The sequence below is a fragment of the Pseudomonas brassicacearum genome, from assembly GCF_009601685.2.
In the GTDB taxonomy this organism is placed as follows: domain Bacteria; phylum Pseudomonadota; class Gammaproteobacteria; order Pseudomonadales; family Pseudomonadaceae; genus Aquipseudomonas; species Aquipseudomonas kilonensis_B.
Genome location: NZ_CP045701.2, coordinates 5848406 through 5905261 on the forward strand (window position 1 = coordinate 5848406; position 56856 = coordinate 5905261).

The 56856-nt window shown below is 62.6% G+C and carries 50 protein-coding genes and 1 pseudogene (1 of these 51 running past the window's edge); 19 read left to right on the forward strand and 32 right to left on the reverse strand.

The features are described 5' to 3' along the window. The 5 genes in view from GFU70_RS25360 to GFU70_RS25380 are tightly spaced (at most 30 nt apart) and all read right to left on the reverse strand, a layout consistent with a single transcriptional unit that may run on beyond the window. A protein-coding gene (locus GFU70_RS25360; protein WP_116641235.1) for a DUF2300 domain-containing protein crosses the window boundary here: on the reverse strand, nt 1-557 show its beginning. It extends 1063 nt beyond the left edge of the window; the window shows 557 of its 1620 coding nt (coding positions 1-557); the start codon lies at nt 555-557; the stop codon falls past the left edge of the window. 1 nt (nt 558) lies between these two features. Beyond that, entirely contained in the window at nt 559-5127 is a 4569-nt protein-coding gene (locus GFU70_RS25365) for an alpha-2-macroglobulin family protein (RefSeq protein WP_153388982.1), read from the reverse strand. After that, entirely contained in the window at nt 5124-5783 is a 660-nt protein-coding gene (locus tag GFU70_RS25370; RefSeq protein ID WP_058544914.1) for a DUF1175 domain-containing protein, read from the reverse strand. The genes GFU70_RS25365 and GFU70_RS25370 overlap by 4 nt, the downstream gene beginning before the upstream one ends. Further along, the gene (locus tag GFU70_RS25375) at nt 5768-7477 is read right to left on the reverse strand and encodes a DUF2138 domain-containing protein (protein WP_153388983.1); all 1710 of its coding nucleotides are present in this window, start codon (nt 7475-7477) and stop codon (nt 5768-5770) included. Before GFU70_RS25375 ends, GFU70_RS25370 begins: the two co-directional genes overlap by 16 nt. A gap of 30 nt (nt 7478-7507) precedes the next feature. After that, nucleotides 7508-8296: a YfaP family protein gene (locus GFU70_RS25380; RefSeq protein ID WP_058544916.1), complete on the reverse strand. Its 789-nt coding sequence runs from the start codon at nt 8294-8296 to the stop codon at nt 7508-7510. Nucleotides 8297-8897: 601 nt separating this feature from the next. Here GFU70_RS25380 and GFU70_RS25385 point away from each other — a divergent pair. From GFU70_RS25385 to GFU70_RS25400, 4 genes are all read left to right on the forward strand, one after another. Continuing rightward, the gene (locus tag GFU70_RS25385) at nt 8898-9140 is read left to right on the forward strand and encodes an exodeoxyribonuclease VII small subunit (protein WP_003185917.1); all 243 of its coding nucleotides are present in this window, start codon (nt 8898-8900) and stop codon (nt 9138-9140) included. Beyond that, nucleotides 9137-10024, forward strand: coding sequence for a polyprenyl synthetase family protein (locus GFU70_RS25390; protein ID WP_058546821.1), 888 nt, complete (start codon nt 9137-9139; stop codon nt 10022-10024). Before GFU70_RS25385 ends, GFU70_RS25390 begins: the two co-directional genes overlap by 4 nt. 115 nt (nt 10025-10139) lie before the next feature. Further along, nucleotides 10140-12038, forward strand: a complete 1899-nt coding sequence (gene dxs / locus GFU70_RS25395; RefSeq protein ID WP_153388984.1) for a 1-deoxy-D-xylulose-5-phosphate synthase — start codon at nt 10140-10142, stop codon at nt 12036-12038. Between the two features lie 144 nt (nt 12039-12182). Further along, a complete protein-coding gene (locus GFU70_RS25400) occupies nt 12183-14063 on the forward strand; it encodes a TonB-dependent receptor domain-containing protein (protein WP_058546819.1) in 1881 nt (626 codons plus the stop codon). 140 nt (nt 14064-14203) lie between these two features. Here GFU70_RS25400 and GFU70_RS25405 read toward each other — a convergent pair whose 3' ends face one another. The 12 genes from GFU70_RS25405 to nrdR all read right to left on the reverse strand — a co-directional run bounded on the left by GFU70_RS25405 (nt 14204) and on the right by nrdR (nt 23031). Beyond that, the gene (locus GFU70_RS25405) at nt 14204-14989 is read right to left on the reverse strand and encodes a helical backbone metal receptor (protein WP_153388985.1); all 786 of its coding nucleotides are present in this window, start codon (nt 14987-14989) and stop codon (nt 14204-14206) included. After that, on the reverse strand, nt 14989-15408 hold the full coding sequence (locus GFU70_RS25410) for an MFS transporter (RefSeq protein WP_153388986.1): 420 nt from the start codon (nt 15406-15408) through the stop codon (nt 14989-14991). The genes GFU70_RS25405 and GFU70_RS25410 overlap by 1 nt, the downstream gene beginning before the upstream one ends. Next, nucleotides 15405-16022, reverse strand: a complete 618-nt coding sequence (gene ribA, locus GFU70_RS25415) for a GTP cyclohydrolase II (RefSeq protein ID WP_003206015.1) — start codon at nt 16020-16022, stop codon at nt 15405-15407. The genes GFU70_RS25410 and ribA overlap by 4 nt, the downstream gene beginning before the upstream one ends. Before the next feature lie 109 nt (nt 16023-16131). Continuing rightward, nucleotides 16132-16890 (reverse strand): substrate-binding periplasmic protein, encoded by a 759-nt coding sequence (locus tag GFU70_RS25420; RefSeq protein WP_058546816.1) that lies wholly within the window; start codon nt 16888-16890, stop codon nt 16132-16134. 11 nt (nt 16891-16901) lie between these two features. Continuing rightward, nucleotides 16902-17405: a phosphatidylglycerophosphatase A gene (locus tag GFU70_RS25425; protein WP_058546815.1), complete on the reverse strand. Its 504-nt coding sequence runs from the start codon at nt 17403-17405 to the stop codon at nt 16902-16904. Continuing rightward, the gene (thiL, locus tag GFU70_RS25430; RefSeq protein ID WP_058546814.1) at nt 17402-18367 is read right to left on the reverse strand and encodes a thiamine-phosphate kinase; all 966 of its coding nucleotides are present in this window, start codon (nt 18365-18367) and stop codon (nt 17402-17404) included. The genes GFU70_RS25425 and thiL overlap by 4 nt, the downstream gene beginning before the upstream one ends. 18 nt (nt 18368-18385) lie before the next feature. Further along, complete coding sequence (nusB, locus tag GFU70_RS25435) at nt 18386-18886, reverse strand: transcription antitermination factor NusB (RefSeq protein WP_003185935.1); 501 nt, start codon at nt 18884-18886, stop codon at nt 18386-18388. Further along, nucleotides 18883-19359: a 6,7-dimethyl-8-ribityllumazine synthase gene (gene ribE, locus GFU70_RS25440; protein WP_003206025.1), complete on the reverse strand. Its 477-nt coding sequence runs from the start codon at nt 19357-19359 to the stop codon at nt 18883-18885. Before ribE ends, nusB begins: the two co-directional genes overlap by 4 nt. A 245-nt stretch (nt 19360-19604) precedes the next feature. After that, entirely contained in the window at nt 19605-20696 is a 1092-nt protein-coding gene (gene ribBA, locus GFU70_RS25445; RefSeq protein ID WP_063324168.1) for a bifunctional 3,4-dihydroxy-2-butanone-4-phosphate synthase/GTP cyclohydrolase II, read from the reverse strand. Between the two features lie 16 nt (nt 20697-20712). Further along, nucleotides 20713-21390, reverse strand: coding sequence for a riboflavin synthase (locus GFU70_RS25450; protein WP_014340443.1), 678 nt, complete (start codon nt 21388-21390; stop codon nt 20713-20715). Between the two features lie 46 nt (nt 21391-21436). Then, nucleotides 21437-22570, reverse strand: a complete 1134-nt coding sequence (ribD, locus tag GFU70_RS25455; protein WP_058544952.1) for a bifunctional diaminohydroxyphosphoribosylaminopyrimidine deaminase/5-amino-6-(5-phosphoribosylamino)uracil reductase RibD — start codon at nt 22568-22570, stop codon at nt 21437-21439. Beyond that, nucleotides 22567-23031: a transcriptional regulator NrdR gene (gene nrdR, locus GFU70_RS25460; protein ID WP_058544954.1), complete on the reverse strand. Its 465-nt coding sequence runs from the start codon at nt 23029-23031 to the stop codon at nt 22567-22569. The genes ribD and nrdR overlap by 4 nt, the downstream gene beginning before the upstream one ends. 127 nt (nt 23032-23158) lie before the next feature. Between nrdR and GFU70_RS25465 the strand changes: the two genes are divergently transcribed. The 3 genes from GFU70_RS25465 (at nt 23159) to trxA (ending at nt 25330) form a co-directional block, all read left to right on the forward strand. Next, complete coding sequence (locus tag GFU70_RS25465) at nt 23159-23623, forward strand: YbaY family lipoprotein (protein WP_058544951.1); 465 nt, start codon at nt 23159-23161, stop codon at nt 23621-23623. Beyond that, the gene (locus tag GFU70_RS25470) at nt 23620-24273 is read left to right on the forward strand and encodes a class I SAM-dependent methyltransferase (RefSeq protein WP_058544950.1); all 654 of its coding nucleotides are present in this window, start codon (nt 23620-23622) and stop codon (nt 24271-24273) included. Before GFU70_RS25465 ends, GFU70_RS25470 begins: the two co-directional genes overlap by 4 nt. A gap of 184 nt (nt 24274-24457) precedes the next feature. Continuing rightward, on the forward strand, nt 24458-25330 hold the full coding sequence (gene trxA, locus GFU70_RS25475; protein WP_153388987.1) for a thioredoxin: 873 nt from the start codon (nt 24458-24460) through the stop codon (nt 25328-25330). Between the two features lie 120 nt (nt 25331-25450). Here the strand turns inward: trxA and GFU70_RS25480 are convergent, their stop codons facing one another. Next, complete coding sequence (locus tag GFU70_RS25480; protein WP_058544948.1) at nt 25451-25801, reverse strand: hypothetical protein; 351 nt, start codon at nt 25799-25801, stop codon at nt 25451-25453. 120 nt (nt 25802-25921) lie between these two features. Here GFU70_RS25480 and GFU70_RS25485 point away from each other — a divergent pair, with 120 nt between their 5' ends. The 5 genes from GFU70_RS25485 (at nt 25922) to GFU70_RS25505 (ending at nt 30138) form a co-directional block, all read left to right on the forward strand. After that, nucleotides 25922-26518, forward strand: a complete 597-nt coding sequence (locus GFU70_RS25485) for a DUF2796 domain-containing protein (protein WP_153388988.1) — start codon at nt 25922-25924, stop codon at nt 26516-26518. 160 nt (nt 26519-26678) lie between these two features. Continuing rightward, complete coding sequence (locus tag GFU70_RS25490; protein WP_053187667.1) at nt 26679-27389, forward strand: ABC transporter ATP-binding protein; 711 nt, start codon at nt 26679-26681, stop codon at nt 27387-27389. Nucleotide 27390: 1 nt separating this feature from the next. After that, nucleotides 27391-28656, forward strand: coding sequence for an ABC transporter permease (locus GFU70_RS25495; protein WP_058544946.1), 1266 nt, complete (start codon nt 27391-27393; stop codon nt 28654-28656). A gap of 11 nt (nt 28657-28667) precedes the next feature. After that, nucleotides 28668-29186, forward strand: a complete 519-nt coding sequence (locus GFU70_RS25500) for a DUF3299 domain-containing protein (RefSeq protein ID WP_058544945.1) — start codon at nt 28668-28670, stop codon at nt 29184-29186. A 253-nt stretch (nt 29187-29439) separates the two neighbouring features. Beyond that, nucleotides 29440-30138, forward strand: coding sequence for an OmpW/AlkL family protein (locus GFU70_RS25505; RefSeq protein WP_064107111.1), 699 nt, complete (start codon nt 29440-29442; stop codon nt 30136-30138). Between the two features lie 261 nt (nt 30139-30399). Here the strand turns inward: GFU70_RS25505 and GFU70_RS25510 are convergent, their stop codons facing one another. Together GFU70_RS25510 and GFU70_RS25515 are read right to left on the reverse strand one after the other, a co-directional pair. Continuing rightward, entirely contained in the window at nt 30400-31329 is a 930-nt protein-coding gene (locus tag GFU70_RS25510; RefSeq protein ID WP_058543351.1) for an NAD-dependent epimerase/dehydratase family protein, read from the reverse strand. Then, entirely contained in the window at nt 31322-32206 is an 885-nt protein-coding gene (locus GFU70_RS25515; RefSeq protein ID WP_058543350.1) for a sugar nucleotide-binding protein, read from the reverse strand. The genes GFU70_RS25510 and GFU70_RS25515 overlap by 8 nt, the downstream gene beginning before the upstream one ends. A 406-nt stretch (nt 32207-32612) precedes the next feature. Between GFU70_RS25515 and GFU70_RS25520 the strand changes: the two genes are divergently transcribed. The 5 genes from GFU70_RS25520 to GFU70_RS25540 all read left to right on the forward strand — a co-directional run bounded on the left by GFU70_RS25520 (nt 32613) and on the right by GFU70_RS25540 (nt 41117). Continuing rightward, nucleotides 32613-36926 (forward strand): DEAD/DEAH box helicase, encoded by a 4314-nt coding sequence (locus GFU70_RS25520; RefSeq protein WP_153388989.1) that lies wholly within the window; start codon nt 32613-32615, stop codon nt 36924-36926. Between the two features lie 175 nt (nt 36927-37101). Beyond that, nucleotides 37102-38028: a DUF72 domain-containing protein gene (locus tag GFU70_RS25525; protein WP_058543348.1), complete on the forward strand. Its 927-nt coding sequence runs from the start codon at nt 37102-37104 to the stop codon at nt 38026-38028. After that, complete coding sequence (locus GFU70_RS25530) at nt 38025-38834, forward strand: endonuclease/exonuclease/phosphatase family protein (RefSeq protein ID WP_116641225.1); 810 nt, start codon at nt 38025-38027, stop codon at nt 38832-38834. Before GFU70_RS25525 ends, GFU70_RS25530 begins: the two co-directional genes overlap by 4 nt. Beyond that, the gene (clsB, locus tag GFU70_RS25535; protein WP_153388990.1) at nt 38831-40129 is read left to right on the forward strand and encodes a cardiolipin synthase ClsB; all 1299 of its coding nucleotides are present in this window, start codon (nt 38831-38833) and stop codon (nt 40127-40129) included. Before GFU70_RS25530 ends, clsB begins: the two co-directional genes overlap by 4 nt. After that, entirely contained in the window at nt 40116-41117 is a 1002-nt protein-coding gene (locus GFU70_RS25540; RefSeq protein WP_116641224.1) for a lysylphosphatidylglycerol synthase domain-containing protein, read from the forward strand. Before clsB ends, GFU70_RS25540 begins: the two co-directional genes overlap by 14 nt. 61 nt (nt 41118-41178) lie before the next feature. Here the strand turns inward: GFU70_RS25540 and GFU70_RS25545 are convergent, their stop codons facing one another. From GFU70_RS25545 to GFU70_RS25555, 3 genes are all read right to left on the reverse strand, one after another. Continuing rightward, nucleotides 41179-41937: an alpha/beta hydrolase family protein gene (locus GFU70_RS25545; RefSeq protein WP_058543344.1), complete on the reverse strand. Its 759-nt coding sequence runs from the start codon at nt 41935-41937 to the stop codon at nt 41179-41181. Next, the gene (locus GFU70_RS25550) at nt 41927-43036 is read right to left on the reverse strand and encodes a DUF3182 family protein (protein ID WP_058543343.1); all 1110 of its coding nucleotides are present in this window, start codon (nt 43034-43036) and stop codon (nt 41927-41929) included. Before GFU70_RS25550 ends, GFU70_RS25545 begins: the two co-directional genes overlap by 11 nt. Nucleotides 43037-43377: 341 nt before the next feature. Next, nucleotides 43378-44373 carry a GlxA family transcriptional regulator gene (locus GFU70_RS25555; protein WP_058543342.1) on the reverse strand — a complete coding sequence of 332 codons (996 nt, stop codon included), beginning with the start codon at nt 44371-44373 and terminating at the stop codon, nt 43378-43380. A gap of 98 nt (nt 44374-44471) precedes the next feature. Between GFU70_RS25555 and GFU70_RS25560 the strand changes: the two genes are divergently transcribed. Continuing rightward, a complete protein-coding gene (locus GFU70_RS25560) occupies nt 44472-45035 on the forward strand; it encodes a cysteine hydrolase family protein (RefSeq protein ID WP_058543341.1) in 564 nt (187 codons plus the stop codon). Nucleotides 45036-45110: 75 nt separating this feature from the next. Here the strand turns inward: GFU70_RS25560 and GFU70_RS25565 are convergent, their stop codons facing one another. Next, nucleotides 45111-45632: a single-stranded DNA-binding protein gene (locus GFU70_RS25565; protein WP_003206078.1), complete on the reverse strand. Its 522-nt coding sequence runs from the start codon at nt 45630-45632 to the stop codon at nt 45111-45113. A 9-nt stretch (nt 45633-45641) separates the two neighbouring features. Next, complete coding sequence (locus GFU70_RS25570; protein ID WP_058543340.1) at nt 45642-47039, reverse strand: MFS transporter; 1398 nt, start codon at nt 47037-47039, stop codon at nt 45642-45644. A 179-nt stretch (nt 47040-47218) separates the two neighbouring features. Here GFU70_RS25570 and uvrA point away from each other — a divergent pair, with 179 nt between their 5' ends. Next, nucleotides 47219-50053, forward strand: a complete 2835-nt coding sequence (gene uvrA, locus GFU70_RS25575) for an excinuclease ABC subunit UvrA (RefSeq protein ID WP_058543339.1) — start codon at nt 47219-47221, stop codon at nt 50051-50053. Between the two features lie 95 nt (nt 50054-50148). Here uvrA and bfr read toward each other — a convergent pair whose 3' ends face one another. The 7 genes and pseudogenes from bfr to rpsK all read right to left on the reverse strand — a co-directional run bounded on the left by bfr (nt 50149) and on the right by rpsK (nt 56845). Further along, complete coding sequence (bfr, locus tag GFU70_RS25580; RefSeq protein WP_058543338.1) at nt 50149-50613, reverse strand: bacterioferritin; 465 nt, start codon at nt 50611-50613, stop codon at nt 50149-50151. A 158-nt stretch (nt 50614-50771) separates the two neighbouring features. Next, nucleotides 50772-52220: a catalase gene (locus GFU70_RS25585; RefSeq protein WP_153388991.1), complete on the reverse strand. Its 1449-nt coding sequence runs from the start codon at nt 52218-52220 to the stop codon at nt 50772-50774. Nucleotides 52221-52469: 249 nt separating this feature from the next. Further along, a pseudogene (ltrA, locus tag GFU70_RS25590) lies at nt 52470-53795 on the reverse strand (group II intron reverse transcriptase/maturase). A gap of 568 nt (nt 53796-54363) precedes the next feature. Further along, nucleotides 54364-54750: a 50S ribosomal protein L17 gene (rplQ, locus tag GFU70_RS25595; RefSeq protein WP_003186009.1), complete on the reverse strand. Its 387-nt coding sequence runs from the start codon at nt 54748-54750 to the stop codon at nt 54364-54366. Between the two features lie 42 nt (nt 54751-54792). Further along, on the reverse strand, nt 54793-55794 hold the full coding sequence (locus tag GFU70_RS25600; RefSeq protein WP_003186012.1) for a DNA-directed RNA polymerase subunit alpha: 1002 nt from the start codon (nt 55792-55794) through the stop codon (nt 54793-54795). 22 nt (nt 55795-55816) lie between these two features. Beyond that, nucleotides 55817-56437 (reverse strand): 30S ribosomal protein S4, encoded by a 621-nt coding sequence (rpsD, locus tag GFU70_RS25605; protein ID WP_003176404.1) that lies wholly within the window; start codon nt 56435-56437, stop codon nt 55817-55819. A gap of 18 nt (nt 56438-56455) precedes the next feature. After that, nucleotides 56456-56845 (reverse strand): 30S ribosomal protein S11, encoded by a 390-nt coding sequence (gene rpsK / locus GFU70_RS25610; RefSeq protein WP_002555466.1) that lies wholly within the window; start codon nt 56843-56845, stop codon nt 56456-56458. Nucleotides 56846-56856: the final 11 nt, after the last annotated feature.

Consider the following 56856-nt stretch of genomic DNA (forward strand, 5'->3'; position numbering starts at 1 on the left):
CTGCCCAACTCGCCGACCAATCGCCCATCCGCCGCATTGAGCACTACATCCAGCAACACCCTACGAGCCTGGTCCTGGGCCGGCAACGTGACCAGGGCTTTGAGCAACTGCGCGACGGGCACTTGCGTCTGGGGTTGCAAGGTCGATAGGTCCAACAACCAGGCCGGCGCCTGACGGGCCTGCCAGTAATCGCGCCAGGTCGAGGCCGAGAGCCCGAGCCGCTGCGGCTCGAAATACAGGCCGCAGGACTTCACCAGCGCCTGGTCGCGACCGATGCTGCGCCCGGCGTTGCAGCAATAGACTTCTTCCTTGGACTCGCCGCGGCACTCATAGACCGGCTCGCGAGCGTCGGTGTCCACTAGCCAGGCGTAGACAAACAGCTTCCACAGGCTGCCCAGTGGCGCCTGCAAAGCGTCAGGCAATGGTTGGCGATCCAGCACCTGGGTCTGGCTCACTTGCAGCAATTGACCGTCGAAGGCCAGGCGCAACGGCTCGTCCTGCGCTGTTGCCAGCGCAGGAATCAAGCACAACAGCCACCCAACCAACGGCCAACGCATATCAGTTGACCGTGACCTGACCGAGCGCCGGTTTCTGTTCCCGCGCCTGATGTTGCGGCGCGTAGACCTGGGTGAAGCGCACTGGCGGCAAGGTGAACTGGCCTTTCTGTGAGAAGCGCACCAAGTGCCGCAGGCGCAGCTCGCCACTGAGGGCGTCCACCGGTACTGCGTAGGCCATCTGGCCCGGCTCGAAGCGCGCTTTTTCCAACGACGTCGGCTCGCTGCCGGCCTTGCCCAGCAACTGGATGCCCCAGGTGGTGCGCTCCACATCGGCGCCCGGCGGCAGCGGCACTTCGAGCATGCCGTAGCGCAGCGGCGTCGGGGCCTTGCTGTTGATGATCACTTCGTCCAGGTAAAGGCTGTCGCTGGACAACGGTTTGTTGCCCACCGCTTCGAGCTTGAAGGTGAAGGCCTCGTCGCCCGGCACCAGGCGCGACAGGCGACGGGTGATGGACACGGCCATCGGTGCTACCGGCGCTTGCTGGCTCTGGAAGCTCAGTGCCGCTTGCAAAGGACGCTCCTGGGCGCCGGTCAGGGTCAGCATCGTTGGAAGCTGCGCGCCCTGCCACTGCCAGTAGGTTTCACCGGTCGCGCCCTGCCTGGCTGCCCAGCCTTCGCCCGGCGCCAAGGCCACGGCCGGCGCCGCCTGCTCGATGCTGCCCTGCAACCAGGTCAGGGCCAGGGCCCGTTCCAGGGTGGACTGTTGCGGCAGCACGCGCTCGAGCAAGGCGCTGGCGCGGGCCTGATCGAAGCTCTGCAACGACAACACCAAGGCCTCGACGAACGGCTGAGAGCTGAGTTCCAGTTGCTGTTGCGCCGCATCGGCTTGACGGCTGAAGGCCGCCGGCAGCGGCACCTTGGCCTGTTTCGCCAGGAACGCGGTCAGGACACGGGCGCTGGCCAGGCCAAGGGCAGAGTCCGGCGCGTACATGACCAGGCTGTCTTCGCCGCTGTCCAGCACGCTCTCGGCAGTGTCCTCACTGGCCTTGGACAGGTCGTCCATCAGGCCGCTGAGCAAGGTGTTCACCGGCAGTTGCATCTGCTTGGCGAACGACAGGATCAGCGCACGCTGCAGCAGCGGCGTATCACCGGCCTGCTTGGCGTAGACCTCCAGCACCCGCTGCCAGTGCTCCGGCGGCAGGCTCAGGTCCAGGGCCTTGCTGGCGTGCCAGTCGGCGTAATAGGCATAGGCGGTGAGGAAGGCATCCGGCTCACCGTCCTGACCCCACCAAGTGAAGCTCGCCGACGGTCCGGCCATCTGCACCAGGCGCAAGCGGCTGTTTTGCATGATCAGCCGCAAGCGGTCGCGAATCTGCGGGTTCGACGCCAGGGTCGGATAGGCAATGCTCAACGGCAACAGACGGCTGGCGGTCTGCTCGACGCCGCCGTACGGGTAGCTCAACAGGTCATCCAGGGCGGAACGGAACAACGCTTGCGGGCTGTCATCCAGGCGCAGGCGAATATCGCTGGCGTCGGCCGGCAGGGTCAGCGGAGTGTCGCCGCTTGTCACATCAAGGCGCTGGCTCTGGGTGACTTGCCAGCCGTTGCCGCTGGCGTTCAAGCGCATGGCCAGGGCGTCCTGGGTTTCGCCATTGACCTGCAACTGGACGTTCAAGTCACCGCTGCTCAGGTCCATGGTCGGCAGCGGCACGTAGTTGATGCCGTTTTTCAGGTCCGCCACCACGCGCTGTTCAGCACCGGCGTAACGGATCAGCAGCTCGGCCTTCAGTGGTTTTTCCGATTGGCTGAACGCGAACAGGCCCAGTTGCGGCTTGTCGCCCATGCGGAAACGGGTCGGCCCGCTCCACTTCAGGTACAGCGGCTTTTGCGAGGCGATGAACTGCTTTTTCTGCCCCACCTGGCCATCGTCCGCAATCGCCTTGGCCGTGATGCGCCAGCGAGTCAGGGAATCCGGCATCTTGAAGGTGAAACGGGCCTTGCCGTTGGCGTCGGTGACCAGCTCCGGTTGCCAGGCAGCGGTGTCGACGTCTTCACGACGCGGCCGTTCCAGCACCTTGACCCCGCGTTCGCTGCGGTTGGCCTTGCCCGGCGCGCCGGGGCTGCCTGGCAGCGCCACGTCGTAGCTGATGAACGACAGGCTGGCACTGGTGCGCACGTTGTTGCGACGCGGGTGATAGAAGAACTGGTCGATGGTCGGCGCCACTTCCGGTTGCAGGGCGTAGATCATCTCATCCACCACACTGACGCTCAGGTGCGCCGGGATTGCCTTGCCGGCGAACTGGGTGCTCAGGTCCACGGTCACCGTGTCGCCCGGGCGGTAGGTGGCTTTGTCGGTGACGACGGCAACGTCGATCTGCGGCGTGACCACCTTGATACCGGCGTTCTGGAAGCTGTACTGGCCGCCCTTGGTGTACAGCACCGAGAAGGTCAGGTTTGGCGCGAAGTTATCCTTCACGACAATGCGCGCGCGGTATTGCGTGTCGCTGAGTTTTTCCATCTTCAGCCAGTCGCCGCCCTTGGACAGCAGCGCCGTGGCCTCGACCTTGTCCCGCTCAAGCGACAGCAGCGCATCGCTGACCGGTTCCGGGAAGGTGATCAGCGCCAGTGCTTCGTCACCGGTCTTGTATTCGGGCTTGTCGAAGACGATCTCGACAGTGCCCGGCACGGCCTTGATGCCTTCACCGGTCACTGCATGGGCGGCAGCGCCGATGACTCGGCCGTGGTCGTCCTTGAGCGTCAGGTTGTAAGTGCCCGGGCGCTCGAAGGTCAGGCTGAAGCCCTTGTCCTTGGCCGCCAGCTTGCCTTCGCCGGTGCTCTGGTCTTCCAGACGCACCCAGGCGTAGCTGCCTGGCGTCACGGCTTTGGCTTGTTCGTTGCCGCCTTCGTTGGCATAGCTGAACGACACCTTCTGGCCGACGGCGCTGAAACGCTGGGGAGCGCTCAGGCGGAAATTCGCCGCGCCACGGTCGATGAGGATTTCCTTGGTGGTCTTGACCCGATACGCCGCGCCATCGCTGGCGAACACGGTGAGCGTGTAGCGGCTCGGCTTGTCGGCGGCCGGCAGGTCGAGGGTCGCATTGCCCTTGGCATCGGTGGTCACTTCGCTGCTGGTCAGCTCGACCGGGAATTGCCCCAGGTATTGCAGTTCGTTATCGACCATCGACAGTTGCTGGGCGCGCAGGCTCAGGCTGACCTTGGCGTTGGCCACCGGCTTGCCGTCCGGGTACAGCAGCACGAGGCTGCCCTTGACCGGCTCGCCGGTGCGGTAGTCCTGCTTGGCCAGGTTCAGGGCGATCTCGAAGTGCGGCTTGATGTATTCGGCCACGCGAAAGGCGCTGCTGTAGAGCTGGTCCTTGTAGCGCAAGCGCAGTTCATAGCCGCCGGCCACGGCGTTTTCCGGCAGTTGGAAACGGCCTTGGGTACCGGCCTTGGAGTCCAGCTTCAGGGCCAGGGTCTGCAGCGCGGTGCCGGTGGCGTCCAGCACGCTGACACTGACGTCGGCGGCGGTCGGTTGCACCGACTCACGGGCATTCTTGAACTCACGACCGACGATTTTCAGCGACACCCAATCCCCCGGCCGATACAGCGGCCGGTCGGTGAAGGCATAGAGCTTGGTGTCGTAGATTTCGCTGTCGTAGTAGAAGTTTTCCGAGACGAATACCCCGCCCTCCTCGTCTTCACCGATGACGAACGAACGCTCCGGGCTGACGTGCTTGAGGCGCAGCAGGCCGTCTTCATCGGTGGCACCGCTGCTCATCACGCCCAAACCGTCGGTCCACAGCACGTTGACCTTGGGCACCGAACGCCCTTCATGCTTGCGGGCGGCCCAGACCAGCAATTCATCGCCGGCAATCTTGCTCACCGCCACGGTGTTGGAGACGAAGACCATGGTGGTTGCGCGGTATTTGCCGATCAACGCTTCCACCAGGTACAGGCCTGGCTTCAACTGGCCCAGAGGGACATAGACGTTGCCTGGGGCGACGCTGACGAACTGACTGGACGAACCGGCCAGGTTGACGCCCGCGGGCGGCTGGATCGGCTTGGCCTGCCACAGCGGATAGCGGAACTGACTGACCACCGGCAAGCCGGGGATCAAGGCGAATTGCGCTGGAGCGTCGTACGGTGTCGGCGCGACCAGGGCGTTGCCAATCTTCAGTTCCGGCACTGCTTCGGTGACTTGCTGGCGGGACTCGTAGGAGAACGCCCGCTGCATCACTCGACGAGACTTGCGGTACCAGTTGTCCCACAGGTACGCGAGGGTGTTCGACAGGCCTTCGCCCTTGAACTGGCCGTCGCTGACCACGCGATGCAGGTTCTTCTGGCGCTTGAGGAAATCCAGCGGCTTGTCGATGCGATAGACACGGATATCGGCGCCGCCGTAGGGCTCCATGCGGAACCTACGGTAATCGCGGCCGGGCGCTTCGAGGCGGACCATGGCCTGCTCGTCGCTGGCAAAGCTGCTGTCGGCCAGCAGGAAGAAACTTTCACCGGACACCGGCGTGTAGCCGCTGGGCTCCACCGTGTCTTCGGCGTTCACGACAGGTGCCAGCAACAAGGCAAACAGCAGGGGCAATTTTGAACACAAGCGCAGCATGCGGGCACCGGTCATTGGGAGAGAAAGTTGAGTCGATAGACGCCGATGAAGTTGGGGTTGGCTGCGTCGGGTATCCATCGGGTGTCCTTCCAGTTCATGAGTTGTTGCAGGCTTGCGGAACGCATGCCGTTGTCGGTAGGGGTTGTGGTGCCGGTGTGATAGGCGATGTAGCGGCCCATCCAGATCATCAGGTGCTGGTCATCGCCCTGGTCGAAGAACATCAGGTCGCCGGGACGGGCCTGGGCCACATCGCGGCCCACCAGGTGACTGTTGAACTGGATCAACTTGATCGCGTTGACATAGGGCCCGACCTTGCCGCCGCCTTGCTGCCATTGCTGGGCGAGGCGCCGTTGCGCTTGGCTGAGCGGCAGTTCCGGCGGCAGGTAGCGATTGGACAGGCCATTGCTGCGCAGCCATTTTTCATCGTGGACCTTCAGCGCTTCGTTGGCGGCAAAGCGCACCAGCCCGGCGCAGTCCTGCTGATACCAGCGCGGGCTCGGGCCTTTGGTCAGTTGCTCCTGGGCAATGCGCACGAACCAGGCGCGAAAGACCTGGGATTGCTGCACGTCCAGCGCCGGCGCTTCGACGGCAAGCGCGGGCCCGCCGAGCAGCAAGGCCAGCAGCAGCGCCAGCGCGGTGTTGCGAACCCGTACTGTCACAGCGCTTTCCATTCCAGCGGCAACCACTGCCAATGGCCATCCGGTTCGCTGCCTTCGGGCAAGGTCAGGGCGTACTTGCCGTAGCCGCCAAGGGTGCGCAGTTTCGGGATCAGGTAGGTTTGCGCGGCGTTGTAGAACACCGGTTCCATGTCCTGGGGCAAGCTGTCGAGGGTTTCACGCTGCATCAGTTGCGCCATGGAGTCCGGGCCGAAGTAGACCGGCATCAGCAGGTCCTTGGGCACCACGTCGGCCATGGGTGGGAAACGTTTATCGAGGGTGCCGAGGGCCTTGTCCACCAACTTGTCATCGAGGGAGAACAGCAAGGTCGAACCGTGGCGTGCCAGGCTGACCCGCAGGAACGCCTTGCCGGTAATCGCATCGGGCTGCTCAGCTTCCTTGGCCAGGTAAGGGCCGAAACTGGAGCTGACCTGACGCTGCCACTGGTGCGTCGAGCCTGCTTGTTTCTCGACAACCGGGAATGCATGGTTGGCGACGTTGTTTTCATAGGCGCCCACCATCGAACCGAACAGGTTGCCCAAATCGGCGTCGAGCTTGCCGTCGTCTTCACTCAGGCTCGCCACCAGCAGCGGCGTGTACAGGCGCGAATCGGCGTACCAGCACAGGCCTGCGGCGCCGGCCACATGGTCGACCATGGCCTGGGCGGCTTTTTCGTCGGCACCCAGTTTTACCAGCAAGGGTTTGTGCTGCTCGGCGGCCAGGGGCAAGGCGACGCAGGCACTGGCGCCCATGGGCATGGCTTGCCAGATCGGCTTGAAGTCCAAGTCCGGCTGGTTTTCCAGCTCGTCCATCGCCAGGAAGCTGTGCCAGCCCTTGTCGTCCATGTCGAAACGCACGCCAGCGAAGTTGGGGATGAAACGCTGGTAACCCATGGCGAGCACGCTGGCGTTGACCGAGATACGTTGCTTGACCTCCGGCGCCTTGGGCGGCAGGCCAAAGGCTTCGGGGAACAGTTTTTCACCGGCCAGCAGCGCTTCGAGAGCCTGGGTCGAGACCATGCCGGGTTCATCGGTAGGGCCATTGCCTTTGTCGTAGAGCTTGGTCGGGTTGGACAGCACGACCAGCTTGTCGCCGTGGGAGGCGAAGACCAGGGATTTGCTGGCGTTATAGCTGAGCTGATATAGCGCGACTTCGTCGCCGCCCACCTTCAGGTCACCCAGCTTGCTCAACTGGGTGTCGTCCATGGCGACTTTCGCCAACGGCTCCAAGACCTTGGCCAGGCCGCCGCGATCCATCACCAACAGGAAATCCTTGAGACGGCCATCGGCACCGCGCCAGAGCGCGACATCGGCCGGCTGGTCGAAAAGTGCTTCGATCAAGCTGTCCTGCAGCTTGAGGTCATGCTCGTAGATGATCCGGCGCAGGCTGCCGATCAACCCGAGACGGTCGGCATGGGCCTCGTAATAGAAGACGAAGTCCTCGGTGAGCGTGGCCTTGAGGAACGGCACCGCCAACAGGTCCTTGGGCAACTGGCTCAGGGAATGGGCCTCGAGCAAGCCGTCGGGACGGCTCAAGCCGAGTTTTTCCAACGCCAGCTCCATGGGTGGCGCCTTGGGCTTGTTCATGAACCAGCCCAACCCGGCGGCCACACCGGCTACCAGGCACAGCCCGATCAGTATCGCCGGCCAGCGGCGCACAGGTTTGGCGACAGGTGTCGGCGTGGTCGGGGAAGCAGTGTTGTCGCTCATATTCACAAGGGCCTGTTCATCCGTGGAGCGTTAGTAGTTGAAAGTCTTGACCAGCAACAGATCGCCAATGGCGCGCAGGGGCACGACAAAGGTCTCGCGTTTTTCATCGACGGTGTTTTCGTTGAGCACCAGGTTGATCTGCGAGGTGATCACCTCGTTCTGGTTGCTGGTCTCATCGAAGTTGTAGCCGCCGCTGCCGTAGTTGCCCCAATAGTTCACGTAGACCAGGTAGGTACCGTGCATCGGCGCGGTCATGGTGAACATTTCAGGGCCCGGGCCATCGACGCCATCCGGGTCGAGACCACCGCCGTTGCTCAGCGCCGGCTGGCCGAAGAACGCATGTTGGCCGTCGGGCGTGACGATATGCAGGTCGAGCTCGGCCTTGGGGTCGTCCCAGCCCAGCACCACGCGGATCTGCGCCGGGGTGCGCAGGTGGTTGGCTTCATAGAATTGCACGCGCTTGAGGGACTGGCCTTCGGAGCTGCGCACCTCGACGCTGTTGGAGCCGGCGCCAAACGCATATGGCCGGGCGAAACGCCCCTCGTCGTCGGTGTAGAGATTCAGTGGATTGCCGTTGACCGCCAGGCTGTGGGGCTGGCGAGCCGTGCCCATGGCCTTGAGCCGGCCCTCGATCATCGTGCGGTTGCGCTGCACGCCCCGGTCGATGGGCGGCGTAGGATAGGCGACTTGCGGGTTTTCGGTGCGATCGAGCAAACCGCTGTAGCGCCAGCCGCCCACCGGCTCCGACATCTCGGCAGAAGGCTGCGCCCACGCCAACGGCGCGCCGAGCAACACAATCAATAAAGAAAGAAAACGCACGTATGCCTCCTGCCATGCATGACGCAACCCGGCGCCCTTCCTCGGCGCTGTTTGTCATTATTCGGGTTTCGTCTGAAGGCCCCGTCGCAAGGGGGCCGTAGATGGCGCGAAGGTTAGCGATTCGGCGGATTATTAACAATCAGGGAACGCGCGATTCTGTGTGGGAAATCACGTACTGAGGGGGGGCGTGAGCCGAATAGAGGGTTTATTCGGCTCACCAGATGAGCCGAATACGGAAACTGACGTCACTTCTGACGAAACCCCGTGGCGAGGGAGCTTGCTCCCGTTCGACTGCGCCCTGTAGGAGCTGGCGAAGCCTGCGATCTTTTGATCTTTTGATCTTTTGATCTTTCGCTTGAGATTCAAGTGTCTTTGGAAAGATCGCAGCCTCGTTGCACTCGACAGCTCCTACACAGCTCACACTGCTCCTACACAGCTCCTACACAGCCCAGCGGGAGCAAGCTCCCTCGTCACGAAAGCCGATCGAGCGCCGCCTGTATCAGCTCACCCGTTGCGCTTCGATCTACCCCGCCCTGATTTGCCCGAACACCCCATGTCTGCTAGTGTCGCGCCGGTTTAACAGTCAACCGGAATAGCCGCCATGGCCCGCAAAAAAGCTGCACTGGATTTCGAACAATCTCTGGCCGACCTGCAAACGCTGGTCGAGCGCCTGGAGAACGGCGAATTGTCGCTGGAAGACTCGCTGACCGCCTTCGAGCAGGGTATCGGCTTGACTCGCGACTGCCAGGCGGCGCTGGCCCAGGCCGAGCAGAAGGTGCAATTGCTGCTCGAACGTGACGGTGAGCTGACCGAAGAGCCTTTCGACGCGGAACAGCCTGAATGATCGGCGCTTATCAGGCCAGCAGCCAGGCCCGGGTCAATGCTGCTCTGGATACCTTGTTCAGCGCCCCGAGCCCGGAACTGGCGCGCCTGTACGAAGCCATGCGCTACAGCGTGATGAACGGCGGCAAGCGTGTGCGGCCGCTGTTGGCCTACGCGGCGTGCGAAGCCTTGGGCGGCCAGGCCGAGCAGGCCAACGGTGCTGCCTGTGCGGTGGAGTTGATCCACGCGTATTCGCTGGTGCACGACGACTTGCCGGCCATGGACGACGACGACCTGCGGCGCGGCCAGCCCACCACCCACAAGCAATTCGACGAAGCCTGCGCGATCCTGGCCGGCGACGGCCTGCAGAGCCTGGCCTTCAGCGCCCTGCTGGATCCGACCCTGAGCGATTGCCCGGCGCAGGTTCGCCTGGACATGGCCCGTGCCCTGGCGCTGGCGGCAGGCCCCGCCGGGATGGTCGGCGGCCAGGCCATCGACTTGGGTTCAGTGGGCCTGAAGCTGGACCAAGACGCCTTGGAATACATGCACCGGCACAAGACCGGCGCCTTGATCGAAGCCAGCGTCCAGCTCGGCGCCCTGGCCAGCGGCCGGGCCACGCCCGCCCAGTTGCAAGCCTTGCAGACCTACGCCCGAGCCATAGGCCTGGCGTTTCAGGTGCAGGACGACATCCTCGACGTCGAAAGCGATACCCAGACCCTGGGCAAACGCCAGGGCGCCGACATCGCGCGGGACAAGCCGACCTACCCGGCCCTGCTCGGCCTCGACGCCGCCAAGGCCTACGCCCTGGAGTTGCGCGACCAGGCCCTGGCCGCGCTGCGACCCTTTGACGCGGCGGCCGAGCCGTTGCGCGACTTGGCGCGTTATATCGTCGAACGACGCAGCTGATACAAGGTCAACCCATTCATAAGTGCGTATCGGCCAAGTTCCGGCCAACGCGTGGGCAGCTTGCGATCCATAAGGTAAACTGCCGCCTCTTTCTATACCTATAACGATTCGCCTGATGCCCACGACGTTTCAAGAGATTCCCCGCAAGCGCCCGACCACGCCCCTGCTGGACCGCGCCAACACGCCGGACGGCCTGCGTCGCCTGGGTGAAGCCGAGCTGGAAACCCTGGCCGATGAGTTGCGCCTGGAACTGCTCTACACGGTCGGCCAGACCGGTGGGCACTTCGGTGCAGGCCTGGGCGTCATCGAGCTGACGATCGCGTTGCATTACGTGTTCGACACTCCGGACGACCGGCTGGTGTGGGACGTCGGGCACCAGGCCTACCCGCACAAGATCCTCACCGGTCGTCGCGAGCGCATGGGCACGCTGCGCCAGAAGGACGGTATCGCCGCCTTCCCGCGCCGCTCCGAGAGCGAATACGACACCTTTGGCGTCGGCCACTCCAGCACCTCCATCAGCGCCGCCCTGGGCATGGCGATTGCCGCTCGCCTGCAAAACAGCGAGCGCAAGGCCATTGCCGTGATCGGCGACGGCGCATTGACCGCGGGCATGGCCTTCGAGGCGCTGAACCACGCGCCGGAAGTCAACGCCAACATGCTGGTGATCCTCAACGACAACGACATGTCGATCTCGCGCAATGTCGGCGGGTTGTCCAACTATCTGGCAAAGATCCTCTCCAGCCGTACCTACGCCAGCATGCGCGAAGGCAGCAAGAAAGTGCTGTCGCGCCTGCCCGGCGCCTGGGAAATCGCCCGCCGCACCGAAGAATACGCCAAGGGCATGCTGGTCCCCGGCACGCTGTTCGAAGAACTGGGCTGGAACTACATCGGCCCCATCGACGGCCACGACCTGCCCACCCTGATCGCCACCCTGCGCAACATGCGCGACCTCAAGGGCCCCCAGTTCCTGCACGTGGTCACCAAGAAGGGCAAAGGCTTCGCCCCGGCGGAACTCGACCCGATCGGCTACCACGCCATCACCAAGCTCGAACCCCTGGACGCTCCGGCGGCCGCGCCGAAAAAGGCCGGCGGACCGAAGTATTCCGGCGTGTTCGGCCAATGGTTGTGCGACATGGCCGCCGCCGACCCGCGCCTGGTGGGCATCACCCCGGCGATGAAGGAAGGCTCGGACCTGGTGGCTTTCAGCGAACGCTACCCGCAGCGCTATTTCGACGTGGCGATTGCCGAGCAGCACGCCGTGACCCTCGCCGCCGGCATGGCCTGTGAAGGCGCAAAACCGGTGGTGGCGATCTATTCGACGTTCCTGCAACGGGCCTACGACCAACTGATTCATGACGTCGCGGTACAGAACCTCGACGTGCTGTTCGCCATCGACCGCGCCGGTCTGGTGGGCGAAGACGGCCCGACCCACGCCGGCAGCTTCGACCTGTCGTTCCTGCGCTGCATCCCCGGCATGCTGGTGATGACCCCGAGCGATGAAAACGAGCTGCGCAAGATGCTCACCACCGGCCACCTGTTCAATGGTCCGGCGGCAGTACGCTACCCGCGTGGCACCGGCCCGAACGCAACGATCACGACCGACCTCGAGCCGATCGAGATCGGCAAGGGTGTGATCCGCCGCCAGGGCAAGCAAACCGCCCTGCTGGTGTTCGGCGTGCAACTGGCCCAAGCCCTGAAAGTCGCCGAGATTCTGGACGCCACCGTGGTGGACATGCGCTTCGTCAAACCCCTGGACGAAGCCCTGGTGCGCGAGATGGCCGGCAGCCATGACCTGCTGGTAACGGTCGAGGAAAACGCCATCATGGGCGGTGCCGGCGCTGCGGTCAGCGAATTCCTGGCGCGGGAAAACATCCTCAAGTCCGTGCTGCACCTGGGCCTGCCAGACATCTATGTCGAACACGCCAAGCCGGCGCAGATGCTGGCCGAATGCGGGCTGGACGAGGCGGGGATCGAAGCGGCGGTGCGTCAGCGGTTGCAGTTGTTGGGGCTGTAAGTTCAGACAACACAAGCCCCTGTGGGAGCGAGCTTGCTCGCGATAACGGTAGATCCGTCAATATTCCATTGGCTGACACACTGCTATCGCGAGCAAGCTCGCCCACACACTGGTTATGTGTGAATCAAGCATGATTGGAACCCCATGAAACTCCGCCTCGCCCTCACGCTCTCCCTGCTCCCCACCCCCGATTTGCTGGCCGACACCTTCGAGCGCGACCAGGCGCTGAAGCTGCCCGACATCGTGATCAGCGCCAACCGCCAGGTCGAGGCCCGCAACGACAGCAGTGCCGCCAATACCGTGTTCACCCGCGACGACATCGATCGCTTGCAGCCGGCCAGCGTCACTGACTTGCTCAGCCGCGTGCCAGGCGTGCAAGTGGCACCGTTGGGTGGGCGCGGCAGCCTGCCGGGGATTTACATTCGCGGCACCAAATCGGCCCAGAGCCTGGTGCTGGTGGACGGCCAGCGCGTCGGCAACGCCACCTCCGGTGACAGCAACCTGCAACGCCTGAACATCAACCAGATCGAGCGAGTGGAAGTGCTGCGCGGTTCGCGTTCGGTGATCTACGGTGCCGATGCGGTGGGTGGGGTGATCCAGATTTTCACCCGCCGCGGCAACGAGCAAGGCCTGCAACCGCGCCTGCATGTGGGCGTCGGCAGCCACCAGACCTGGGAACGCAGCCTGGGCCTGTCCGGTGGCGACGAGCAGACCCGCTTCGCCCTCGGCGCCAGCCTCGACGAGAGCGCCGGAAGCAATCGGACCCACGAGTCCTACGCCAGCGACCGCGACGACGATGCCAACCGCAACCAGTCCTTGAGCTTGAGCCTGAGCCATGCGGCCAGCGATGATCTGGAAGTCGGCCTGAACCTGCTGGATAACCGCGGCAAAAGCGAATACGACAACCCGTTCGGCCGCTTCGACCCGACCACCTTCCAATCCCTGCCCCAACAACCCTACAGCGAGTTTGCGGTGAGCAGCTTCAGCACCTATGTGGACGGGCGAATCAACGATGCCTGGAAATCACGCCTGGAACTGGGCCACAGCGAGAACCGTGAAAAGACCTTCGACAAGCTCAGCGACGTCCGGGAAGTGTTCAACACCTACCGCGACTCCGTAACCTGGCAGAACGACGTGACGCTGGACGCTCGCAACAGCCTGATCGTCGGCGGCGACTGGTATCAGGACCGGGTCAACAGCAGCACGCCGTTCGACGAAGACAGCCGCTGGAACCGTGCCGCGTTCATCCAGCACCGATTCCAGGCCGAAACCTTCTCCACCGAACTGGGCCTGCGTCGCGACCAGAACCAACAGTTCGGCGGCCAGAACAGTTGGAGCGGCACGCTCACCCTGCCGATCAACCCGGACAATGACCTGTTGCTGACCTACAGCGAAAGCTTCCGCGCGCCGACCTTCAACGATCTGTACTACCCGAACTACAGCAACCCTGACCTGAAGCCCGAGACGGCGAAAAGCTACGAGCTGCAATGGCGCAGCCAACTGAGCGACAGCGCCCGCCTGGAGACCTCGCTGTACCGCACGGACCTGGAAGACGCGATCATCTTTGGCAGCAACTCACGCCCGCAGAACGTTGCCTCGGCGCGGATCAACGGTTTTGAGATGGCCTACCTGCAGGATGTGTTCGGCTGGCAGGGCAACCTGGCCCTGGCCATCATCGACCCGCGCGACCGCGACAGCGGCCACACCCTGGCCCGCCGCGCCCGACGGACCTTGAGCCTGGACCTGGACCGGCAATTCGACCGCCTGGGCCTGGGCGCCACCTGGCAAGCGGTGAGCAGCAGCTACGACGACGAAAACAACCGCAATGCCCTGGGCGGCTACGCCCTGCTCGGGTTGCGCGGCAGTTGGGCACTGACCCGGGAAGTGAAGCTGGAGATGAAAGTGGATAACCTGCTGGACAAGGGCTACAGCCGGGCGCTTTATAGCCATGATGGAAGCCAGTATGGGTATCGTGAAGAAGGTCGGGCCTGGCTGTTTGGGGTGACCTGGACTCCGTCTCTCTGATCCAGAACCTGTAGTGCCCGGACGGGCCTCTTCGCGAGCAAGCTCGCTCCCACAGTTGATCTTCAGTGGCCACAGGTTTTTGTGTTCACAACAGAATCCCATGTGGGAGCGAGCTTGCTCGCGATTGCAGGCGCTGCGGTCTATCTGTCTGGCGCAATCAATTCGCACAGCCGAGCCGTCGCCTCGATCATCTGCCCACTGGGTCGCTCCAGCCCCTTGTCATTGACCAGCAACAACCGCCCCTGGGCCACCGGCCATTTTTTCCAGGCATCGAGCTGCGCCTGCTCCGTGGCCAGGATCATCTGCGGTTGGCGCTGCAACACCGATTCCACACTCACCTGCGGAGCCGGCAGGGCCTGATCGGCAAAGACATTGCGGGCCCCGCACACCGACAGCGCATCACTGATGATCTGCCCGCCTCCGACGGTATACAACGGCCGGTCCCAGACTTGATAGAACACCAACAACGACGCGTCCCGTCGATAACGCTGACGTAGCGCTTCAACCTGCAGGCGCAACTCGGCCGCCCGCTGCACGCCCCGCTCCGGGCGTCCGAGTTGTGCGGCAATATCTTGGATTTGCGTGACGAGTTGGTCGAGGCTGTGGGGCTCGGCAACGTACATCGGGATTTTCAGCGCCTTGAGCTGCTCGCGCTGGGCCGGGCCGACACTGCCAGGCCAGAGCAGGAGCAGGTCGGGCTTGAGGCTGAGCAAACGCTCCACGTCCAGTTGGCCGTAACGCCCGACGGAAGGCAGGTCTTTAAGGATAGGCGGACGATCACCGCCATCCAGCACGCCCACCAGCAGGTCGGCGGAGTCCAGTTCAACGACGATTTCCGACAGTGATGGCGCGAGGCTGACGACCCGCGAAGCCGCCATCGTCGAGGCGCTGGCGGCCAGCAGCAAGACCGCCAGCCAGCGGTTCATCAGCCGAGTTGGCGCGGGATGCGGTACAGATAGAACAACACGGCAGTGGACAAGGCCAGCAGCATCAACGGCACCGCTTCCAAGCCAACGAACACCGCAAGGGCACCGACCCAGGCTGGTAGCCCGGCCACCAGGAAGGCGGCGCGACGACGGGCCGCCAGGTCAATCCAAGCCTGGGGCTCTTCGCGCGTGTCGAGGGCTTTCTGGGTGGCGATCAGAGCTTCCCTGTACGGCCCGAAGAATCGCAGGCTGACAAACATCGACGCCATGCCGGCAATGAACAACGGCATCTCCAGCACCGGCAGAATCGCTTCGCCCTGGCCGAACACCGCGTTGATCATGAACAGTGGCAGCAAGGCCAGGGCCAGGTATTTCCACCAACTGACGGACAGCCGCCGCCGGACTTGATCGCGCGTCATGCCCGGTCAACCTCGCCTTGGTGCTCGTTACCCATCATGTGGTCGAGCTTGCTGGCCTTGGTCGCCAGGTAGAGTTTGTTGTGGGGGTTGTGACCGGTGTGCAGCGGCACACGCTCGGCCACCACGATGCCCATGTCGGTCAATGCCTTGACCTTGCGTGGATTGTTGGTCATCAGCCGCAGGGACTTGATGCCCAGATGTTCGAGCATCGGCAGGCAAATGCTGTAGTCACGCAGGTCGGCCGCAAAGCCCAGGCGTTCATTGGCCTCCACGGTATCGGCGCCGCCATCTTGCAGTTCATAGGCACGGATCTTGTTCAACAAGCCGATGCCACGTCCTTCCTGGCGCAGGTACAGCAACACACCACGGCCTTCACGGGCGATGGCCTGCAATGCGGCCTCGAGTTGCGAACCGCAATCGCAGCGTTGGCTGAACAGGGCGTCGCCGGTCAGGCATTCGGAATGCAGGCGGCCCAACACCGGAGAACCGTCGGTAAAATCACCCAGGCTCAGCACGACGTGCTCACGGCCGGTGGCCTCATCGAGAAAACCATGCATGGTGAATTGCGCAAAGGGCGTTGGCAGCTTGGAAGCGGCAACAAAAACGACAGGCACCGGTGTGCTCCTGATCTAGTACTGGAGATTCGCAGAGGCAGGCATTGTAACAGCACGTTCCTATAGACGCTTAGGCTGAATTATCGCTGATGATCATCGATAAATCTGATCACGGCTTCGGTGGCTTGCCGTGCTCGTCGAAAGGATAGGGTTGCTTCCAGCGTTCGAAAATCGGCTTCAACTCGCCGCTCTTCACCAGCACTTCCATGCGTCGATCGAACAATGCACGTAATGCACGCCCATTTTCGTTGTTGGCGAAGCCCAGGTACAGCGGCAAATTGGTCAGCGGCGAGAGCTTGAATTGCTGGGGATTGTCGGCCTTGGCGAGCACATCCTGGATTTCCATCAACGCATCGACATAAAAATCGGCGCGATCATGGGCCAGCATCGGCAAGATGCCCATGGCGCGGTGAATCTCGTTGAAACGCCGGATGTTGGGCAGGTAGTTGTTGTATTCGTACCCGCGCATCCACACCAATCGATAGTTGCCAATCGTCGCCAGCGTCGGTGACGGCTTGGAGGCCAACCCCAGGGCATAGATGTGATCGACATCGTAGTGCCACTGTGGGTACAGCAGCCCTTCGGTTTCATCGCGATAGGCGCCGACCTGGGCATCCATTTCCCCACGTTGCACCAACCCGATCGAGCGGGTGTAGGGCACGCTGCGGATCTCCAGCTTGACGCCTTCCGGCTCGAACACCGCACGCAAGATGTCCCAGCCCATGCCCTGGCCATCGGCCTGGGTATAACCTGCCCACTCCTCGCTGGCCGCACGGATCTTGTCAGGCAGCGGGGTCGACTCGGTCGCCCTCGCCCCTACACAAGCTCCTAAACACAGCAACAGCAGTAGTGCGCGGCTTACGCCCATGCCTGACTCCCTCAGGTGAAACACCACACCAATCCTTGCATTGCCAGCCAGGCGAAAACCCCGGCCAACACATCATCGAGCATGATACCGACGCCTCCGTGCACATGCCGGTCGATCCAGCGGATCGGCCACGGCTTGAGGATATCGAAGAAACGGAACATCAAAAAACCCGCCAGCAACCAATACCAACCTTCCGGTACCAGCCACAAGGTGATCCACATGCCGACCATTTCGTCCCAGACGATGCCTTCATGATCGTGCACCCGAAGGTCGTCAGCCACTTTGCCACACAGCCAGAAACCAAACAGCATGGTGATGCCCAGCATCAGCCAGTAGCCCCAGTCCGGCAACATCTGCCACAACGGTATGAAGGGTAGCGCAACCAACGAGCCCCAGGTGCCCGGGGCTTTAGGCAAAGTGCCCGAACCGAAGCCAAATGCCAGGAAATGCCAGGGATTGCGCCAGACCGAAGGCGGAACGAACTCTGCCGGGACCTGGTTGGGATGATCTGTCACGGTGTCTCCCGAAAATGTTGATAGCCCCGCACTCGCGGGGTGATGTCGTGCCCGACGCTGTCAACCAGCGTGACGCCTTGCCCGGCCAATACGCTGCCGATCACGTGAACCGGCCAAGGTTCAACCTGCAGCGCCGACAATCGGCTCGGTGGCACGGCGAACAACAGCACGTAATCGTCACCGCCGCTCAGGGCGACCTGCTCGGCATCCGCCCGGCCAAGAAACGCTACCAGAGCGTTGGACAACGGCAGTCGGTCCCGTTCAACCTGTAATGCCACGCCGGACGCCAGGGCGATATGCCCGCAATCGGCCAGCAGGCCATCGGAGATATCCATCGCCGCACTGGCCTTGCCCCGCAACGCCAGGCCCAGGTCGATCTGCGGACGTGGCGACCAGTAATGGGCCAGCAACGGCTCGGCAATCACCGGTTCGGCGCTGCGCTGGCCGAGCACCAGCGGCAATGCGCCGGCGGCATTGCCCAGCTCGCCGCCGACACACAGCAGGTCGCCGGGGCGTGCGCCGCTACGGACCAGGGCCTGGCCGGACGGCACGTGGCCGAACACCGTCATGGTCAGGCTCAGTGGTCCACGCGTGGTATCGCCGCCCACCAGCGCCACGCCGCAGGCCTGGGCCATCTGGTTCAAACCGCGGGCATAGGCTTGCAGCCAATCGGTGGTCACCGTCGGCAAGGTCAGGGCAAGGGTAAAGGCGAAAGGCTTGGCGCCCATGGCAGCCAGGTCGCTGACCGCCACGGCCAGCGAGCGCTGGCCGAGCAGGAACGGGTCGCAAGGGTCTGGAAAATGCACACCGACCACAAGCGTGTCGGTGGACACCGCCAGTTGTTCCCCGGGAGGAACGGCCAGCAAGGCGCAGTCGTCGCCGATCCCCAGCGCAACGCCCTCGCCGCCCTGCGCGCAAGGCGCGGCGGCGAAGTAGTTACGGATCAGCTCGAACTCACCCATGCGGATATCAAGCGCTGACTAGCGCTTGAACGCCTTCACTTCAGCTTCACGCAGGCGCGGGGCGAGCTTGTCGAGCACACCGTTGACGAACTTGTGGCCATCGGTGGAGCCGAAGACTTTCGCCAGCTCGATCCCTTCGTTGATCACTACCCGGTACGGCACGTCGACACGCTTGAGCAGTTCCCAGGTGGACAGGCGCAGCACCGCCAGTTCAACCGGGTCCAGTTCTTCGATGGTCAGGTCCAGGCAAGGCGTGAGCGCAGTATCGATTTCGGTCTTGAACTGCGGGACCCCGTGCAGGATCTCGCGGAAGTAAGCACCGTCCACATCACTGAAATCGTTGTCGACCCGAAACTGCGCTTCGATCTCGTTCAGCGACTGCTTGGCCATGTGCCATTGATACAGCGCCTGGGTCGCAAGCTGACGGGCTTCGCGACGCTTGACGCTCTTCGACGGCTTGCCGGCATCCGCAGGCTTTGGATCGCGCGGGTTGAAACGATCGCTTTCGTCGCTAATCACTTGGCCTCCAACTGCGCCAGCAGGCTGACCATTTCCAGGGCGGACAGGGCAGCTTCGGCACCTTTGTTACCGGCCTTGGTGCCGGAACGCTCGATGGCTTGCTCGATGGAATCAACGGTCAGTACGCCGAAAGCGACCGGCACGCCGAATTCCATGGACACTTGGGCCAGGCCCTTGGTGCATTCGCCGGCCACGTATTCGAAGTGCGGAGTACCGCCACGAATGACCGCGCCCAGGGCGATGATCGCCGCATATTCGCCCTTTTGAGCGACTTTCTGCGCAACCAGCGGAATTTCGAAGGCGCCAGGGGCACGGATGATGGTGATGTCGCTTTCGCTCACGCCATGGCGAACCAGGGCATCGACCGCACCGCCAACCAGGCTCTCGACCACGAAACTGTTGAAACGGCCCACTACCAGAGCGTAGCGGCCTTTGGGGGCGATGAAGGTACCTTCGATGGTCTTCAGGGTCATTCGTCAGATCTCTTAAAGAGCCGGAGCGCGTTCTATAACGCGCTCCTCAGTGATATTAGCCACGAATACAGGGCCGTGGATCCCGCCATCTCGTTCACTTGCACATCTTTTGTGGCGAGGGGATTTATCCCCGTAGGGCTGCGAAGCAGCCCCTTTTTGGGACTGCTGCGCAGTCCAGCGGGGATAAATCCCCTCGCCACAATAATCCGACAAGGCTGAACAACAATGCCGAAATCTCCGGGCCATTATTCGGAGGGCACGTATTCTACAACTTCCAGATCGAAACCGGATATCGCATTAAATTTCATCGGTGCGCTCATCAGGCGCATTTTACGCACGCCCAGGTCACGAAGGATCTGCGAACCGGCGCCGACAATGCTGTAGGTGGTCGGTTTTTTCACCGCCGCCTGATCGGCGGTTTCGCGGATGTGCGCCAGCAGCACGTCGCCATCGAGCGGGTGCCCGAGCAGCAGCACCACGCCGCTGCCGGCCTCGGCCACCGCCGCCATGGCGGCCCGCAGGCTCCAACGGCCGGGCTGCTTGACCATCAACAGGTCGCGCAGTGGGTCCATGTTGTGCACGCGCACCAGGGTCGGCTCTTCGGCGCACACGGTGCCCAGGGTCAGCGCCATGTGCACGTCGCCTTCCACCGAGTCGCGGTAGGTCACCAGGTTGAACTGGCCCAGTTCGCTGTCCAGCGGCTGCTCGGCAATCCGCTGAACGGTACGTTCGTGGATCATCCGGTAGTGGATCAGGTCGGCGATGGTGCCGATCTTGATGTTGTGTTCGGCGGCGAAGGTTTCCAGTTCCGCACGACGGGACATGGTGCCGTCGTCGTTCATCACTTCGCAGATCACGCCGCTGGGTTCGAAGCCTGCCATGCGCGCCAGGTCGCATGCCGCTTCGGTGTGGCCGGCGCGGGCCAGGGTGCCGCCAGCCTGGGCCATCAGCGGGAAGATGTGGCCGGGGCTGACGATGTCTTCGGCCTTGGCGTCTTTCGCGGCGGCGGCCTGTACGGTGCGCGCACGGTCAGCAGCGGAGATCCCGGTGGTCACGCCTTCGGCGGCCTCGATGGACACGGTGAACTTGGTGCCGAAGCCCGAGCCGTTGCGCGGCGCCATCAGCGGCAGCTTCAGCAGCTCGCAGCGCTCGCGGGTCATCGGCATGCAGATCAGGCCGCGGGCATGCTTGGCCATGAAGTTGATGTGTTCGGCCTTGCAGCACTCGGCGGCCATGATCAGGTCGCCTTCGTTCTCGCGGTCTTCGTCATCCATGAGGATGACCATCTTGCCTTGGCGGATGTCTTCAACCAGTTCTTCGATGCTATTGAGCGCCACGCGGCACCCCCTTGGGTCAGGATTTGAGGTAGCCGTTGGCGGCCAGAAAACTTTCAGTGATGTTACCCGCCCGCCGTTGTGAAGAGTCAGACTCTGCGGCCTTGTCTCCCATAAGCAGGCGCTCCAGGTAACGGGCCAGCAAGTCGACTTCCAGGTTGACCCGGCGCCCAGGCCGGTACGAAGCCATGATGGTTTCGCTCAACGTGTGGGGAATGATTGTCAGCAGGAATTCGGCGCCATCCACCGCGTTGACCGTCAGGCTGGTGCCGTCGACGGTGATCGAGCCTTTGTGGGCGATGTACTTGGCCAGTTCCTTCGGCGCACGGATGCGAAACTCCACGGCCCGGGCGTTATCGGTGCGCGAGACCACTTCGCCGACGCCGTCCACGTGACCGCTGACCAGGTGCCCGCCCAGGCGAGTGGTGGGGGTCAGGGCTTTTTCCAGGTTGACCGGGCTGCCGCTCTTGAGGTCGTTCATGGCCGTGCAGTCGAGGGTTTCGCGGCTGACGTCCGCCAGGAAACCGTTGCCCGGCAATTCGACGGCGGTCAGGCAAACGCCGTTGACCGCAATGCTGTCGCCCAACTTGACGTCGCTCAGGTCGAGCTTGCCGGTTTCGACGTAGACCCGCACATCGCCGCCCTTGGGGGTGAGTGCACGGATGCTGCCGATGGATTCGATGATGCCGGTGAACATGGAGTCCTCCTCGAGAACGGGCCGCCGCTTGAGCGAAAGCCGGGAATTATACGCTCGCCTGCGCGACGGGAACGGCGATGACTCGCCAGTCATCGCCCACGGCGCGGATTTCGGTGATTTTCAGCTGCGGGGCGTCTTTCATCTGCGCCAGCGGCCAGTCCAGCAGGGGCCGCGCGGAAGATCCGAGGAACTTGCCGGCGATGAAAATCTGGAATTCGTCCACCAGCCCTTGCCGGGCAAAAGCCCCCGCCAGGCGCGGACCGGCTTCCACCAGCACCTCGTTGACGCCACGGCCCGCCAGCTCCACCAGCAGGCGATGCAGATCGACCTGGCCGTCATCGCCCGCCACGATCATGCACTCGGGACCGTTGGCGTATTGTTCTTCCACCGCCATGCAGGTAGCGACCAACGCCGGGCCGGCCTTGAAAAAAGCAGCATCCAGCGGCACTCGCAGGCGCCCGTCCACCAGTACCCGCAGCGGCGGACGGCTCATGACCAACGCGGTCTGCTCGGCGTCGAGCCCCAGTTCATCGGCGCGCACGGTCAGCCGGGCGTTGTCGGCCAGCACCGTATCGGCACCGGTCAGCACCACACTGGCCTGGGCGCGCAGGCGTTGCACCGCCGAGCGTGCCGCCGGGCCGGTGATCCACTGGCTTTCGCCGCTTTGCATGGCGGTGCGGCCATCGAGGCTCATGGCGAGTTTGACCCGCACGAACGGCAGGCCCTGCTCCATGCGCTTGAGAAAACCTTCATTGAGCTTGCGTGCTTCACCTTCCAGCACGCCGCTTTCGGTGACGATGCCAGCCTGGGCCAGCCGTTGCAGGCCGCGCCCGGCGACTTCCGGGTTGGGGTCCTGCATGGCCGCGACCACCCGCGCCACGCCGGCGTTGACCAGCGCATCGGCACACGGCGGCGTACGCCCGTGATGGCTGCACGGCTCAAGCGTCACGTAGGCCGTGGCACCGCGGGCCTGTTCGCCAGCGGCGCGCAGGGCATGGACTTCGGCATGGGGCTCGCCGGCGCGAATGTGCCAGCCTTCGCCGACAATCTGCCCGGCACGCACGATCACGCAACCGACCCGGGGATTGGGGTGGGTGGTGTAGTGACCGCGCCGCGCCAACTCCAGGGCACGGGCCATGTAGTGGGCGTCGAGGATGGCCTGCTGCGCCGAGGCGGTCATTTTTTCACCGGTTCGCGGGCCAGCCGGTCGATTTCTTCGCGGAACTCGTTCAGGTCCTGGAAGCGCCGGTACACCGAGGCGAAACGGATGTAGGCGACTTCATCGAGCTTCTGCAGCTCGGCCATCACCAACTCACCGACCACCAGGGACTTGACCTCGCGCTCGCCGGTCGCCCGCAGCTTGTGCTTGATGTGCACCAGCGCCGCTTCCAGGCGCTCGACGCTCACCGGGCGTTTTTCCAGGGCGCGCTGCATGCCGGCGCGCAGTTTTTCTTCGTCGAACGGCTGGCGGCTGCCGTCGGTTTTGATCAGGCGCGGCAACACCAGTTCAGCGGTCTCGAACGTCGTGAAACGTTCGCCGCAAGCCAGGCATTCGCGGCGGCGGCGGACTTGTTCGCCCTCGGCGACCAGTCGCGAGTCGATGACCTTGGTGTCGTTGGCACCGCAGAATGGACAGTGCATGGTGGCAGGCAACAAAAAAAGGGAGGGCCATGGTAGCGCATCCCACTGGCAAGACAAGCCATAGGGTTTACGGTATACAGACGGGCTTACCGTCAGATCCATGGAATTCACCTTGCTGGAGCCACACATGCCGCTACGATCACTCGTTTTGCTCAGTCTTTTCAGCCTGCTGATGGCGTGCAGCAGCGACGCACCCAAGCCTGCCGCGCCCGCACCGGCCCCGGCGCCGAAACAGGCCCAGGAAAAAGCCCGCCAGGCGGCCGAGCTGGGGCCGCTGCCGGCGTATCAGCGCGAATTGAGCGGCACCTTGCAAGGCGTGCCGGTCGGCGCCGAGGTCGAATTGGCGCTGCTGGTGATCGATGACAAGGACCGTCCGCAACAGCTGCTCGCCAGTTCCAGCCTGATCGGCACCAACCAGACCCTGCCCTTCCGCCTGCGTTTCAACCCCGAAGCCTTTCCGGTTGGTGCGCGTGTGGAACTGCGTGGCCGCGCCAGCCAGTCGGGCCAGTTGATCCTGCATCTGCCGGAGCAACGCATCAGCCAACCGACCACCCAGGCATTAGGCGCCCTGCAATTCGTCAAAGCGCCATGAGTGCACCGCAGGACCTGCAACGGGCGTTGAGTGAATTGCTCGGCGACGCGCGCCTGGTGGCCTGCCCGCTACCTGGCGCTGACTTGCAGTTGTGGCTGATCGACGGCGACAACATGGACCGCGCCTTCAGCCCGGAAGAAACCCGCCGCATTCTCCACGAGCCGCCCTATTGGAGCTTCTGCTGGGCCAGCGGCCTGGCGATGGCACGCTACCTGGCCGAACAGCCGCAGTGGGTGGAGGGCAAGCGAGTCCTGGATTTTGGCGCCGGTTCCGGTGTGGCGGGCATCGCGGCGGCCAAGGCCGGGGCGCTGGAAGTGGTGGCCTGCGACCTGGACTCGTTGGCGATTGCCGCGTGCCGGGCCAATGCCGCGCTCAATGGCGTGGAGCTGGGTTATTCGACGGATTTTTTCGCCGAGGCTGATCGTTTCGACTTGATCCTGGTCGCCGACGTGCTCTACGACCGGGCCAACCTGCCGCTGCTCGATCAATTCCTCAGCCGTGGCCGCGAGGCGTTGGTGGCCGACTCCCGGGTGCGGGATTTCCAGCATCCGCTGTACCGACGCATCGAAATGCTCCAGGCCATGACCTTGCCGGACCTGGCCGAGCCGGAGGAGTTTCGGCATGTGAGCCTGTACCACGCGCGGCGTTAGTCTTAAAAAGCATCGCGAGCAAGCTCGCTCCCACAGGGGTCGCATGAACACTTGAGATCTCTTGTGTGCGAGCTTGCTCGCGATGAGGTCCTATCAATCAATACGCCTCTCACGGCCTCCCGGCTTTCAGCCCACCCCCACCAAGCCGTATAGTTGCCCCATTCAAGCGCTCTACGAGATTGCCATGACTCAGGAAACGCCCTACATCTTCGACGCCACCACCGCCGATTTCGACCAGTCGGTGATCGCCAACTCTTTCCACAAACCGGTGCTGGTGGATTTCTGGGCCGAGTGGTGCGCGCCGTGCAAGGCGCTGATGCCGATGCTGCAAACCATTGCCGAGAGCTATCAAGGCGAACTGCTGCTGGCCAAGGTCAACTGCGACATCGAGCAGGACATTGTCGCCCGCTTCGGCATTCGCAGCCTGCCTACGGTGGTGCTGTTCAAGGACGGCCAACCCGTCGACGGCTTTGCCGGTGCCCAGCCGGAATCGGCGGTGCGCACGATGCTCGAACCCCATGTGCAGATGCCGCCTCCGGCCGCGGCCGACCCATTCGAACAGGCCCAGGCGCTGTTCGACGACGGTCGTTTCGCCGACGCCGAAGCCGTGCTCACGGTGTTGCTGGGAGAAGACAACACCAACGCCAAGGCCCTGATCCTGTATGCCCGCTGCCTGACCGAGCGCGGTGAACTGGACGAAGCGCAGACCGTGCTCGACGCGGTGAAAAGCGACGAACACAAGGCCGCCCTCGCCGGCGCCAAGGCGCAGATCCAGTTCCTCGGCCTGGCCAAGCACCTGCCGGACGCCGCCGTGCTCAAGGCGCGCCTGGCAAAAGACCCGCAGGACGATGAAGCGGTGTACCAACTGGCGATCCAGCAACTGGCGCGCCAGCAGTACGAAGCGGCCCTCGATGCACTGCTCAAATTGTTCGTGCGTAACCGCAGCTACAACGAAGGCCTGCCCCACAAGACCTTGCTGCAAGTGTTCGAACTGCTGGGCAACGACCATCCACTGGTGACGACTTATCGTCGCAAGCTGTTCGCAGCGTTGTACTGACGCCCCCCGGTAGGAGCTGTCGAGCGAAGCGAAGCTGCGATCTTTTGATCTTTCGCTTGAGATTCAAGCGCCAGGGTAAAGATCGCAGCCTCGCTTCGCTCGACAGCTCCTACACAGTTCCTACGGGGTTGCGTGCCAGCTGTAGAGCGGTGTATCGGCGCCGCTGATGACTTTTACATCCGGGCTATGGCGCAGGCGCACCAACAGGCGCTTGCCCGCCGAGGCGCTGCCGGTCAGGCCTTCGAGTTGTTCCAGCAGGTCCGGGCCGCTCAGTTGCCCGGCCTTGCGCAGCAGTTCCTTGGCGATCTGCCACTGGGCATCATCGGGGTTCACCGGCTTGGCCGCCGGTGCCGCCACGCCCTCGGACTTGGCCACTTGCAACTGCGCGCCGAGCTGTGCCCAGTCGCCCTCATCCATTTCGATCGACAAGTCCACCGGCCAATCGCCGACGGTTCCGCGTATCCGCAACATCATCGTGCTCCTGAAAATTTCATGTACGCATGCTCCCATGGCCCTTGCGCGACGCCAAGCAGACGGTCAAACTCTCCGCACTTTCGTTATAAGATTACATAACCTTTTCGGAGACTCGTCATGCGCCGTCTGCTTCTCGCTTTGCCGTTCGCCCTGCTGCCATTGGCTGTCGCTCATGCGGCGGTCGAGCATGATCATGATCATGACCACGAGCACGAGCACGGCAGCCTCGGCGCCCATGAACACGGTGTGGCTCGATTGAACGCTGCCCTGGACGGCCAGACCCTGGAGCTGGAACTGGAAAGCCCGGCGATGAACCTGGTGGGCTTCGAACATGCCGCCACCAGCGATGCCGACAAGGCCAAGGTCGCCGCCGTGCGCGCGCAGTTGGACAAGCCACTGGCGTTGTTCGACCTGCCGGCCGCCGCCAAATGCACCGTTGCCCAACAGGAACTGGAAAGCCCACTGTTCGGCGATGAACCGGACCACGATGACCATGACGAAGACGCCGACAGCGACGAGCACCACGGCGAGCACAGTGAAATCCATGCCCACTACCAATTCACCTGCGCCGCCCCGGGTGCACTGAAGAACCTGGACCTGGCGACCCTGTTCAAAACGTTCCCGGCCACCCAGAAAATTCAGGTACAACTGATCAGCCCTAGCGGCCAGCAAGGCGTGGAAGTGACGGCCAAGGCGCCAGCCCTGAAATTCTGATTCACTGCAAAACCCAACGTGGGAACAAGCCTGGTGGGAGCAAAGCTTGCTCGCGATAGCGGTCCGACAGTCAACATACAAGTTGAATGTGGTGATCTCATCGCGAGCAAGCTCAGCTCCCACAGGTGTTCCACTGGTTCCACTATTTGAAGCGGCAAACATGACCCAAGCTCTCATCGAACTGTCCGACCTGGGCTTCAGTTGGCCCGGACATCCGCCGTTGCTGGATATTCCTGCGTTTCGCCTGGAGGCCGGTGAGACGCTGTTTCTCAAAGGCCCGAGCGGCAGCGGCAAAACCACCTTGTTAGGGCTGCTGGGCGGTGTGCAGACGCCGGATCGCGGCAGCATCCGCCTGCTCGGCCAGGAACTCACCGAACTGGGCGCCGGCAGCCGCGACCGCTTTCGCGTCGACCACACCGGCTATATCTTCCAGCAGTTCAACCTGCTGCCGTTTCTCTCGGTACGCGAGAACGTCGAACTGCCCTGTCACTTTTCCAAGCTGCGTGCGCAACGGGCCATCCAGCGCCACGGCAGCGTCGATCAAGCCGCCGCCACGCTGCTGGCCCACTTGGGGCTGACCGATCCGAACCTGCTGGAGCGGCGCGCCGACTCGTTGTCCATCGGCCAGCAACAACGGGTCGCCGCCGCCCGTGCACTGATCGGCCAACCGGAACTGGTGATCGCCGACGAACCGACCTCGGCCTTGGACTACGACGCCCGGGAAAACTTCCTGCGGCTGTTGTTCGCTGAATGCCGCGAGGCCGGGTCGAGCCTGTTGTTCGTCAGCCACGACCAGAGCCTGGCACCGCTGTTCGACCGCAATCTGTCGCTGGCCGATCTCAATCGCGCCGCCACGCCACTCGAGGTCTGAGATGTATTTGTTCCGTCTAGCCATGGCCAGCCTGGCGAACCGCCGCTTCACCGCGATCCTCACCGCGTTTGCCATCGCCCTTTCTGTTTGTTTGTTGCTGGCCGTGGAGCGGGTACGCACCGAGGCGCGAGCCAGTTTCGCCAGCACCATCAGCGGCACCGACCTGATCGTCGGCGCCCGCTCAGGCTCCGTGAACCTGCTGCTGTATTCGGTGTTTCGCATCGGCAACGCCACCAACAACATCCGCTGGGACAGCTTCGAACACTTCGCCAGCAACCCGAAAGTGAAGTGGGCGATCCCCATGTCCCTCGGCGACTCCCACCGTGGTTATCGGGTGATGGGCACCACCGAGGCCTACTTCGAGCACTATCAGTACGGCCGCAAGCAACACCTGGAACTGGCCGATGGCCGGGCGTTCGCCACCGATCCGTTCGAAGTGGTGCTCGGTGCCGAAGTGGCCGAGGCGCTGCACTACAAACTCGGCGACAAACTGGTGCTGGCCCACGGCGTGGCGACGATCAGCCTGGTCAAGCACGACGACAAGCCCTTCACCGTGGTCGGGATTCTCAAGCGCACCGGCACCCCGGTGGACCGCACGCTGCACATCAGCCTCGGTGGCATGGAGGCGATCCACATTGACTGGAAAAACGGCGTACCGGCCCAGGGCAATGGCCGCATCAGCGCCGACCAGGCCCGCAACATGGACCTTACACCCCAGGCGATCACCGCGTTCATGCTCGGTCTCAACAGCAAGATTTCCACCTTTGCCTTGCAACGCGAGATCAACGAGTTCCGTGGCGAGCCGTTGCTGGCCATCCTGCCCGGCGTGGCGCTGCAGGAATTGTGGAGCCTGATGGGCACGGCGGAAAAAGCCTTGTTCGTGATTTCGCTGTTCGTGGTGCTCACCGGGCTGATCGGCATGCTCACGGCGATCCTCACCAGCCTCAATGAACGCCGCCGGGAAATGGCGATCCTGCGCTCGGTGGGCGCGCGGCCGTGGCACATCGCGACCTTGCTGGTACTCGAGGCCTTTGCCCTGGCACTGGCCGGGGTGATCGCCGGACTAGCGTTGCTGTACATCGGCATCGCCGCCGCCCAGGGTTATGTGCAGTCGGCCTACGGCTTGTACCTGCCGCTGAGTTGGCCGAGCGAGTATGAATGGACGCTGCTGGCTGGCATCCTGGTGGCCGCCCTGCTGATGGGCAGCGTGCCGGCCTGGCGCGCCTATCGCCAATCGTTGGCCGACGGCCTGTCGATCCGTCTATGAGGACCTTGAAGATGCCCCGCGCCCTGCTTGCGCTGTTGATGCTGGTCGCCCTGCCGCTGTGGGCGGCCGAGCCGAGGGACCTGGCCTGGTCGGAAATGATCCCGCCGGACGCGCCGCCGGAAGTGCCGAACATGACGCCGCTGCACGACTTGTCGAAAATGAGCGACGCCCTGGCCGCCGAGTCCGCGCCGGCGGCCAAGCAGGATTTGCCCAACGCCCCAGTGGTCAAGGCCCTCGACGGCCAGCAGATTCGCTTGCCGGGCTACATCGTGCCGCTGGAAGTCAGCGAGGAAGGTCGCACCACGGACTTTTTGCTGGTGCCGTATTTCGGCGCCTGCATCCACGTGCCACCACCGCCGTCCAACCAGATCGTGCATGTGAAAAGTGAAGTCGGGGTCAAGCTCGACGAGTTGTATCAACCGTACTGGGTCGAAGGGCCGATGCAGGTCAAGCCGTCCACCAGTGAACTGGCCGATGCCGGGTATCAGATGGAGGCCGAGAAGATCTATGTGTATGAGCTGCCGGAGTGAACCCGATAGTGATGTGTTGTTTGTAGGATAGCTATCGCGAGCAAGCTCCCACAGTTGATCGTGTTTCAGAAGGAATGCGGTCGAATAATGTGGGAGCGGGCTTGCTCGCGATGGTTCCCTCAAATTTTCCCATCAGCGTTTTTATTGAGCTGAGTCAATTAAACACCCCCTGACTCATTGAGCTGCGTCAAAAGACCGGGCCAGACGGCTTCGTACCATGGGACATCAATTTTCGATGCCCTCTGGAGCCCTCATGAACAAGTCCTTGCTCAGCGCTTCCCTCGTTGCCCTCGCGCTCGCAGCCCCACTCGCCCAGGCCCACACGGCTGGCGACATCATCGTTCGCGCCGGTGCTATCACCGTCAACCCGGAAGCCGACAGTTCCAGTGTCAAGGTCGACCGTGGCCCACTGGCCGGCACCGACCTGGGCGGCAAGGCGACCATGAGCAGCGACACGCAGCTGGGCTTGAACTTCGCCTACATGATCACCAACAACCTGGGGATCGAACTGCTGGCGGCCTCGCCGTTCGAGCACGACGTGAAAATCAAAGGCACTGCCCTGGGCGCGGCCAACAACAAGCTTGGCACCCTCAAGCACCTGCCGCCGACCTTGAGCCTGGTCTACTACCCGCTCGACGCCAAGTCAGCGTTCCAGCCTTATGTCGGCGCCGGCATCAACTACACCTGGATCTATGACGAACACGTCGGCAGCGAAGCCAGCGCGAACGGCTTCAGCAACTTCCGGGCGAGCAACAGTTGGGGCATGGCGTGGCAAGTGGGCGCCGACTATATGTTGACCGACAACGTCATGATCAACGGTCAGATTCGCTACATCGACATCGACACCACCGCGTATGTGGACAACAACGCCGTGGCCGGTGGCACACGGGCCAAGGTGAATGTCGATGTGGACCCATGGATCTACATGGTGGGGTTGGGTTACAAGTTCTAAGCCTGCGCACCATCGCAAGTTGACAACACCCTGTGGCGAGGGGATTTAGCGAAACGTCGCACCGCCCCGCTGACTGTAGGAGCTGTCGAGTGAAGCGAGGCTGCGATCTTGTCCCAGACAATTGAGTCGCGAGCGAAAGATCAAAAGATCGCAGCCTTCGGCAGCTCCTACAGAGCCCAACGGGGACAAATCCCCTCGCCACGACGTTGTAGGCCGTGACAAAAAAGGCGCCTCGAAAGGCGCCTTTTTTGTGACTGAAACTCAGCGCCCCAGCAACCGCGCCAGCCCCACGCTCATCGGTGTTTGCTGTGGAAAACTGAAGCGCTGCAACAGCCGATGGTTGTCGGCCCGCGAATGGCGGATGTCGCCGGAACGCGCCGGGCCGTAGCTGATCGGCGGCAGGTCGCCCACCACCGCGGCCAGGGCCTGGAGCATTTGCTTGAGGGTCGTGGCCTGGTTCCAGCCGACATTCACCGCGCCCACTTCCACCTCGGGCTTCTCGATGGCCTGCACCAGCAAATCCACCAAATCTTCGACGTAGACAAAATCCCGGGTCTGCTCGCCGTCGCCGAACACGGTGATTGGCAGGCCTTTCTGTGCCCGCTCGCTGAAGATGCTGATGACCCCGGAATACGGCGAGGACGGATCCTGGCGCGGACCGTAGATGTTGAAGAAACGGAATACCACCGGCTCCAGGTCGTGCTGGCGGCGATAGAAGTCGAGGTAGAACTCGCTGGCCAGCTTGTCCGAGGCATACGGCGTGAGCGGGGCCTTGGGGGTGTCTTCGTCGATGGACTGACCTTCGCCGTTGTTGCCGTAGACCGCCGCGCTGGAGGCGAACAGCACCCGTTTCACACCACTCTGGCGCATGGCTTCGCAGACATTCAGGGTGCCAATGAAATTGCTCTGGTGGGTGCGCACGGGGTCGTCCACCGAGGCTTGCACCGAGGCCACCGCCGCCAGGTGCGCCACGGCGCTGCAACCGGCCATGACCCGCGCCACCAGCGCGGCGTCGGCGACGTCGCCTTCGATCAGTTCGACCGCCGGGTTGTCCAGCGGCAGGTTGCTGCGCTTGCCGGTGGACAGGTCATCGAGGATGCGCACCGAGTGTCCCTTGGCGAGCAAGGCGTCGGTCAGGTGCGAACCAATGAAACCCGCGCCGCCGGTGATTAAAACAGGGCCTTCAGCCATGACGATAAAACCTATCCAGTAAGCCTGGGAGTGCCGCACGCCAGGCGCGGGGCTTGATCCCGAAAGTGTGAAGAATTTTCTTGCAGGCCAGCACCGCGTGCTGCGGTTCTTCCGCGGCGTCCGGTCGTGCGGCGTGGGCCTGGGGGGTGGGCGACTCGATGGCCAGCGGATGCAGCGCGCGGGCTTCGGTGAGGATCGCCTGGCCCAGCGCCAGCGGCGTAGTCGCCTCGTGCCCGGCGTAATGATAGGTGCCCCACAGCGGCGCCGCGCAATCGAGTTGCTTGAGCACCGAGATGATCACGCGGGCGGCATCGTCCACAGGCGTCGGATTACCGCGGCGGTCGTCGGCCAGCAACAGCTCTTCGGGCTGTTCGGCCCGGGCCAGGAAACGCCCGAGGATGCCATCGGTGCTGTCGTCCAGCAGCCAGCCGAACCGCAGCAGCACGTGTTGCGGGCAGGTGGCGCGCACGCTTTGCTCGATCCGCCACAGCGCCTGCCCCCGCACGCCCAGGGGCACGGGCTCGTCCTTCTCGCTGTAGGCCGTGGCGCGGGAGCCATCGAACACGCGATAGCTCGACGGTTGCAGCAAGATGATGTTGTGATGCTGGCACAGCTCGGCCAGGCGCTCGACAGCACGCTCCTGGCCGGCCAGGCGCTGCTCGCTGACGGCCTCGGCCTGGAACCAGTCGAAGTAATACGCCAGGTTGATCAAGGCGTCCGGGCGGGTGTCGTCGAGCAGTTGCGTCAGGCTCGCGGCATCCCAACCTTCTTCGGGCGGGCGGGGGGCAAGAAAACCGATGTCTTCTTCTGCACCGAGGCGAATCAGCGCCTGCCCAAGGGCATTTCCGCCGCCCAGTAACATAAGGCGCATTCGCATAAAGTCAGCAGGCCCAGTCTATTGGCACAAGAATTTGGTCGACAACGCCCGCGGGCGTTACCGGAATCGTTGCATTTTGCGGGTTTAGTGCGCAACCGTCATCCGTAAAGTGTGGATAGCCAGGTTTGAGCGTCTTACAAGGCTGATAGCGGACCTGTGGCGAGGGGATTTAGCGATACGTCGCACCGCCCCGCTGGCCGTAGGAGCTGTCGAGTGAAGCGAGGCTGCGATCTTGTCCCAGACAATTGAGTCGCGAGCCAAAGATCAAAAGATCGCAGCCTTCGGCAGCTCCTACAGAGCCCTACGGGGATAAATCCCCTCGCCACAGGGGCAGTATCCAGTTCAGTTTTGCACAGATACCCGACGGTACTTGCATCTTGCCCAACCCACCCGCATAAACTGCCCCATGAATCTGCCCCTTGCAGCCAACCACGCCATGGCCGGCTTTCACCCGGCCGTTCGCGCCTGGTTCAGCCAGACATTCCCGGCGGTCACGGCCGCCCAGGCCCGGGCGTGGCCGTTGATCGGCCAGCGTCGTTCGACCCTGGTGGCGGCGCCTACCGGCTCAGGCAAGACCCTGACGGCTTTTCTCGCCGTGCTCGATGACCTGGTGCATCGCGGCCTGGAACAGGGCGGCCTGCCGGACCAGACCCTGGTGGTCTACGTCTCGCCGCTCAAGGCCCTGAGCAACGATATCCAGATCAACCTGCAGAATCCGCTGGTCGGCATCACCGAACAGCTGCGGCAGATGGACCTGCCGCCCCTGCACATCACCACCGCCGTGCGTACCGGCGACACACCGCAGAAAGAACGCTCGGCGATGCGCAAGACCGCGCCGCACATCCTGGTCACCACGCCTGAATCGCTCTACGTGCTGCTCGGCTCCGACTCCGGCCGACAGATGCTCGCCAGCACCCGCACGGTCATCGTCGACGAAATCCACGCCATCGCCGCCAGCAAGCGCGGCAGCCACCTGGCCTTGAGCCTGGAACGCCTGCAAGCCCTGTGCGCCGAACCGCTGATGCGCATCGGCCTGTCCGCCACGCAAAAGCCCATCGAAGCGGTGTCACGTTTTCTCGTCGGCGAAGGGCGCACCTGTGAAATCGTCGACATCGGCCACGCCCGCCCCCGAGACCTGGACATCGAAGTGCCGCCGGTACCGCTGTCGGCGGTGATGGCCAATGACGTGTGGGAGTTGGTCTACAACCGCCTCGCCGAGCTGGCCCGGAAACATCGCACCACCCTGGTGTTCGTCAACACGCGGCGCCTGGCCGAACGCCTGAGCCGTCATCTGAGCGAGCGCCTGGGCAAGGACGCCGTGGCCGCCCACCATGGCAGCCTGGCAAAAGAGTTTCGCCTCGACGCCGAGCAACGCCTCAAACGCGGCGAACTGAAGGTGCTGATCGCCACCGCGTCCCTGGAGCTGGGCATTGATATTGGCGACGTCGACCTGGTCTGCCAGATCGCCTCGCCCCGCTCGATCTCGGCGTTCCTGCAACGGGTCGGGCGTTCCGGCCACCAGGTCGGTGGCACGCCCAAGGGACGCCTGTTCGCCACCACTCGCGACGACTTGATCGAATGCGCCGCCCTGCTCGACTGCGTACGCCGTGGCGAACTCGACATCCTGCACATCCCCAAGGCGCCGCTGGATGTACTGGCCCAGCAGATCGTCGCCGAAGTCAGTTGCCAGGAATGGTCGGAACAAGCGCTGCTGGAAACCTTGCGCCGTGCCTCACCTTACGCGGAGCTGGACGAAGGGCATTACCAGGCGCTGTTGCAGATGCTCGCCGAAGGCCTGAATGGCCGCCAGGGCGTGCGCAGTGCCTATCTGCATCGCGATGCCGTCACGCGGACCTTGCGCGGGCGGCGGGGCAGCAAGCTCACGGCAGTAACCAGCGGCGGCACCATTCCGGACAATGCCGACTACAGCGTGCTGCTCGAACCCCAAGGGCTGAACATCGGCAGCGTCAACGAAGACTTCGCGGTGGAGAGCATCGCCGGCGATGTGTTCCAGTTGGGCAATACCTCGTATCGCATCATTCGCGTCGAGACCGGCCGCGTGCGGGTCGAGGATGCCCAGGGCCAGCCGCCGACCATCCCGTTCTGGCTCGGCGAAGCGCCGGGGCGCAGCGCCGAATTGTCCCTGGCCGTGGCGCGCCTGCAAGCCCAGCTCGATCAACTGCTCGGCGCCACGCCGGGCAACCTGCAACCGGCCCTCGATTGGCTCACCGGCACCCTGCAACTGAACCTGGCCAGCGCCGAACAACTGGTGGACTACCTGGCCCCGGCGCGCCTGGCCTTCGGCGCCCTGCCGTCCCAGGACACGTTGCTGATGGAGCGGTTCTTCGACGAGTCCGGCGGCACGCAACTGATCATCCACACGCCCTTCGGCAGCCGTATCAACCGCGCCTGGGGCCTGGCCCTGCGCAAGCGCTTCTGCCGCACCTTCAACTTCGAATTGCAGGCCGCCGCCAGTGAAGACGCCATTGTGCTCTCGCTGTCCACCAGTCACAGCTTCGAACTGGACGAGGTCTGGCGCTACCTCAACAGCCACAGCGCCGAACAGATCCTGATCCAGGCGGTGCTGGATGCGCCGCTGTTCGGCGTGCGCTGGCGCTGGAACGCTGGCGTGGCCCTGGCCTTGCCGCGCTATGCCGGCGGGCGCAAAGTCGCCCCGCAGATCCAGCGGATGAAAAGCGAAGACCTGATTGCCAGCGTATTCCCGGACCAGATCGCCTGCCTGGAAAACCTGGCCGGCGAGCGTGAGATCCCTGACCACCCGCTGGTGGAACAGACCCTCGACGATTGCCTGCACGAAGCCATGGACAGTGAAGGTTGGCTGACGCTGTTGCGGCGCATGGAAGCGGGCGAGGTTCGCCTGATCAGCCGCGACCTGCCGGCGCCCTCGCCGCTGGCGGCAGAAATCCTCAGCGCCCGCCCCTACACCTTTCTCGACGACGCGCCGCTGGAAGAACGGCGCACCCAGGCAGTGATCAATCGACGCTGGAGCGATCCACAGGCCACCGACGACCTTGGCGCACTGGACGCCGAAGCCATCCAGTCGGTCCGCGATGAGGCCTGGCCGACGCCGGCCAATCTCGATGAGATGCATGAAGCCCTGATGAGCCTGGGCTGCATCGCCGACAGCGAAGCCGACGCCCACGCGTCGTGGCTGGATTGGTTGCAGGCCTTGGCCGCCAGCGGCCGCGCCAGTCACCTGCAGATCAGCGCCGAGCGCGGTTTGTGGGTGCCGCTGGAGCGCCTGACCTGCCTGCAAGCCCTTTATCCACAGGCCCGCTGGCAACCGGCACTGACGCCCCTGGCCGGCTTCGATGAAACCTGGGACAGCGACGAAGCCGTGGTGGAAGTGCTCCGCGCCCGGCTCAGCGCCTTTGGCCCGCTGCCGTCGAGGGCCATCGCCTACCCGCTGGGACTGTCGACCCCGCAGGTCACCCAGGCCCTGGCGCAGCTCGAGCAACAAGGCTATGTGCTGCGCGGGCGGTTCACGCCGGGCACCGGCCAGGAGGAATGGTGCGAGCGGCATTTGCTGGCGCGGATCCATCGCTATACGGTCAAGCGCCTGCGCCGGGAAATCGAGCCGGTGATGTTGCAGGATTTCATGCGCTTTTTGTTCGACTGGCAGCATCTGTCGGCGACCAGTCAAGGCCGGGGCAATGCCGTGCTGCCGTCGATCCTGGGCCAGTTCGAAGGCTTCCCGGCCGCCGCGTCAGCCTGGGACAGCGACCTGTTGCCGGCGCGGATCAAGGACTACTCGCCCAGCTGGCTCGATGAGTTGTGCCGCAGTGGCAAGTGGGTATGGACACGCCTGAGCGCGCGCCAGAAGCCTAGCGCCAGTGCCCTGCGCAGCACGCCGGTGGTGCTGCTGCCGCGCAGTCAGGTGGCGTTGTGGAGCAGCCTGGCTGGGCAAACAGCCTTGGATGAGTTGTCGCCCAAGACGCAAAAAGTCCATCAGGCCCTCAGCGAGCACGGCGCGCTGTTTTTCGACGAACTGGCCCACGAAGCCCACCTGCTGCGCAGCGAACTGGAAATTGCCTTGCAGGAATTGGTGGGCGCCGGGCTGGTGAATGCCGACAGCTTTGCCGGCTTGCGCGCGCTGATCACCCCGGCCAGCAAACGCCAGGCCCGCAGCAGCCGACGCGGGCGCGGGGCGTTTGTCGGTGGTATGGACGACGCCGGGCGCTGGGCCTTGTTGCGCCGCAGTCAACCGGCGCCCGTGGAAGGCAACCGTCCCGCGCCCACACCGCCCGACACCCTGGAACACATCGCCATGACCCTGCTGCGCCGTTACGGCGTGGTGTTCTGGCGCTTGCTGGAGCGCGAGGCCGACTGGCTGCCGAGTTGGCGCGAGCTGCTGCGCACCTTTCATCGCTTGGAAGCGCGGGGCGAGATTCGTGGCGGGCGTTTTGTCAGCGGGCTGGCGGGCGAACAATTCGCCCTGCCCGAAGCCATCCCGCTGCTGCGCGAAACTCGCCGCCGCCCCACCGATGGCAGCCTGGTGGCGGTGTGCGGGGTCGACCCGTTGAACCTGGCCGGCACCTTGCTGCCGGGGGCGAAAGTGCCGGCACTGGCGAGTAATCGGCTGGTGTATCGCGATGGTTTGCCGGTGGCGGCACAGATTGCCGGCAAGCAGCATCTTTGGGTGGAGTTGGATGCTCAAGCGATGACTGAAGTGCGCAATAAGATCCTCCATAAAATTTGAGGCCAGCAGCTCACCGTGGTCTTTCAGACATCGAGGCGCCTGTTCGCGGGCAAGCCTTGCTCCCACGCAACGGGCAAGCCCCTCCACCGCTGGGCACTCCATCGAAACTTTCCGGGCCGCGTAACAGTCATCACAAGACACAGGCGGTACGAGGTCATTGGCACGGGAGGGATACATGACGGCGATCCACATTGGTATTTCCGGCTGGCGCTACACGCCTTGGCGGGGGGATTTCTACCCCAAGGGGCTGACCCAGAAACGGGAATTGCAATTCGCCTCGCGAGCGGTCAATAGCATCGAAATCAATGGATCGTTCTACGCCCTGCAACGCCCCGAACGGTATGCCCAGTGGTATGCCGAGACACCGCCCGGCTTCGTGTTCAGCGTCAAGGCCCCGCGCTTCATCACTCACATCAAGCGTTTGCGGGACATCCGCAAGCCTTTGGCCAATTTCTTCGCCTCCGGCGTGCTGGAGCTCAAGGAGAAACTGGGCGCGATCCTCTGGCAGTTTCCCCCAAGCTTCAAATTCGACCCCGAATTGTTCGAAGACTTCCTCAAGCAACTGCCCCACGACACCGAAGGCGCCGCCGCCCTGGCCCGCGAACACGAGCCACGCCTGGACGGCCACGCCAGCACCACGACTGACAAAAAGCGCCCACTGCGCCATGCCGTGGAAATCCGCCATGACAGCTTCATCGACCCGCACTTCGTCACGTTGCTCAAGCGCTATGACGTGGCCCTGGTGATTGCCGACACCGCCGGTAAATGGCCTTATCGCGAAGACGTCACCAGCGATTTCGTCTACCTGCGCCTGCACGGTGCTGAGCAGCTGTATGCCAGCGGCTACACCGACGAGGCGTTGAAGCGCTGGGGCGAGCGGATCGAGGCCTGGAGCCACGGCAAGCAACCCGCCGACGCCCACCTGATCGACCCCGACAAAAAGCCCCGGGCACGCAAAAGCCGGGAAGTGTTCTGCTATTTCGACAACGACATCAAAGTCCGCGCGCCCTATGACGCACGTCACTTGCTGGAGCGCTTTCATCTGGACAAGGACCTCGCCACCGCGCCCGGCGAGCGCCCGGCCGAAGGGGTATTGCCATGAACCGCCCGCAAACCGGCGAAACAACTCGCGAGCCGACCCAGCAACAGCCCCAGGTTCTCGACCGGGTCAGCCACTTCACCGTGCTGACGGTCAACACCCACAAGGGTTTCACCGCCCTGAACCGGCGCTTCATCCTGCCGGAACTGCGCGAAGCGGTGCGCAGTGTGTCCGCCGATGTGGTGTTTTTGCAGGAAGTCCACGGCACCCATGAACACCACCCCCAGCGCTACAGCAACTGGCCGAGCATGCCGCAATACGAGTTCCTGGCCGATAGCCTCTGGCCGCAGTTCGCCTACGGGCGCAACGCGGTGTACCCGGCGGGCGACCACGGCAACGCGCTGTTGTCGAAATTCGAGATCATCCGCCACGACAACCTGGACGTGTCCATCAGTGGCCATGAAAACCGCGGCATGCTCCACAGCGTGCTGCGCCTGCCGGGCGATGGACCGCACGTGCATGCCATTTGCGTGCACTTGGGGCTGCGCGAAGGTCATCGTGTCGAGCAACTCAAGCTGCTTTGCCAGCGCTTGAGCGAACTGCCGCCCGACGCGCCGGTTATCGTTGCCGGCGACTTCAACGACTGGCGCGGCAAGGCCAGCGAACTGCTCGAACCCTGCGGCCTGCGGGAAGTGTTCGCCGAACAGTGGGGCAAACCGGCCCGCAGCTTTCCGGCGCGCCTGCCAGTCCTGCGCCTGGACCGCATCTACGTGCGCAACCTCAAGGCCCGTCATCCCAAGGTGTTGAGCGTCCGACCCTGGTCGCACCTCTCCGACCACGCACCGCTGTCGGTGGAGATCCAATTATGAGCGCGACGATGAACAAGGCGACGGTTGAGCAGCTCGATACGCCCCCCACGGAACGCAACCCGGCGCTGGTCGATATCGAATACGGCTGGCACGGCAACAATCGCGTCAAGCTGCTGGAAAACGGCGAGGAATATTTTCCCAGGGTCTTCGAGGCCATTCGCCGGGCCGAGACAGAAATCCTTCTTGAGACCTTCATCCTGTTCGAGGACAAGGTCGGCACTGAACTGCGGGATCTGTTGGTCGAAGCCGCCGAGCGTGGCGTGCGCATCACCGTCAGCCTCGATGGCTTCGGCTGCGGTGAGCTGACCAACACTTTCCTGGCATCGCTGAGCGACGCCGGGGTGCGCTTGCAGATGTTCGATCCGGCGCCCCGGCACTTGGGGATCCGCACTAACTGGTTCCGCCGCCTGCACCGCAAGATCGTGGTGGTGGACGGGGTGATTGCGTTTATCGGCGGGATCAACTTTTCCGCCGACCACCTGGGCGATTTTGGCCCCGAGGCCAAGCAGGACTATTCCGTGGAAGTCAAAGGCCCGGCGGTGGTGGATATCCACCATTTCGCGCTGTTGCAGAGTGGCCGGCCGGCCCGGGCCAAATACTGGTGGCAACGCCGACGCCGACGCCGCAACGAGCTGGCGTTCAGCGACCATGACGGCCAGGTACGCCTGGTCTACCGGGATAACCACGATCACCAGACCGACATCGAAGAGGTCTACCTGCAAGTGCTGCGCAGTGCCCAGCGGCGGGTGGTGATCGCCAATGCCTATTTCTTCCCTGGCTACCGGTTGCTGCGCGAGATCCGCAATGCCGCGCGCCGTGGCGTGGAAGTGCGGCTGATCCTGCAGGGCCAGCCGGACATGATGATCGCCAAGCTCGCCGCACGCATGCTCTATAGCTACCTGCTCAAGGCCGGCGTGGTGATCTACGAATATTGCGAGCGACCGCTGCACGGCAAGGTGGCCCTGGTGGATGAGGACTGGAGCACGGTGGGTTCGAGCAACCTCGACCCGCTGAGCCTGTCCCTGAACCTGGAAGCCAATGTGCTGATCCGCGACCGAGGGTTCAACCGCGAGCTGTTCGAGCGCCTCGACTACCTGAGCCGCAACCATTGCACCGTCATGCCCGAAAGCGACGCCCCCCGGGGCCTGCTGTGGCGCATGACCATCGGTTTCATGGTGTTCCACTTTTTGCGCCACTTCCCCGCCTGGGCCGGCTGGCTGCCGGCCCATAAACCCCGTCTGAAACCTTTTACGCCGCCGACGGCGGTCCGGAGCGAGCCCCATGAACCACTCTGAAGCGCACACCGCGCCGAGAGATGCCCACGCGCCGGAACAGGCCAAGCCCAAATCGCGCTGGAACCGCTGGAAAAGACCGCTGACCCTGGCGTTTTTTCTGCTGCTGATCGTACTGTTCACCGCCCTGGCCCGGCGCATCGATTGGTCCGAAGTGTTCGCCACCCTGGCTGATTTCAAGGTACGCACGCTGATCATCGCAGCCGCACTGACCGCCACCAGCTTCATCACCTATGCCTGCTTCGACCTGATCGGTCGCACCTATATCCGCCAGAAACTGGGTTGGCGACAGATCTTGCCGGTGGGGGTGATCAGTTACGCGTTCAACCTCAACCTCAGCGCCTGGGTCGGTGGCATCGCCATGCGTTATCGGCTGTATTCACGGCTGGGAGTCAGCACCGGCAACATCGCCAAGATCCTCGGCCTGAGCCTGGCCACCAACTGGTTCGGCTACATGACCCTGGCCGGCGTGGTGTTCAGCAGTGGCTTGGTGACCATGCCACCGGGCTGGAAACTCAGCAGCGATGCGTTGCAAGGCGTCGGCGCGCTGTTGTTGCTGGTGAGCGCAGGTTATCTCGTGGCCTGCCGGTTTTCCAAGCGCCGGGCGTGGATCGTCCGCGGCATGGAAATCAACCTGCCGTCGCTGCGCATGGCGCTGCTGCAGCTGGCGTTGGGCGCGTTGAACTGGTCGTTGATGGCGGCGGTGATCTTCACGTTGCTGCCCAGCAAACTGGATTACCCACTGGTGCTCGGGGTGTTGCTGATCAGCAGCATTGCCGGGGTCATCACTCACATTCCGGCGGGGCTTGGGGTGTTGGAGGCGGTGTTCATTGCCCTGCTGCAACATGAGGCGTCGCGGGGCAGCCTGCTGGCGGGGCTGATCGCCTACCGGGCGATCTACTTCATCCTGCCGTTGCTGATTACCGCGGTGATGTACCTGGTGATCGAGGCGAAGGCCAAGGCGTTGCGGGTCAAGCCTGGGCCTAAGTGATGGGTTGCCTGAATGATGAGTTGCTCGCGAAGAGGCCCGCACAGACGATACAAAATCCTGATCACCGCTCCTGAATAATGCTCAACCGCTCTCCCACCACCATTTCCGTGATCCAGTCCACCAGGATCGAGGTGTAGGCCTGTTGTGACACGGGGTCGCTCAGGGCATGGTCGGCACCGTCGATGATCCGATGGGTCAGCGAGTGGGTCTGCTGGCACGCCGCCCGGTAGCTCATGATGGTGGCATGGGGCACGTAGACATCGGTTTCGGACTCCACCAGCAACACATCGCCGGTGAACTGCGAACATGCATGCAAGGCGCGGTTGGTGCCGGCGTGCACCAGGGTGCTGCGGTAATCCAGCAGGTCGGTCTTGTCCAGGTCGCGCTTGGGGGTATGCCATTGCTCGTCGCGGTACAGTGCCGGCACCCGCAAGGCCAGCCAGCGTACCGGGCGCAACGAAGTGAGGATCGAAGCCAGGTAACCGCCATAGCTGGTACCCACCACGGCAATCGCCGAGGTATCCAAGGCCGGGTGCGCGAGCAGGCGGTCGTATGCCGCCAACAGGTCCCGCAGGTTGTCCTCGCGGGTGACCCGCGCCAACGGGATCCCCGCCCCGCCGGTGTGCCCGCGCAAGTCGAAGGTCAGGCACACGCAACCGAGGCCGGCGATGCCTTTGGCCCGTTCCAGGTCCCGCTCCTGGCTACCGCCCCAACCGTGCACGAACAACACGCCAGGGACCTTCGATTTGGGGCTCAGGAACGTCCCGTTCATATGTTCATCGTCAATCTCGATCTGAATGGTTTCACTTCTAGCCGTCATAGGATTGAACCGTTACGTATTTGAGAAGGAAGTCGCCGTTGTGCGCCGCGCCGCGATAGACCACCCTGGCGCCGGGCGGCAGCGATTGTTCGGTGTAGGTCTCCACCGAGGACACTCGCACCGCGCTGGTTGCGGGCGCTTCGACGAACACCTGCAACGCCGCCAGTTCGGCGCTGCTGGCGCCGCCCATGCGCCATGATTGTTCCAACACGCCGCCACGCGGCTGGCCGGCGGCGTCCAGGCCCTGGGCAATGTCGTAATTGCGCCGCGACGCAAAAAAGCTCGGGTAGGCCTGGTTGGCGGCGTCATCGAACACTTGCGCCAGCCGCACAGCCTCGCGCACATCGTCGGGCAGTTCGAGCTTGAGCAACTCGATATAGCCGCCCTGCACCACCAGCAGGTCCGAGCCGCCGTACACCTCCAACCCTTCACTGTCATGGGTCAGGTGTTGCACGCCGCAATAGCTCAAGGCCTTGCCGCCGATGAGGCTCTGGCCGACGCTCTGGGTCTTGACCTCGTTGAGGTGCTGTTCCAACACCACCCCATCGCGAAACAGCGCCTGGGCGTCAGGCCCGGCGACAATTTCATCGAACTGCGCCAGGCTCTTGATCAGCCGTTGACCACGCCCGGCACAGGCATGGATCGGCTTGAGGCGGATCGGCCCGGTGTACAGCAAATGCTCGGCGGCGGGGCGTGCATCCTTGAGCGAAAAGACCGTCACGCCATCGAGTACCGCGCCTCGCGTGAGCTTGGCAAACAGCGGCGACCAGCCTTTGGGCGCCACGGCGTCCTTATTCAACAGACCATGGGTAATTGCCTTGGTGCAGATAAAATCATGCTCGACATACCCGCCCCACACATCCTCGGGCCCCTTGACCCCCAGGCGCATCGCGGCTTCGGCGCCGATCAGGGTTTGCGTGGGCAACAGATAAAGATCATGACCGGCATGCCGCTGGGCGTCATGGCTGTCGCCGTATTCCCATCCCAGGATCTGCGCCAGCCACTGGGCCAGTGCACGATTGGTCTCGACCTCATGGCGCGGCGCTTGTGGATTGACCGAATAGGCCACTACCCGCTTGTTGCGATTGACGGATGTCATGCGTTGCCCTTTTTCCTGCGCTCGATGGCTTTGGATAAGGAAAGGTGCAGAGATCAGGCCAACGGTGTCATCGCAAGGATGGGGCAGCCAAGCGGGTGTATCGCGCGCAGTTGATAGCACCGGGCCTGTTTCATTCTGCACGACACACGATCGACGTCCCGCAAATTGCACGATGCTTGGACCAGGCACTGTTCCCTGTGGCGAGGGGATTTATCCCCGCTGGGCTGCGAAGCAGCCCTGAAACCTGACATCGCGGCGTATCAGGCGAACTGCATTTGCCTCTTCTGGGGCTGCTTCGCAGCCCAGCGGGGATAAATCCCCTCGCCACAAAGAGTCCAGGGTCAGCCTTTGGGAGTACTCGGCGGGCTCACCCCAAACCGCGCCCGGTAATCACTCGGCGCCAACCCGGTTATTTTCTTGAACGTCGCGCGAAAGGCGCTCGGGTCCTGGTAACCGACGGTCCAGGCAATGTGGTCGATGGTGCCATTGGTGAACTCCAGCATTTCCCGAGCCTTGCCGACGCGCAGGTGCTGGCAGTACTCAGTGGGCTTGAGCCCCGTGGCGGCGCGGAACCGGCGCAGGAAAGTGCGCTCCTCCAACCCGGCGCGTTCGGCCATCGCACCGAGGGAAACCTCCACCGCGCCGCTGCTTTGCAGCCAATGCTGGACCTTGAGAATTGCCGGGTCGCCATGGCCGAGAATCGGTGCAAAATTACTCCCGCACTGGCTCGCGCTGTCGCTGTGTTCAATCACCAGAAATTGCGCCGTGCGCGTGGCGATGCTGGGCCCAAGCAAGCGGTCCACCAAACGAAGCCCCAGTTCTGACCAGGCCATCAACCCGGCGGTGGTGATCAAGTCGCCGTCGTCGACGATGGGTTTGTCGGCGTTGAGCTTGATCTTCGGGTAACGCGCCGCAAAGGACTTGGCCGACGTCCAGTGGGTAGTGGCGCTGCGCCCGTCGAGCAGGCCACTTTCGGCCAGCAGGATCGAGCCCACACACACACCGCCCAACACGGTGCCGCCCGCATGCTGCGCACGCAGCCAAGCCATCAGCGTTGGCGAGGCCAGTTCGTCATCGAAGCCGGCAAGCGACGGCGGAATCAGCAACGCCACCAAATGGCCCGTCGGGCCGGTTTCGCTGTCGAACACCCGCCGCGGCGCCTCGTCGTTGTCGATTTGCCAGTGACTGACCCGCAACCGTGGCAATTGTGCACTGGTTTGCTCGGCCGCGATCCGATGGGCCACGGCGAACAGATCGGTCAAGCCATGCACCGCCGCCATTTGCGCGCCGGGGTAGATAAGCACCCCAAGCTCGGCGACTGCCCTTTGCTGCGCCATTGTCAGTTTTCCCTCGCTTATTGTCGTTGCGGCCAATCCTCGAACCGGCGGTAAACGCCAATACTGGCGCCCTCTCTCACCTGATAAAGGAAGCCTTCATGTCCAAGCAAGCGCTCATCGTAGTCGATATCCAGAACGACTACTTCCCCCAGGGCAAATGGCCGCTGGTCGATGCCGACGTCGCCGCCGATAACGCCGCACGGTTGATCGAAGCGTTTCGCCAGGCCGGCGACAGCGTGGTGCACATCCGCCACGAATTCACCTCCGACGACGCGCCCTTCTTCACCCCAGGCTCCGAAGGCGCACAACTGCACCCCAAGGTGCTCAATCGCGCCGATGAACCGGTGGTGCTCAAGCACTTCGTCAATGCGTTTCGCGAAACCGAACTGCAAGCCCTCCTCGACCAGCACGGCATCGAACAACTGGTGGTCGTCGGCAGCATGAGCCACATGTGCGTCGAGGGCGTAGTACGGGCAGCGGCGGACCTGGGCTATGGCGTCACGGTGATCCACGACGCTTGTGCCACCCTCGACCTGGAATTCAACGGCGTCGTCGTGCCGGCTGCCCAGGTGCATGCGGCGGTCATGGCAGCGCTGGGGTTTGCCTACGCGAGTGTGGTGAGCACTGAACAGTTTTTGGGCGCCAGCCGGACGCAGCCATAAGTTTCAAGCGAAAAAAAACCGCGCCTCGGAAACGAAGCGCGGTTTTGTTGTTAGCTCGGAGCTATGAACTGCTCTTTAAAACGGAATATCGTCATCAAAGCTGTCGAAATCCGGAGCCGGTTGCGGCGCGGCCTGTTGTGGGGCCGGGCGTTCGCGTTGTGGCTGCGGAGCCGACTGCGGACGAGGCGCCTGCTGACGCGGGGCCGGAGCCGACTGCTGGTAGTTGTTGCCACCTTGTTGCTGGTCGCCCTGTGGACGGCCGCCCAACAGTTGCATGGTGCCTTGCATGTCAACCACGATTTCGGTGGTGTAACGCTTGATACCGTCCTTTTCCCACTCGCGGGTCTGCAGCTTGCCTTCGATGTACACTTGCGAGCCTTTGCGCAGGTATTCGCCGGCGATCTCAGCCACTTTGCCGAACATCGACACGCGGTGCCATTCGGTCTTCTCGACCTTCTGGCCGGTCTGCTTGTCGGTCCACTGTTCGCTGGTCGCCAGACTCAGGTTGGTCACGGCGTTGCCGTTGGGCAGGTAGCGAACTTCAGGATCCTGGCCGCAAGTACCGACCAATATGACTTTGTTAACCCCACGGGCCATAACGTTCTCCTAGGCTTCGCACGTGGTCGGGGCCGGGTTGTTCACCAGGCGCTCGAGCGTCGCGCGATCCAATAATTCGGTGTCGAGTTTGATATACACGGCCGCCTCGTCGGCGACCACCACTGCATCGGTTACTCCAACGACGGCCTTCAGACGCTCGGTCAGGCCAGCCTCACGAATCGCCTCGGGCGATAAGGGCAAGCGCAGGCTCGTCACATAGGGAGGTTCGCGCATGGTAACAGCAAAGGCTAACCAAAGTGCAGCCAGCGCGGCACATCCCAGGAACACAACCGACAAACCGCCATGCTGGAACAGCCAGCCGCCGAGGATCCCGCCCAACGCTGAACCCAGGAACTGGCTGGTGGAATAGACCCCCATCGCGGTGCCCTTGCCGCCCGCCGGTGAAACCTTGCTGATCAGCGACGGCAGCGATGCTTCCAGCAGATTGAACGCGGTGAAGAACACCACCGTGCCAATCACCAGGGCCCGCAAGCTATCGCCGAACTGCCAGAAGAATAGCTCAGTGAGCATCAGCGTCGTGACGGCGCCTAGCAAAACTCGTTTCATTTTGCGTCGTTTCTCGCCATAGATGATGAACGGGATCATGGCGAAGAACGAAATCAGCAGCGCCGTCAGGTAGACCCACCAGTGCTGCTCCTTGGGCAGGCCGGCCTTCTCGACCAGGGCCAGCGGCAGGGCTACGAAACTGGACATCAGCATGGCGTGGAGCGCGAAAATGCCCAGGTCCAGGCGCAACAGGTCCGGGTGCTTGAGCGTCGGGATCAGCGCCTGGCGCGCCACCCCGGACTCACGGTGCTGCAACGGCCCGGTGGAACGCGGCACCATGAACGCCACGATCAGGATGCCTATCAGCGCCATGACTCCGGTGGCCAGGAACAGCCCCGACAAACCAAAGGCGCGGGTCAGCAAGGGGCCTACGACCATGGCGACAGCGAACGACAGACCAATGGTCATGCCGATCATGGCCATGGCCTTGGTCCGATGCTGTTCGCGGGTCAAGTCCGACAGCAGCGCCATGACAGCCGCGGAAATAGCCCCGGCGCCCTGTAGGATGCGTCCGGCGATCACGCCCCAGATCGAGTCGGCATTGGCCGCCAGCACACTGCCCAGGGCGAAGACGATCAGCCCCAGGTAGATGATCGGACGCCGGCCGATGCGGTCGGAAATGATCCCGAACGGGATCTGGAAGATCGCCTGGGTCAGGCCATAAGCGCCAATCGCCAACCCAATGAGGGCCGGGGTCGCGCCAGCCAGGTCCATGCCATAGGTCGCCAGCACCGGCAACACCATGAACATGCCCAGCATACGGAAGGCGAACACCAGGGCCAGACCGCTTGCTGCGCGCGTCTCGCCACTACTCATGCGTTCGCTGTGGGGATCTTGCATGGAAAAACCTCATGTGAACCGGCGGCGATTCTACCAGTCCCATCGATTGAGAGGGTATATGGCGACCGTTTGCCGCGCAGTCTTCATGTATGGCTGCAATCGCACCTTCAATAGTGTGCATCCATCCAGTATTTGCCCGTATACTCCTACGTTTTCGACGCCCGCCGAGCGAGGCCACTTTGGACAAGATCCTGATTCGTGGGGCCCGTACCCACAACCTGAAGAACATCGACCTGACCCTGCCACGGGACAAGCTGATCGTCATCACCGGCCTGTCCGGATCCGGCAAATCATCCCTGGCCTTCGACACGCTGTACGCTGAAGGCCAGCGACGCTATGTCGAATCGCTGTCAGCCTACGCCCGGCAGTTCCTGTCGATGATGGAAAAACCCGACGTCGACACCATCGAAGGCCTGTCGCCGGCCATTTCCATCGAACAGAAGTCGACCTCCCATAACCCACGGTCGACGGTCGGTACCATCACCGAGATCTACGACTACCTGCGCTTGCTGTATGCGCGAGTCGGCATTCCCCGCTGCCCCGATCACGACATTCCCCTGGAAGCCCAGACCGTCAGCCAGATGGTCGACCTGGTGCTGGCCCAGCCGGAAGGCAGCAAGCTGATGTTGCTGGCGCCGGTGATTCGCGAGCGCAAGGGCGAACACCTGATGGTTTTCGAAGAACTGCGCGCCCAGGGCTTCGTGCGGGCCCGGGTCAACGGCAAGCTGTGCGAACTGGACGAACTGCCGAAGCTGGATAAGCAGAAGAAGCATTCGATCGATGTAGTGGTCGATCGCTTCAAGGTCCGCGCCGATCTGCAACAGCGGTTGGCCGAGTCCTTCGAGACGGCGCTGAAGCTGGCCGATGGCATCGCCCTGGTCGCGCCGATGGACGACGAGCCCGGCGAGGAAATCATTTTCTCCGCGCGCTTCGCCTGCCCGGTCTGCGGCCACGCCATCAGCGAGCTGGAACCCAAGCTGTTCTCCTTCAACAACCCGGCCGGCGCCTGCCCGACCTGCGATGGCCTGGGGGTCAAGCAGTTCTTCGACACCAAGCGACTGGTCAATGGCGAGCTGACCCTGGCCGAAGGCGCGATTCGCGGCTGGGACAGGCGTAACGTCTATTACTTCCAGATGCTCGGCTCGCTGGCGGCCCATTACAAGTTCAGCCTGGACAAGCCGTTCAACGAGCTGCCCGCCGACCAGCAGAAATTCATCCTGCAAGGCAGCGGCTCGCAGAATGTCGACTTCAAATACCTCAACGACCGCGGCGACATCGTCAAGCGCTCCCACCCGTTCGAAGGCATCGTGCCGAACCTGGAGCGACGCTACCGCGAGACCGAATCGGCCAGTGTGCGCGAAGAACTGGCCAAGTTCCTCAGCACCCAACCCTGCCCGGATTGCCGTGGCACCCGTCTGCGTCGCGAAGCGCGGCACGTGTGGGTCGGCGAGAAGACGCTGCCGGCGGTGACCAACCTGCCGATTGGCGACGCCACCGATTATTTCGGCGGTTTGAAGCTCACTGGCCGTCGGGGCGAAATCGCCGACAAGATCCTCAAGGAAATTCGCGAGCGCCTGCAGTTCCTGGTGAACGTCGGCCTGGACTACCTGACCCTCGATCGCAGCGCCGACACCTTGTCCGGCGGCGAAGCCCAGCGTATCCGCCTCGCCAGCCAGATCGGCGCCGGCCTGGTGGGGGTGATGTACATCCTCGACGAGCCGTCCATCGGCCTGCACCAACGGGATAACGACCGGCTGCTCGGCACCCTGAAGCACCTGCGGGACATCGGCAACACGGTGATCGTGGTCGAGCACGATGAAGACGCGATTCGCCTGGCCGACTACGTGGTGGACATCGGCCCGGGCGCGGGCGTGCATGGCGGGCACATCGTCGCCCAGGGCACCGCCGCCGAAGTCATGGCGCACCCTGACTCGCTGACGGGTAAATACCTGTCTGGCCGGGTCAAGATCAAGGTCCCGGCCAAACGTACGCCACGCAACAAGAAGTTGTCGCTGACCCTCAAGGGTGCTCGCGGCAACAACTTGCGCAACGTCGACCTGGAAATCCCGATTGGCCTGCTGACCTGTGTTACCGGCGTCTCCGGCTCCGGCAAGTCGACGTTGATCAACAACACCCTGTTCCCCCTCAGCGCCACGGCCCTGAACGGCGCCACCACCCTGGAAGCGGCCGCCCACGACAGCATCAAGGGCCTGGAGCACCTGGATAAAGTGGTCGACATCGACCAGAGCCCGATTGGCCGTACCCCGCGTTCCAACCCGGCGACCTATACCGGGTTGTTCACACCGATCCGCGAACTGTTCGCCGGCGTACCGGAGTCCCGTTCGCGTGGCTACGGCCCGGGGCGTTTCTCGTTCAACGTCAAGGGCGGGCGCTGCGAAGCCTGCCAGGGCGATGGCCTGATCAAGGTGGAAATGCACTTCCTGCCAGACATCTACGTGCCGTGCGACGTGTGCAAGAGCAAGCGCTACAACCGCGAAACCCTGGAAATCAAGTACAAGGGCAAGAACATCCACGAAACCCTCGAGATGACTATCGAAGAAGCACGGGTGTTCTTCGACGCGGTGCCGGCCCTGGCGCGCAAGCTCCAGACGCTGATGGATGTCGGCCTGTCGTATATCAAGCTGGGACAGTCGGCAACCACGCTGTCGGGCGGTGAAGCCCAGCGGGTCAAGTTGTCCCGCGAGCTGTCCAAGCGCGACACCGGCAAGACCCTGTATATCCTCGACGAGCCGACCACAGGCCTGCACTTCGCCGATATCCAGCAATTGCTCGACGTGCTGCACCGCCTTCGTGACCACGGCAACACCGTGGTGGTGATCGAACACAACCTGGACGTAATCAAGACCGCTGACTGGCTGGTGGACCTGGGGCCGGAAGGTGGTTCCAAAGGTGGCCAGATCATCGCCGTAGGGACGCCGGAACAAGTGGCCGAGATGAAGCAGTCCTACACCGGCTACTACCTCAAGCCGCTGCTGGAACGTGATCGGGACTGATTTTACCCGAGCACGAAAAAGCCCCTGTCATCTCATCGATGGCAGGGGCTTTTTTGCGATTTCGAAAGGATCGCAGCCTTCGGCAGCTCCTACATTCAGAACTGCGATTGCAGGTAGTTTTCCAACCCGACCAGCTTGATCAGACCCAACTGCTTCTCCAGCCAGTAGGTGTGGTCTTCTTCGGTGTCGTTGAGCTGGATCCGCAGGATCTCGCGGGTCACGTAGTCGTTGTGCTGCTCACAGAGCTCGATGCCTTTGCACAGCGCAGCGCGGACTTTGTATTCCAGGCGCAGATCGGCGGCGAGCATATCGGGCACCGTGGTGCCGACGTCAAGATCATCGGCACGCATGCGTGGCGTACCTTCGAGCATCAGGATCCGGCGCATCAGCGCATCGGCGTGCTGGGTCTCTTCTTCCATCTCGTGGTTGATACGTTCGTAGAGCTCGGTAAAACCCCAATCCTCGTACATCCGCGAATGGATGAAATATTGATCACGGGCTGCCAGTTCGCCTGTCAGCAACGTGTTGAGGTAATCGATTACGTCTGGGTGACCTTGCATCGCCCTACATCTCCACAAGCTTTTAAAGGTTGTAGTTTGAACCAAGCTGACCGCAAGGTCACTGCCTCAACGCTACAAAAGCGAAGAAAATCCGAGAAAACCAGGTTAAATAACGCAAAAACCGCCCTAATGAGGGCGGTTCTGCTTCTCGTTTAGACTTAGGTAAGCGCTATACCCAAGGCTTTTGCAATGCCTTCTCCATAAGCAACATCTGCCTTGAAGAAGTGCTGCAACTGGCGGTCAACCACATCCGGCGATACGCCAGCCATCGCACCGGCGATGTTGCTGATCAACAGCGCTTTCTGCTCATCGCTCATCAAGCGGAACAGCGCACCAGCGTGGCTGTAGTAGTCAGTGTCTTCGCGATGATCGTAACGATCCGCCGCGCCACTGAGGGCCAGTGCTGGTTCTGCGTAACGTGGAGCCTGCTTCGGCGCTTCCACGTAGCTGTTAGGCTCGTAGTTCGGAGCCGCCCCGCCATTGCTGCCAAACGCCATGGCGCCGTCGCGCTGGTAGGTATTGACCGGACTGCGCGGCGCATTCACCGGCAATTGCTGGTGATTGGTGCCCACACGGTAGCGGTGCGCATCAGCGTAGGCGAAAACGCGGCCCTGCAACATGCGATCCGGCGAGAGACCAACCCCTGGCACCATGTTGCTAGGGCCAAACGCCGCTTGCTCGACTTCGGCAAAATAATTCAGCGGGTTACGGTTGAGCTCCAGCACGCCGACTTCAATCAGCGGAAACTCTTTCTGCGACCAGGTCTTGGTGACGTCAAACGGATTCTCGTAATGCGCCGCGGCCTGGGCCTCGGTCATGACCTGGATGCAAACGCTCCATTTCGGGAAGTCACCGCGCTCGATGGCGCTGAACAAATCACGCTGGGCGTAATCCGGGTCGGTACCCGCCAGGCGTGCTGCCTCTGCCGGCGCGAGGTTCTTGATCCCTTGCTGGGTCTTGTAGTGCCACTTCACCCAGTGGCGCTCACCCTGTGCGTTGATCAGGCTGTAGGTGTGACTGCCGAAGCCGTGCATGTGGCGGTAGCCATCCGGAATACCGCGATCGGAAAACAGAATGGTGACCTGGTGCAGCGCCTCAGGCGAATGCGACCAGAAATCCCACATCGCTTGCGCGCTTTTCAGATTGCTTTGCGGCAGACGTTTCTGGGTGTGGATGAAATCTGGAAACTTCAACGGATCACGGATGAAGAATACCGGCGTGTTATTGCCGACGATGTCCCAGTTGCCTTCCTCGGTGTAGAACTTCAGGGCGAAGCCGCGCGGGTCGCGCTCAGTGTCAGCCGAACCACGCTCGCCGCCCACAGTGGAGAACCGCAGGAAGGTGGGCGTCTGCTTGCCAACCGATTCGAACAACTTGGCGCTGGTGTACTGGGTAATGTCCCGGGTGACGGTGAATGTGCCGTAGGCGCCCGAGCCTTTGGCGTGCACACGGCGCTCAGGGATGTTTTCGCGGTTGAAGTGAGCAAGCTTCTCGATCAGGTGAAAGTCGTCGAGCAGCAGCGGGCCGCGCGGGCCGGCGGAGCGAGAGTTCTGGTTATCGGCGACAGGAGCGCCGCTGGCGGTCGTAAGCGTTTTGGTCTGGCTCATGCTCAATCTTCCTAGGTCGGTCTTCGAACTGCCGGCTAATCGGCTGGAAAGGAGTATTGATCATGTTAATGACAGTATCCAAATTCATTAAATCATGGACATCGATAGTCATTATCTAACGCTGAATACTTGCCGATAGCCAAGCCAGGCAAAACAGCCCGTCTGCTTTTCCTCCAGGATCGAGTAGGAGGCGGCCTTACAGCCGCCGTCCTCTCACACCACCGTACGTACGGTTCCGTATACGGCGGTTCAGGTTACACGGCTAAGCCGGTTTATCGTATCCAGTATCGAGAGCAATCCGAGCTGATTCCACAGTTTCTTCGGTAGCGCCTGATTCATATGTGACGCTCCCGAGTTCCACCATGGGCCTCGCCCGTTGAATGCTGATGTACAGGCTCGCGCTTCGCTAAGGCCTAGGCGTATCAGGTTGCGCGCCCTCGTCGAGGGCTGCTTCCATTGGCGCCAGATGACACATCGAAGCTTACGTCGTACCCAACCGTCCAGTTCCTCAAGGGCTCGCTTGTTCTGACTGCGCTTGAAGTAGCCCGCCCAGCCAAGCAGCACGGGGTTTATCCGGTCAATGACATCCGCCATCTTGTGACCACGTGCCCCACGCAACAGCGCTCTGAGCCGGTCGCGCAAGCGCCCTAGGCTCAGCGTCGCCACTTTCAGCTTCGGCTGTTTATGCCAACTCATCCCATAACCCAGGTAGTCACAGACCCAGGGCCGCGCCACACGGCTCTTTTCCCGATTCAGCGCTAGTTTCAGTCGCCGGCTCAGGAAGCGCTCAACCCCGGCCAACACCCGTTCGCCAGCACGACGACTGCGCACATAAATGTTCGCATCATCGGCATAACGCACGAAGCGATGGCCCCGCCGTTCCAATTCGCGGTCGAGTTCGTTGAGCAGGATGTTCGACAGCAGCGGCGAGAGCGGGCCGCCTTGCGGCGCCCCCTCCTGCCGGCGGCTGACGACCCCACCCGACATGACTCCAGCTTCGAGGTAACAACGGATCAGCCTGAGCACCCGCTTGTCTTCGACTTGACGCTCGACGTAGGCCATCAAGACATCGTGGTTGACCCGATCAAAGAACTTCTCCAGATCGAGCTCCACGCACCAGCGGTGGCCCGCCGCCACATGGGTGCGGGCTGTTTCGATGGCTTGATGAGCGCTTCTACCCGGGCGAAAGCCGTAGCTGTAGTCCGAGAACAGAGGGTCGAAAATCGGCGTGAGCTGTTGCAGCAAGGCCTGTTGGATCAGACGATCCACGACGTTGGGAATGCCCAACTGCCGTGTTCCACCTTTGGGTTAGGGGATTTCGACGGCGCGCACACCTTGCGGGTGATACTCGCCGGCCAGCAGCCGAGCCTTGAGGATCGGCCAATACTGATTCGTGTAGTCCGCCAATTGCTCCACCGTCATGCCATCGGCACCCGGTGCGCCCTTGTTGCTGACCACGCGTTGGTACGCACGCCGCAGGTTGGCGGGCGCAAGCACCCGCTCCATCAGCGTGTCCGGCTCCGCGTTCGTCCACGTCACAGACGCCGCCGATGTTTGTGCCCTGCCAGTCGTCACCCTCGGATACCGTCCGGAGCTTGGGGTAGCAGTCTTCTCTTAGAGAATATTCCACACTTCAACATTCGACGAGACTCTGACGCCTACTGGCGGCATAACCTGTTCGGCCCTTCATCGCCCCGGTTTCGGCGATTACTACGGCTTCAGCTGACTTCTGCACGCTCATCCCGTCGCCTCTCGACGCTCGGTAGCACAGTGGCAAGCCTGCAGATCTCCCAGGGTAATTCGCGCGACCTTCCTGCTTATGCCTGTCGGATCTACGTCACAGCGTTCCGTGCAAGTATTGGGCTTTGAAGATGTTGGCCTTCTTACCCCGCTGCGCCGACTCTATCCGCTTCCTGTTCGTCAGGCCAGCATTTTGCCTCGGGCTTCCTTCAGATTCGCAGTCACCCGCGACACCCTTGCCTCTGGCTAACACTTCCCCTTGCCGGGTGTGTAGAGGACTTGCACCTCCAAGTCACCAGCGTGGCCACCACAGCCAAGCTGGTTGCGCTTACGCGCAACGCGCCATGCCTGGCGCACCAACAAAAAACCGGGCACAAGGCCCGGTTTTTTGTATGTTGCCGACTTACTCAGCGGATACAGCTTCACCGCTGGTAGCACGATCAACCAACTCGACGTACGCCATAGGCGCGTTGTCGCCAGCGCGGAAACCGCACTTGAGGATGCGCAGGTAGCCACCCTCACGGGTAGCGTAGCGCTTGCCCAGGTCGTTGAAGAGCTTACCAACGATAGCTTTCGAACGAGTACGGTCGAAAGCCAGACGGCGGTTAGCCAGGCTATCTGTCTTGGCCAGAGTGATCAGCGGCTCAGCAACGCGACGCAGTTCTTTGGCTTTCGGCAGTGTAGTTTTGATCAGCTCGTGCTCGAACAGCGACACCGCCATGTTTTGGAACATGGCCTTGCGGTGCGAGCTGGTGCGGCTCAGGTGACGACCACTTTTACGATGACGCATGGTTCATTCCTTACCAAACACAACGTTCGGTGATTACGACGATCAGGCAGTCGCCTTGTCGTCCTTCTTAAGACTTGCAGGCGGCCAGTTGTCGAGGCGCATGCCGAGGGACAGACCGCGGGAGGCCAGAACGTCCTTGATTTCAGTCAAGGATTTCTTGCCAAGGTTCGGAGTCTTCAACAGCTCTACTTCGGTACGCTGAATCAGGTCGCCGATGTAGTAGATGTTTTCCGCCTTAAGGCAGTTAGCCGAACGTACAGTCAGTTCCAGATCGTCAACCGGGCGGAGCAGGATCGGATCGATCTCGTCTTCCTGCTCGACAACCACTGGCTCACTGTCACCTTTGAGGTCGACGAACGCAGCCAACTGCTGTTGCAGGATGGTTGCAGCGCGGCGAATAGCCTCTTCAGGATCCAGGGTACCGTTGGTTTCCAGATCAATAACCAGCTTGTCCAGGTTGGTACGCTGTTCGACACGGGCGTTTTCCACCACGTATGCGATACGGCGAACTGGGCTGAACGAAGAGTCAAGCTGCAAGCGACCGATGCTGCGGCTTTCGTCTTCATCGCTCTGACGCGAGTCTGCCGGTTCATAACCACGACCACGAGCTACAGTGAGCTTCATGTTCAGGGCGCCGTTAGACGCCAGGTTAGCGATTACGTGATCGGGGTTAACGATCTCGACATCATGATCCAGCTGAATATCGGCAGCGGTAACCACCCCCGAACCCTTCTTCGACAAGGTCAGCGTAACTTCGTCACGACCGTGCAGCTTGATAGCCAGACCTTTAAGGTTCAACAGGATTTCAATTACATCTTCCTGTACACCTTCGATGGCGCTGTACTCGTGGAGCACACCGTCAATCTCGGCCTCGACTACTGCACAGCCGGGCATTGAGGACAACAGGATGCGGCGCAGCGCGTTGCCCAGGGTGTGGCCAAAACCACGCTCGAGAGGCTCGAGTGTGATCTTGGCGCGGGTTGGACTGACAACCTGCACATCAATATGGCGGGGTGTCAGGAACTCATTTACCGAAATCTGCATGGATGCACCTATTTTCTAGCCCTTACTTGGAGTAGAGCTCGACAATCAGGCTTTCGTTGATGTCGGCGGACAGATCACTGCGAGCAGGAACGTTCTTGAAAACGCCCGACTTCTTCTCAGTGTCTACTTCTACCCATTCTACGCGGCCACGTTGGGCACACAGATCGAGAGCTTGGACAATGCGAAGTTGGTTCTTTGCTTTCTCGCGAACAGCAACCACGTCACCAGCACGAACCTGGTAGGACGGAACGTTTACGGTCTGACCGTTAACGCTGATCGACTTGTGCGATACCAGCTGACGGGATTCGGCACGAGTAGAACCGAAACCCATACGGTATACAACGTTGTCCAGACGGCATTCGAGCAGTTGCAACAGGTTTTCGCCGGTTGCGCCTTTCTTGCCAGCAGCTTCTTTGTAGTAGCCGCTGAATTGACGCTCGAGAACGCCGTAGATACGACGGACCTTCTGCTTTTCACGCAGTTGGGTGCCGTAGTCGGACTGGCGACCGCGGCGTTGGCCGTGGATACCAGGTGCTGCTTCAATGTTGCACTTCGATTCGATCGCGCGCACGCCGCTCTTCAGAAAGAGATCGGTGCCTTCGCGACGAGCGAGTTTGCATTTTGGACCAATGTAACGAGCCATTCTTTACAATCTCCTGGATTACACGCGGCGCTTCTTCGGCGGACGGCACCCGTTGTGCGGGATTGGCGTCACGTCGGTGATGCTGGCGATCTTGTAGCCACAGCCGTTCAAAGCGCGGACTGCGGATTCACGACCTGGACCTGGACCCTTGACGTTGACGTCGAGGTTTTTCAGGCCGTATTCCAGCGCAGCTTGACCAGCACGTTCAGCAGCTACTTGAGCAGCGAACGGGGTGGACTTGCGGGAACCGCGGAAACCCGAACCACCGGAGGTAGCCCAGGAAAGAGCGTTACCTTGACGGTCGGTAATGGTCACGATGGTGTTGTTAAAAGAAGCATGGATGTGGGCGATGCCATCAACCACTGTCTTTTTAACTTTTTTACGAGGACGAGCAGCAGGTTTTGCCATGATTAAATTCC

Excerpts from the sequence above, each read along its gene's own strand:
- GFU70_RS25405 (WP_153388985.1), bottom strand. The coding sequence starts at position 14,989 with ATGAACCGCTGGCTGGCGGTCTTGCTGCTGGCCGCCAGCGCCTCGACG.
- GFU70_RS25505 (WP_064107111.1), top strand. The coding sequence starts at position 29,440 with ATGAACAAGTCCTTGCTCAGCGCTTCCCTCGTTGCCCTCGCGCTCGCA.
- clsB (WP_153388990.1), top strand. The coding sequence starts at position 38,831 with ATGAGCGCGACGATGAACAAGGCGACGGTTGAGCAGCTCGATACGCCC.
- nrdR (WP_058544954.1), bottom strand. The coding sequence starts at position 23,031 with ATGCACTGTCCATTCTGCGGTGCCAACGACACCAAGGTCATCGACTCG.
- GFU70_RS25495 (WP_058544946.1), top strand. The coding sequence starts at position 27,391 with ATGTATTTGTTCCGTCTAGCCATGGCCAGCCTGGCGAACCGCCGCTTC.
- GFU70_RS25545 (WP_058543344.1), bottom strand. The coding sequence starts at position 41,937 with ATGACGGCTAGAAGTGAAACCATTCAGATCGAGATTGACGATGAACAT.
- dxs (WP_153388984.1), top strand. The coding sequence starts at position 10,140 with ATGCCCACGACGTTTCAAGAGATTCCCCGCAAGCGCCCGACCACGCCC.
- GFU70_RS25565 (WP_003206078.1), bottom strand. The coding sequence starts at position 45,632 with ATGGCCCGTGGGGTTAACAAAGTCATATTGGTCGGTACTTGCGGCCAG.
- GFU70_RS25465 (WP_058544951.1), top strand. The coding sequence starts at position 23,159 with ATGCCGCTACGATCACTCGTTTTGCTCAGTCTTTTCAGCCTGCTGATG.
- GFU70_RS25530 (WP_116641225.1), top strand. The coding sequence starts at position 38,025 with ATGAACCGCCCGCAAACCGGCGAAACAACTCGCGAGCCGACCCAGCAA.
- GFU70_RS25585 (WP_153388991.1), bottom strand. The coding sequence starts at position 52,220 with ATGAGCCAGACCAAAACGCTTACGACCGCCAGCGGCGCTCCTGTCGCC.
- thiL (WP_058546814.1), bottom strand. The coding sequence starts at position 18,367 with ATGGGTGAGTTCGAGCTGATCCGTAACTACTTCGCCGCCGCGCCTTGC.
- ribD (WP_058544952.1), bottom strand. The coding sequence starts at position 22,570 with ATGACCGCCTCGGCGCAGCAGGCCATCCTCGACGCCCACTACATGGCC.
- bfr (WP_058543338.1), bottom strand. The coding sequence starts at position 50,613 with ATGCAAGGTCACCCAGACGTAATCGATTACCTCAACACGTTGCTGACA.
- GFU70_RS25500 (WP_058544945.1), top strand. The coding sequence starts at position 28,668 with ATGCCCCGCGCCCTGCTTGCGCTGTTGATGCTGGTCGCCCTGCCGCTG.
- GFU70_RS25400 (WP_058546819.1), top strand. The coding sequence starts at position 12,183 with ATGAAACTCCGCCTCGCCCTCACGCTCTCCCTGCTCCCCACCCCCGAT.
- rpsK (WP_002555466.1), bottom strand. The coding sequence starts at position 56,845 with ATGGCAAAACCTGCTGCTCGTCCTCGTAAAAAAGTTAAAAAGACAGTG.
- GFU70_RS25365 (WP_153388982.1), bottom strand. The coding sequence starts at position 5,127 with ATGACCGGTGCCCGCATGCTGCGCTTGTGTTCAAAATTGCCCCTGCTG.
- GFU70_RS25390 (WP_058546821.1), top strand. The coding sequence starts at position 9,137 with ATGATCGGCGCTTATCAGGCCAGCAGCCAGGCCCGGGTCAATGCTGCT.
- trxA (WP_153388987.1), top strand. The coding sequence starts at position 24,458 with ATGACTCAGGAAACGCCCTACATCTTCGACGCCACCACCGCCGATTTC.
- GFU70_RS25375 (WP_153388983.1), bottom strand. The coding sequence starts at position 7,477 with ATGAGCGACAACACTGCTTCCCCGACCACGCCGACACCTGTCGCCAAA.
- GFU70_RS25420 (WP_058546816.1), bottom strand. The coding sequence starts at position 16,890 with ATGGGCGTAAGCCGCGCACTACTGCTGTTGCTGTGTTTAGGAGCTTGT.
- GFU70_RS25510 (WP_058543351.1), bottom strand. The coding sequence starts at position 31,329 with ATGGCTGAAGGCCCTGTTTTAATCACCGGCGGCGCGGGTTTCATTGGT.
- GFU70_RS25600 (WP_003186012.1), bottom strand. The coding sequence starts at position 55,794 with ATGCAGATTTCGGTAAATGAGTTCCTGACACCCCGCCATATTGATGTG.
- ribE (WP_003206025.1), bottom strand. The coding sequence starts at position 19,359 with ATGACCCTGAAGACCATCGAAGGTACCTTCATCGCCCCCAAAGGCCGC.
- GFU70_RS25520 (WP_153388989.1), top strand. The coding sequence starts at position 32,613 with ATGAATCTGCCCCTTGCAGCCAACCACGCCATGGCCGGCTTTCACCCG.
- rpsD (WP_003176404.1), bottom strand. The coding sequence starts at position 56,437 with ATGGCTCGTTACATTGGTCCAAAATGCAAACTCGCTCGTCGCGAAGGC.
- GFU70_RS25490 (WP_053187667.1), top strand. The coding sequence starts at position 26,679 with ATGACCCAAGCTCTCATCGAACTGTCCGACCTGGGCTTCAGTTGGCCC.
- GFU70_RS25385 (WP_003185917.1), top strand. The coding sequence starts at position 8,898 with ATGGCCCGCAAAAAAGCTGCACTGGATTTCGAACAATCTCTGGCCGAC.
- GFU70_RS25555 (WP_058543342.1), bottom strand. The coding sequence starts at position 44,373 with ATGGCGCAGCAAAGGGCAGTCGCCGAGCTTGGGGTGCTTATCTACCCC.
- rplQ (WP_003186009.1), bottom strand. The coding sequence starts at position 54,750 with ATGCGTCATCGTAAAAGTGGTCGTCACCTGAGCCGCACCAGCTCGCAC.
- GFU70_RS25410 (WP_153388986.1), bottom strand. The coding sequence starts at position 15,408 with ATGACGCGCGATCAAGTCCGGCGGCGGCTGTCCGTCAGTTGGTGGAAA.
- GFU70_RS25525 (WP_058543348.1), top strand. The coding sequence starts at position 37,102 with ATGACGGCGATCCACATTGGTATTTCCGGCTGGCGCTACACGCCTTGG.
- GFU70_RS25485 (WP_153388988.1), top strand. The coding sequence starts at position 25,922 with ATGCGCCGTCTGCTTCTCGCTTTGCCGTTCGCCCTGCTGCCATTGGCT.
- GFU70_RS25515 (WP_058543350.1), bottom strand. The coding sequence starts at position 32,206 with ATGCGAATGCGCCTTATGTTACTGGGCGGCGGAAATGCCCTTGGGCAG.
- GFU70_RS25540 (WP_116641224.1), top strand. The coding sequence starts at position 40,116 with ATGAACCACTCTGAAGCGCACACCGCGCCGAGAGATGCCCACGCGCCG.
- GFU70_RS25450 (WP_014340443.1), bottom strand. The coding sequence starts at position 21,390 with ATGTTCACCGGCATCATCGAATCCATCGGCAGCATCCGTGCACTCACC.
- GFU70_RS25560 (WP_058543341.1), top strand. The coding sequence starts at position 44,472 with ATGTCCAAGCAAGCGCTCATCGTAGTCGATATCCAGAACGACTACTTC.
- GFU70_RS25480 (WP_058544948.1), bottom strand. The coding sequence starts at position 25,801 with ATGTTGCGGATACGCGGAACCGTCGGCGATTGGCCGGTGGACTTGTCG.
- GFU70_RS25550 (WP_058543343.1), bottom strand. The coding sequence starts at position 43,036 with ATGACATCCGTCAATCGCAACAAGCGGGTAGTGGCCTATTCGGTCAAT.
- GFU70_RS25570 (WP_058543340.1), bottom strand. The coding sequence starts at position 47,039 with ATGCAAGATCCCCACAGCGAACGCATGAGTAGTGGCGAGACGCGCGCA.
- GFU70_RS25370 (WP_058544914.1), bottom strand. The coding sequence starts at position 5,783 with ATGGAAAGCGCTGTGACAGTACGGGTTCGCAACACCGCGCTGGCGCTG.
- GFU70_RS25470 (WP_058544950.1), top strand. The coding sequence starts at position 23,620 with ATGAGTGCACCGCAGGACCTGCAACGGGCGTTGAGTGAATTGCTCGGC.